Source organism: Leucobacter chromiireducens (assembly GCF_051993095.1).
In the GTDB taxonomy this organism is placed as follows: domain Bacteria; phylum Actinomycetota; class Actinomycetes; order Actinomycetales; family Microbacteriaceae; genus Leucobacter; species Leucobacter chromiireducens.
Genome location: NZ_CP197024.1, coordinates 112,196 through 168,606, shown reverse-complemented (window position 1 = coordinate 168,606; position 56,411 = coordinate 112,196). Strand labels below are relative to the sequence as shown.

The 56,411-nt window shown below is 66.5% G+C and carries 49 protein-coding genes, 1 tRNA gene, 3 rRNA genes and 1 pseudogene (2 of these 54 running past the window's edge); 15 read left to right on the top strand and 39 right to left on the bottom strand.

Translation table 11 applies throughout. The features are described from left to right. The 6 genes from ACR81A_RS00805 to ACR81A_RS00780 form a co-directional block, all read right to left on the bottom strand. Positions 1-168, bottom strand: partial view of a sensor histidine kinase gene (locus ACR81A_RS00805; RefSeq protein WP_440312259.1) — the 5' portion only. Its footprint begins 912 nt before the window's first position; only the first 168 of its 1,080 coding nucleotides appear in the window; it begins with the start codon at positions 166-168; its stop codon lies beyond the left edge, outside the window. Next, positions 165-842 carry a response regulator transcription factor gene (locus ACR81A_RS00800; RefSeq protein ID WP_202382539.1) on the bottom strand — a complete coding sequence of 226 codons (678 nt, stop codon included), beginning with the start codon at positions 840-842 and terminating at the stop codon, positions 165-167. The genes ACR81A_RS00805 and ACR81A_RS00800 overlap by 4 nt, the downstream gene beginning before the upstream one ends. 331 nt (positions 843-1,173) lie before the next feature. Continuing rightward, positions 1,174-1,827 (bottom strand): response regulator, encoded by a 654-nt coding sequence (locus tag ACR81A_RS00795; protein ID WP_440312258.1) that lies wholly within the window; start codon positions 1,825-1,827, stop codon positions 1,174-1,176. After that, on the bottom strand, positions 1,824-3,149 hold the full coding sequence (locus ACR81A_RS00790; RefSeq protein ID WP_440312257.1) for a sensor histidine kinase: 1,326 nt from the start codon (positions 3,147-3,149) through the stop codon (positions 1,824-1,826). Before ACR81A_RS00790 ends, ACR81A_RS00795 begins: the two co-directional genes overlap by 4 nt. A gap of 42 nt (positions 3,150-3,191) precedes the next feature. Then, the gene (locus ACR81A_RS00785; RefSeq protein WP_440312256.1) at positions 3,192-4,043 is read right to left on the bottom strand and encodes an ABC transporter permease; all 852 of its coding nucleotides are present in this window, start codon (positions 4,041-4,043) and stop codon (positions 3,192-3,194) included. Beyond that, entirely contained in the window at positions 4,040-4,933 is an 894-nt protein-coding gene (locus tag ACR81A_RS00780) for an ABC transporter ATP-binding protein (protein WP_440312255.1), read from the bottom strand. Before ACR81A_RS00780 ends, ACR81A_RS00785 begins: the two co-directional genes overlap by 4 nt. 114 nt (positions 4,934-5,047) lie before the next feature. Between ACR81A_RS00780 and ACR81A_RS00775 the strand changes: the two genes are divergently transcribed. Beyond that, positions 5,048-6,097 (top strand): threonine aldolase family protein, encoded by a 1,050-nt coding sequence (locus tag ACR81A_RS00775; RefSeq protein WP_440312254.1) that lies wholly within the window; start codon positions 5,048-5,050, stop codon positions 6,095-6,097. 7 nt (positions 6,098-6,104) lie between these two features. Here the strand turns inward: ACR81A_RS00775 and codB are convergent, their stop codons facing one another. The 3 genes from codB to lysE form a co-directional block, all read right to left on the bottom strand. Next, entirely contained in the window at positions 6,105-7,439 is a 1,335-nt protein-coding gene (codB, locus tag ACR81A_RS00770) for a cytosine permease (RefSeq protein WP_440312253.1), read from the bottom strand. Next, entirely contained in the window at positions 7,436-7,951 is a 516-nt protein-coding gene (locus ACR81A_RS00765) for a nucleoside deaminase (protein WP_440312252.1), read from the bottom strand. Before ACR81A_RS00765 ends, codB begins: the two co-directional genes overlap by 4 nt. 92 nt (positions 7,952-8,043) lie before the next feature. Beyond that, on the bottom strand, positions 8,044-8,652 hold the full coding sequence (lysE, locus tag ACR81A_RS00760; RefSeq protein WP_202382547.1) for an L-lysine exporter: 609 nt from the start codon (positions 8,650-8,652) through the stop codon (positions 8,044-8,046). 171 nt (positions 8,653-8,823) lie between these two features. On the opposite strand from lysE, the gene ACR81A_RS00755 reads away from it, so the two are divergent. Continuing rightward, entirely contained in the window at positions 8,824-9,714 is an 891-nt protein-coding gene (locus ACR81A_RS00755; RefSeq protein ID WP_202382548.1) for an ArgP/LysG family DNA-binding transcriptional regulator, read from the top strand. A 22-nt stretch (positions 9,715-9,736) separates the two neighbouring features. Here the strand turns inward: ACR81A_RS00755 and ACR81A_RS00750 are convergent, their stop codons facing one another. Continuing rightward, a complete protein-coding gene (locus ACR81A_RS00750; protein WP_440312251.1) occupies positions 9,737-11,065 on the bottom strand; it encodes a TRAP transporter large permease subunit in 1,329 nt (442 codons plus the stop codon). Between the two features lie 125 nt (positions 11,066-11,190). Then, on the bottom strand, positions 11,191-12,828 hold the full coding sequence (locus tag ACR81A_RS00745) for an amidohydrolase (protein ID WP_440312250.1): 1,638 nt from the start codon (positions 12,826-12,828) through the stop codon (positions 11,191-11,193). Positions 12,829-12,940: 112 nt separating this feature from the next. Here ACR81A_RS00745 and ACR81A_RS00740 point away from each other — a divergent pair, with 112 nt between their 5' ends. From ACR81A_RS00740 to ACR81A_RS00730, 3 genes are all read left to right on the top strand, one after another. Then, a complete protein-coding gene (locus tag ACR81A_RS00740; RefSeq protein WP_202382550.1) occupies positions 12,941-13,612 on the top strand; it encodes a TetR/AcrR family transcriptional regulator in 672 nt (223 codons plus the stop codon). Then, positions 13,612-14,535 (top strand): AEC family transporter, encoded by a 924-nt coding sequence (locus ACR81A_RS00735; protein ID WP_440312249.1) that lies wholly within the window; start codon positions 13,612-13,614, stop codon positions 14,533-14,535. Before ACR81A_RS00740 ends, ACR81A_RS00735 begins: the two co-directional genes overlap by 1 nt. 165 nt (positions 14,536-14,700) lie before the next feature. Beyond that, positions 14,701-15,276, top strand: a complete 576-nt coding sequence (locus ACR81A_RS00730; RefSeq protein WP_202382552.1) for a nitroreductase family protein — start codon at positions 14,701-14,703, stop codon at positions 15,274-15,276. Between the two features lie 64 nt (positions 15,277-15,340). On the opposite strand, the gene ACR81A_RS00725 is transcribed toward ACR81A_RS00730, so the two are convergent. The 11 genes from ACR81A_RS00725 to ACR81A_RS00675 all read right to left on the bottom strand — a co-directional run bounded on the left by ACR81A_RS00725 (position 15,341) and on the right by ACR81A_RS00675 (position 26,281). Beyond that, on the bottom strand, positions 15,341-15,763 hold the full coding sequence (locus tag ACR81A_RS00725) for a hypothetical protein (protein WP_202382554.1): 423 nt from the start codon (positions 15,761-15,763) through the stop codon (positions 15,341-15,343). Positions 15,764-15,766: 3 nt separating this feature from the next. Then, positions 15,767-16,558: a uroporphyrinogen-III synthase gene (locus ACR81A_RS00720; protein WP_202382556.1), complete on the bottom strand. Its 792-nt coding sequence runs from the start codon at positions 16,556-16,558 to the stop codon at positions 15,767-15,769. Between the two features lie 195 nt (positions 16,559-16,753). Continuing rightward, positions 16,754-17,014 (bottom strand): DUF3618 domain-containing protein, encoded by a 261-nt coding sequence (locus tag ACR81A_RS00715; protein WP_440312248.1) that lies wholly within the window; start codon positions 17,012-17,014, stop codon positions 16,754-16,756. Then, positions 17,011-17,535, bottom strand: coding sequence for a phage holin family protein (locus ACR81A_RS00710; RefSeq protein ID WP_202382559.1), 525 nt, complete (start codon positions 17,533-17,535; stop codon positions 17,011-17,013). The genes ACR81A_RS00715 and ACR81A_RS00710 overlap by 4 nt, the downstream gene beginning before the upstream one ends. Continuing rightward, on the bottom strand, positions 17,532-17,858 hold the full coding sequence (locus tag ACR81A_RS00705) for a YtxH domain-containing protein (protein WP_237462684.1): 327 nt from the start codon (positions 17,856-17,858) through the stop codon (positions 17,532-17,534). Before ACR81A_RS00705 ends, ACR81A_RS00710 begins: the two co-directional genes overlap by 4 nt. 95 nt (positions 17,859-17,953) lie before the next feature. Beyond that, positions 17,954-19,288 carry a hypothetical protein gene (locus ACR81A_RS00700; RefSeq protein ID WP_440312247.1) on the bottom strand — a complete coding sequence of 445 codons (1,335 nt, stop codon included), beginning with the start codon at positions 19,286-19,288 and terminating at the stop codon, positions 17,954-17,956. Further along, entirely contained in the window at positions 19,285-20,385 is a 1,101-nt protein-coding gene (locus ACR81A_RS00695; protein ID WP_440312246.1) for a lysostaphin resistance A-like protein, read from the bottom strand. The genes ACR81A_RS00700 and ACR81A_RS00695 overlap by 4 nt, the downstream gene beginning before the upstream one ends. Before the next feature lie 114 nt (positions 20,386-20,499). Then, positions 20,500-21,885, bottom strand: a complete 1,386-nt coding sequence (locus tag ACR81A_RS00690) for a glycine--tRNA ligase (protein ID WP_440312245.1) — start codon at positions 21,883-21,885, stop codon at positions 20,500-20,502. 169 nt (positions 21,886-22,054) lie between these two features. Continuing rightward, complete coding sequence (locus ACR81A_RS00685; protein WP_202382565.1) at positions 22,055-23,431, bottom strand: NAD-dependent succinate-semialdehyde dehydrogenase; 1,377 nt, start codon at positions 23,429-23,431, stop codon at positions 22,055-22,057. A gap of 236 nt (positions 23,432-23,667) precedes the next feature. Further along, on the bottom strand, positions 23,668-25,176 hold the full coding sequence (locus tag ACR81A_RS00680; protein WP_202382566.1) for an APC family permease: 1,509 nt from the start codon (positions 25,174-25,176) through the stop codon (positions 23,668-23,670). A gap of 166 nt (positions 25,177-25,342) precedes the next feature. After that, a complete protein-coding gene (locus tag ACR81A_RS00675; protein ID WP_440312244.1) occupies positions 25,343-26,281 on the bottom strand; it encodes a 2-hydroxyacid dehydrogenase in 939 nt (312 codons plus the stop codon). Between the two features lie 59 nt (positions 26,282-26,340). Between ACR81A_RS00675 and ACR81A_RS00670 the strand changes: the two genes are divergently transcribed. Then, positions 26,341-27,168 (top strand): endo alpha-1,4 polygalactosaminidase, encoded by an 828-nt coding sequence (locus ACR81A_RS00670; protein WP_440312243.1) that lies wholly within the window; start codon positions 26,341-26,343, stop codon positions 27,166-27,168. A 34-nt stretch (positions 27,169-27,202) separates the two neighbouring features. Here ACR81A_RS00670 and ACR81A_RS00665 read toward each other — a convergent pair whose 3' ends face one another. Continuing rightward, a complete protein-coding gene (locus ACR81A_RS00665) occupies positions 27,203-27,763 on the bottom strand; it encodes a pyridoxine/pyridoxamine 5'-phosphate oxidase (RefSeq protein ID WP_202382569.1) in 561 nt (186 codons plus the stop codon). 85 nt (positions 27,764-27,848) lie between these two features. Here ACR81A_RS00665 and ACR81A_RS00660 point away from each other — a divergent pair, with 85 nt between their 5' ends. Next, complete coding sequence (locus tag ACR81A_RS00660) at positions 27,849-28,430, top strand: DUF2510 domain-containing protein (protein ID WP_440312242.1); 582 nt, start codon at positions 27,849-27,851, stop codon at positions 28,428-28,430. Between the two features lie 12 nt (positions 28,431-28,442). Then, positions 28,443-28,529, top strand: a pseudogene (locus ACR81A_RS00655) (excalibur calcium-binding domain-containing protein); the annotation flags it as partial. A 74-nt stretch (positions 28,530-28,603) separates the two neighbouring features. Here the strand turns inward: ACR81A_RS00655 and ACR81A_RS00650 are convergent. Both ACR81A_RS00650 and ACR81A_RS00645 read right to left on the bottom strand, forming a co-directional pair. Continuing rightward, a complete protein-coding gene (locus ACR81A_RS00650) occupies positions 28,604-31,051 on the bottom strand; it encodes a M28 family peptidase (RefSeq protein ID WP_440312241.1) in 2,448 nt (815 codons plus the stop codon). 272 nt (positions 31,052-31,323) lie between these two features. Next, positions 31,324-32,301 carry an FUSC family protein gene (locus ACR81A_RS00645; RefSeq protein ID WP_440312240.1) on the bottom strand — a complete coding sequence of 326 codons (978 nt, stop codon included), beginning with the start codon at positions 32,299-32,301 and terminating at the stop codon, positions 31,324-31,326. Between the two features lie 168 nt (positions 32,302-32,469). Between ACR81A_RS00645 and ACR81A_RS00640 the strand changes: the two genes are divergently transcribed. The 3 genes from ACR81A_RS00640 to ACR81A_RS00630 all read left to right on the top strand — a co-directional run bounded on the left by ACR81A_RS00640 (position 32,470) and on the right by ACR81A_RS00630 (position 34,824). Further along, positions 32,470-32,985, top strand: coding sequence for a hypothetical protein (locus ACR81A_RS00640; RefSeq protein WP_440312239.1), 516 nt, complete (start codon positions 32,470-32,472; stop codon positions 32,983-32,985). 109 nt (positions 32,986-33,094) lie between these two features. Then, on the top strand, positions 33,095-33,676 hold the full coding sequence (locus tag ACR81A_RS00635) for a TetR/AcrR family transcriptional regulator (RefSeq protein WP_440312238.1): 582 nt from the start codon (positions 33,095-33,097) through the stop codon (positions 33,674-33,676). Then, positions 33,673-34,824: a GDSL-type esterase/lipase family protein gene (locus tag ACR81A_RS00630; RefSeq protein WP_440312237.1), complete on the top strand. Its 1,152-nt coding sequence runs from the start codon at positions 33,673-33,675 to the stop codon at positions 34,822-34,824. The genes ACR81A_RS00635 and ACR81A_RS00630 overlap by 4 nt, the downstream gene beginning before the upstream one ends. Positions 34,825-34,984: 160 nt before the next feature. On the opposite strand, the gene rrf is transcribed toward ACR81A_RS00630, so the two are convergent. The 3 genes from rrf to ACR81A_RS00615 all read right to left on the bottom strand — a co-directional run bounded on the left by rrf (position 34,985) and on the right by ACR81A_RS00615 (position 40,324). Then, positions 34,985-35,101, bottom strand: a 5S ribosomal RNA gene (gene rrf / locus ACR81A_RS00625). A gap of 125 nt (positions 35,102-35,226) precedes the next feature. After that, positions 35,227-38,330 (bottom strand): 23S ribosomal RNA (locus ACR81A_RS00620). 471 nt (positions 38,331-38,801) lie between these two features. Then, positions 38,802-40,324: ribosomal RNA gene (locus tag ACR81A_RS00615) — 16S ribosomal RNA — on the bottom strand. Together the 16S, 23S and 5S rRNA genes form the textbook arrangement of a ribosomal RNA operon. Before the next feature lie 719 nt (positions 40,325-41,043). On the opposite strand from ACR81A_RS00615, the gene ACR81A_RS00610 reads away from it, so the two are divergent. Then, positions 41,044-41,250 (top strand): hypothetical protein, encoded by a 207-nt coding sequence (locus tag ACR81A_RS00610; protein WP_440312236.1) that lies wholly within the window; start codon positions 41,044-41,046, stop codon positions 41,248-41,250. Between the two features lie 176 nt (positions 41,251-41,426). On the opposite strand, the gene ACR81A_RS00605 is transcribed toward ACR81A_RS00610, so the two are convergent. Both ACR81A_RS00605 and ACR81A_RS00600 read right to left on the bottom strand, forming a co-directional pair. Next, positions 41,427-42,539 carry a fatty acid desaturase family protein gene (locus ACR81A_RS00605; RefSeq protein ID WP_440312235.1) on the bottom strand — a complete coding sequence of 371 codons (1,113 nt, stop codon included), beginning with the start codon at positions 42,537-42,539 and terminating at the stop codon, positions 41,427-41,429. A 339-nt stretch (positions 42,540-42,878) separates the two neighbouring features. Next, a tRNA-Tyr gene (locus ACR81A_RS00600) sits at positions 42,879-42,960 on the bottom strand. 133 nt (positions 42,961-43,093) lie between these two features. On the opposite strand from ACR81A_RS00600, the gene ACR81A_RS00595 reads away from it, so the two are divergent. Further along, positions 43,094-43,606, top strand: coding sequence for a GNAT family N-acetyltransferase (locus tag ACR81A_RS00595; RefSeq protein ID WP_440312234.1), 513 nt, complete (start codon positions 43,094-43,096; stop codon positions 43,604-43,606). Here the strand turns inward: ACR81A_RS00595 and ACR81A_RS00590 are convergent. The 8 genes from ACR81A_RS00590 to hisC form a co-directional block, all read right to left on the bottom strand. Beyond that, positions 43,603-47,322: an aldehyde dehydrogenase family protein gene (locus ACR81A_RS00590; RefSeq protein ID WP_440312233.1), complete on the bottom strand. Its 3,720-nt coding sequence runs from the start codon at positions 47,320-47,322 to the stop codon at positions 43,603-43,605. The genes ACR81A_RS00595 and ACR81A_RS00590 overlap by 4 nt on opposite strands. Positions 47,323-47,429: 107 nt before the next feature. Then, positions 47,430-48,221 carry an ABC transporter ATP-binding protein gene (locus ACR81A_RS00585; RefSeq protein WP_202380410.1) on the bottom strand — a complete coding sequence of 264 codons (792 nt, stop codon included), beginning with the start codon at positions 48,219-48,221 and terminating at the stop codon, positions 47,430-47,432. 4 nt (positions 48,222-48,225) lie between these two features. Continuing rightward, a complete protein-coding gene (locus ACR81A_RS00580; RefSeq protein ID WP_440312232.1) occupies positions 48,226-49,200 on the bottom strand; it encodes an ABC transporter permease in 975 nt (324 codons plus the stop codon). A 117-nt stretch (positions 49,201-49,317) separates the two neighbouring features. After that, on the bottom strand, positions 49,318-50,343 hold the full coding sequence (locus tag ACR81A_RS00575; protein WP_202380412.1) for an ABC transporter substrate-binding protein: 1,026 nt from the start codon (positions 50,341-50,343) through the stop codon (positions 49,318-49,320). Positions 50,344-50,609: 266 nt separating this feature from the next. Continuing rightward, positions 50,610-51,401 carry an ABC transporter ATP-binding protein gene (locus tag ACR81A_RS00570; RefSeq protein WP_202380413.1) on the bottom strand — a complete coding sequence of 264 codons (792 nt, stop codon included), beginning with the start codon at positions 51,399-51,401 and terminating at the stop codon, positions 50,610-50,612. Between the two features lie 7 nt (positions 51,402-51,408). Continuing rightward, complete coding sequence (locus ACR81A_RS00565) at positions 51,409-52,359, bottom strand: ABC transporter permease (protein ID WP_202380414.1); 951 nt, start codon at positions 52,357-52,359, stop codon at positions 51,409-51,411. A 2-nt stretch (positions 52,360-52,361) separates the two neighbouring features. Further along, positions 52,362-53,372, bottom strand: a complete 1,011-nt coding sequence (locus ACR81A_RS00560; protein WP_202380415.1) for an ABC transporter substrate-binding protein — start codon at positions 53,370-53,372, stop codon at positions 52,362-52,364. 286 nt (positions 53,373-53,658) lie between these two features. Continuing rightward, positions 53,659-54,750, bottom strand: a complete 1,092-nt coding sequence (gene hisC / locus ACR81A_RS00555; protein ID WP_440312231.1) for a histidinol-phosphate transaminase — start codon at positions 54,748-54,750, stop codon at positions 53,659-53,661. A gap of 171 nt (positions 54,751-54,921) precedes the next feature. On the opposite strand from hisC, the gene ACR81A_RS00550 reads away from it, so the two are divergent. Then, positions 54,922-55,398, top strand: coding sequence for an Lrp/AsnC family transcriptional regulator (locus ACR81A_RS00550; RefSeq protein WP_202380417.1), 477 nt, complete (start codon positions 54,922-54,924; stop codon positions 55,396-55,398). Positions 55,399-55,443: 45 nt separating this feature from the next. Here the strand turns inward: ACR81A_RS00550 and ACR81A_RS00545 are convergent, their stop codons facing one another. Next, positions 55,444-56,001, bottom strand: coding sequence for a YbhB/YbcL family Raf kinase inhibitor-like protein (locus tag ACR81A_RS00545; protein WP_440312230.1), 558 nt, complete (start codon positions 55,999-56,001; stop codon positions 55,444-55,446). A gap of 172 nt (positions 56,002-56,173) precedes the next feature. On the opposite strand from ACR81A_RS00545, the gene ACR81A_RS00540 reads away from it, so the two are divergent. Then, on the top strand, positions 56,174-56,411 hold the beginning of the coding sequence (locus tag ACR81A_RS00540) for a FadR/GntR family transcriptional regulator (RefSeq protein ID WP_202381455.1). Its footprint extends 545 nt past the window's final position; only the first 238 of its 783 coding nucleotides appear in the window; the start codon lies at positions 56,174-56,176; the stop codon falls past the right edge of the window.

Sequence of the window (56,411 nt, the reverse complement as noted above, 5' to 3'; positions counted from 1 at the left end):
GTCGCGGCCGGGCATGAAGATCTCGTAGATCAGCGCCGCGTCCTGCGGCACGTAGCGCAGCAAGAAGCCCCACACGACCGCGAGCAGCGCGACGCCGGAGAGCATCAGGAACGCGACGTAGCTGAGCGTGAGCTTCAGCCGCGCACTGAACCCCGGCGGCCGGGTCACGCGGGCTCCGCCTCGCCCGCCTCGATCCGGTACCCCACACCGGGAACCGTCGAGATAATGCCGGGCTCGCCGAGCCGCTTGCGCAGCGCCGACACGGTGATGCGCACGGCGTTCGTGAAGGGGTCTGCGTTCTCGTCCCAGGCGCGCTCGAGCAGTTGTTCGGCACTCACCACGCCGCCCTCCGCCGCCACGAGTACTTCCAGCACCGCAAACTGCTTTCGCGTGAGCGCCACGTACTTGCCCTCTCGGAACACTTCGCGCCGGAAGGGGTCGACCCGCAGCCCCGCAATCTCGCGCACGGGCGGGCGGTGGTGCGCTCGGCGACGGTCGAGGGCGCGCAAGCGCAGCACGAGTTCCTGCAGCTCGAAGGGCTTCGTGAGGTAGTCGTCGGCACCGAGCTCAAACCCGGAGGCCTTATCGTCGAGCCGATCGGCCGCGGTGAGCATGAGGATCGGGATCCCGGAGCCCGACTCGACGATTCGTGCGGCCACCTCGTCCCCCGAGGGGCCCGGAATGTCACGGTCAAGCACCGCGAGGTCGTACTCGTTCACGCTGAGCAGCTCGAGCGCGGTGTCGCCGTCACCCGCGATGTCTGCCGCGATCGCTTCGAGGCGCAAACCATCGCGAATTGCCTCGGCCAGAGCTGGCTCGTCTTCTACGAGTAACACGCGCATGGCTCCATGCTACGAGCCTGCGCGTATCGCGGGCGTATTGATTTTCGCGCCAGAACTACACACGTGTAGTTTCCATCCACAGACCTTTCCCCAGCTTGTGGATAGATTCGTCCACCGCTTGTGAATAGTGGGGATCGACGCGCCCGGCCTGTCGCAGCGCGCCGCCCAACTGCGCCGATGGCACGCCCGAACCTCGCCTCGATTCGACACGAAACTCCCCGGAAATCCCCGTGATTCCGCGGAACTCAAAGAATTCGCTCCATGAACCCGGCCCGAAAAACTACAGCTGTGTAATTCTCCACAGGCTGGGGACAGTCTTGTGGAGAACGTGTTAAAAACCTGGGGAAACGAGGATTCCGTACTCGAATGCGCGGGTCACCGCGCGGGTCCGATCGGACACCTCGAGCTTCTCGAAGATGTGCAGCAGGTGAGTCTTCACGGTCGACTCGCCGATGACCAGCTGAGCGGCGATCTCGGGGTTGCTGAGACCCTGCGCGACGAGCCCAAGAATCTCGGTCTCGCGGGGTGTGAGCCGCGGCCGCGCAACAGGGGTGCGCATGCGCGCAACGAGTTGGGCGGCGATCGACGGCGCAAGGACGGTCTGGCCCGCCGCAACCGCTTCAACGGCGGCAAGCAGTTCGGCGGCCGGGGCTGCCTTCACGAGGTACCCACTCGCCCCCGCCTCGATTGCGGCGAGGATCTGCTCGTCCTCTTCGTAGGTGGTGAACACCAGCACACCGGGAGCGGCGGCGGCCGCGCCCGGATACTCGCCGCGCGCGATGCGCCGGGTCGCTTCCACCCCACCCATTCCCGGCATGCGCAAGTCCATCAGCACCACGTCGGGCTGCGCATCACCGAGCAGCGCGAGCGCGGCCTCGCCTGATTCTGCCTCCCCCACCACGGTGACACCGGCCTCAGTTTCCAGCAGGCCGACAATCCCGGCGCGCACAATCGGGTGGTCATCGACCACGAGCACTCGGCTCATTCGCGGCCCCCTTCCATCGTGCGCGGCGACAGCCGCACCTCCAGCACGGAACCCGCGTGCTCGGCCGCACCAAACTGCACGGCGCCTCCGATGGCCCGCGCTCGCTCCGCAAGACCGGTGAGCCCGAAACCGCCGACCGCCGCACCGGGCGAAGCCTGAGCCGAGCCATCGTGTTCCGCGGCAGTGTGCGCGGGCCCCACCCCATTGTCGACCACGCGCAGCAGCGCGCCGCCCCCGGGGAAACCGGTGAGGGTGAGCGTGACGCGCGTTGCACGGGCATGCTTGCGGGCGTTCGCGAGGCCCTCCTGCGCCGCGCGCAGAAGCACGACCTGCTGCTCGCGATCAAGCGGCACGTCCTCAAGGACACACTCCACGGCCAAGCCGGTGTCCGCCTCCAGGCGCGCCGCGACCCGCTCGAGCGACGCATTCAACCCGCTCTCGCCGAGCGGTTGCGTGGTTGCGACGAGTGCCCGCGCCTCGGCCACCGACTCGCGCGCTGCTGCCGACACCCGGCCCGCGCGCTCGGCGGCCCGCGCGGAATCGCCTGCGGCGAGCGCGCGCTCGGTCTGCTCGCTCAGCATGACAAGCCCCGCGAGGGTCTGCGTGAGCGTATCGTGCAGTTCGCGTGACAGCCGCTCGCGCTCCGTCGCGGCCCCGCGCGCCACCGACAGTTCAGCGACCTCGGCCTGCGCGAGACGCAGTTGCTCCGCGAGTTCGCGGTGCCGCTCCCCCTGCTCGTAGATCGACGTGATCCACATGCCCAAAATCACCGCGAAGGTGAACGAGGCGCCGCCGATGCCCGCAGCGGTGAGCATCGGGTTCGGCACGTCATGGCGGAGGAAGGAAACGCCGGCGCCCACCGTAATGATCAGCGCAAGCACCGCGCTCCAGGCGACCGCGCGCAATCGCCCCCGCCGCCTTGCAGCGCGCGCGCCGAACCGCGCAACGTCTGAGGCGCCGACGCCCGCGATCACCCAAATCATGGGGTAGACGATGGCCTGCAGCGTGGCGAAGCTGGTGCTCACCGCCGCCCCGAGCCCGACAACGAACACGACACCGGCGAGGAACACGAGATCCCACCAGATCCGCGGCTCGTCGAACGCGGCGCGGCGCAGTGCCGGGCGGCCGAGCACGGCGTACAGCACCACGAACGCGCCCAGCACCGTGAGTGGCGCCAGCACGTCGCTCGCGGCGAGGCCCCCGCCGCTCGCCCAGTTCAGTGCACCAATGCCGCCCGGCACGCACATGACGAGCACGAGCACGACGACCCCGAGGTCCCACCACCGCAGCGGGTGAGGTCGGTGCTCGGTCTGCGCGCTCATGGCATCACTCTCTCACGGGCCCCGGACATTTCGCGGCCCGGCTTACGACCGACGCTGCCACCGGAACGTCAGGAGGCTCACCACAAGACCCGCAATAAGCCATCCCGCGAGCACGAGCGCGACCGTGCCGATCTCCCAACTGCCGGAGAGCTCGGCTGCCGCCAGGTGGTCGGGCAGGAATACGCTGCGCATGCCCTGCGCGAGCCACTTCAGCGGGAACACCGATGCAACGTGCTGGAGCCACTCGGGCAGCATGGTGAACTGCAGGTAGATGCCAGAGATGAACTGCAGAACGAGCACCACCGGGATCACGACCGCCGAGGCGCTGCGCGACGAGCGCGGCAGCGCCGAGAGCGCGACACCGAGAAGGGTCATCGTCGCGATACCGAGGAGGAACAGCCAGGTGAGGCGCAGCCAGGCCTCCGGCTCACTCGGCAGCTCAACACCAAATGCCACCACGGCGAAGGTGAGCAGCAGCGCGAGTTGCAGCACCGAGGTGATGAGCGTCACGCCGATCTTGCCAATGAAGTAGCTGACGGGCGAGAGCGGAGTGCCCCCGAGCCGGCGCAGCCAGCCATCGCTGCGCTCGCGCGCGATGTCGATCGCAAGATTCTGCACACCCGCGAGCAGCGGACCAGCGGCAACAAGCCCGGGCAGGTAGTACGCCGCCATCGAGACGCCCCCGGTGCCGTCGGGCAGCTGCCCCACCTCGCCCATCGATTGGAACGCTGCGCCGAAGATACCGAGGAGCATGATCGGAAAGAGGAAGGTGAAGAACACAGTGTCGGGCACGCGGAAGTACCCGCGCAGTTCGAATCCGATTGCGCGCACGCCATCGCTGAGCACGCCGCCGCGCGCCCGCGGGCCGGCCGCCCGCTCCACTGTCTGCGTCATCGCGCGTCCTCCTGTCCGTTCTGGGCGATCAGCCCGAGATACACCTCTTCAAGATCCGGGCGCCGCACCTGCAGCTCGCCGGGCTCGCCGCCCGGGATCCCCGCTGCGAGCGCCGCCTCCCGCAGCTGCGCCACACGCGCCGCGGGCGCCTCGCTGCGCTCCTCGTGAAGCACACCGGCCGCATCGCGCCAACTCACCACTGGGACACGCGATTCGGCGCCGCCGAGCTCCGCGGGCGGGGCCTCCGCAACGATGCGCCCGCCCGCGAGCACACCCACGCGATCCGCGAGCCGCGCCGCCTCGTCGAGGTAGTGGGTGGTGAGCAGGATCGCCACCCCCTCCCCTGCGAGCCCCTCGAGCATCTCCCAGAACTGGCGCCGGGCGGCGGGGTCAAAACCCGTCGTCGGCTCGTCGAGGAACACCAGTCGGGGGCGCCCCACGATACCGAGCGCGACGTCGAGGCGGCGCTGCTGCCCGCCCGAGAGCTTCGATGCGCGCACGCCGGCCTGCTCCGTGAGACCAACAAGCGCAAGCACCTCGTCGACGCCGCGCGGTCGCGCATAGAGCGCACCGAAGTGCGAGATGAGCTCGCGCGGGGTGTACGGCCCGGCATCGCCGGTACTCTGCGCCACGATGCCGATCTCGGCCCGCCACGAGCGTGGAGCGGCGAGCGGATCTTCGCCCAGCACGCGCACCTCGCCGGCGTCGGCCCGGCGCACCCCCTCGAGGATTTCGATCGCGGTGCTCTTGCCCGCACCATTCGGCCCGAGCAGCGCGTAGGTTTCACCTGGCGCCACGTCGAGGTCGAGGCCGGCAAGCACCTCGCGGTCGCCGTATCGTTTCTGCAGTCCGCGCACCCGGATGGGGGCCGCGTCACGTTCGTGGATCATGCCTCTAGCCTCGCGGCAACGCGCGCCGGGCGGCAGCGACCAAGCGACGGATTTCCGCATCCACCGGTCGGTGGATGCGCGCGGCGTGGGTCTGGCCGGGCGTAGGCTGGAACGGTGACCAGCACCGCAGCTTCTACGCCCAGCCCACTTCCCCGCTCATTCGCGTCCGACAATTGGGCCGGCGTGCACCCGGAGGTCCTCAGCGCCCTCGCAACAGCGAACGCCGGCCACGCTCCGGCCTACGGCGGCGACCCGTGGACCGCCGAGTTCCAGGAGCTCGCGCGCACCCTCTTCGGCTCCGAGACCGAGGCGTTCCCGGTGTTCAACGGCACCGGCGCGAACGTGCTCGCGCTCCAGGCCGCGCTGCCCCGCTGGGGCGCGGTGATCACCCCCCGCACGGCCCACATCAACGGCGACGAAGCGGGTGCCCCGGAAAAGACCGGCGGCCTCAAGCTGCTGACGGTGGACACCCCGGACGGCAAACTCACCCCCGAGCTTGCCGCACGCGAGGCGTGGGGATTCGGCTCGGAGCACCGCTCGCAGCCGCTCGCACTCTCCGTCTCGCAGGTCACCGAGCTCGGCACCTGCTACACGCCGGATGAGCTTCGCGCGCTCGCCGATTTCGCGCACGAGCACGGCATGGTGTTACACGTCGACGGCTCGCGGCTCGGCAACGCGGCCGCCCACCTCGGCGTCTCGCTCGCGGCCCTGACGAGCGAGGTGGGCGCCGATCTGCTGAGCCTCGGCGGCACGAAGAACGGACTGCTCGGCGCCGAGGCCGTCCTCGTCTTGCGGCCGGAAGCCGCGCCGGGCATGAAGTTCCTGCGCAAGATCAACCTGCAGCTCGCCTCGAAGATGCGTTTCATTTCCGCGCAGTTGCTCGCGCTCTACGGCGGCGACCTGTGGCACCGATCCGCGAGCCACGCGAACGCGATGGCGGCGCGGCTCGCGGCGGGCATCGAGGCAATCGAGCAGATTGGGATCGCGCAGCCCGTTGCCTCAAACGCCGTGTTCGCGACGATGCCCCAGGCCACCGCCGCCCGCGCGCAGGAGCGCTTCGCGTTCGGCGCCTGGCCCGGGGATCCTGAGCTTTACCGCCTCATGTGCGCGTGGGACACGACGCCCGAGGACGTCGACGCGCTCCTCGCCGCGCTCGCGGGCTGAGGCTGCGCTACGCCGCCTGCGGCGCGCGGCGCGGGGTGAATCGCGACAGCGCGAACGCGAGCACCAGCGCGGCGATGATACCCACGACGGGCGGGATCCCGATCCCGAGCTCGCCGGCGCCCCACGCGAGCGCGCAGGCGACTGCGTACACGCCGAGGTTCAGCCAGTTGAAGCGCGGCAGCGCCTCACCCTCTGGCATCTGCGTGCGCCGCCAGCGTGCCAGGTAGTCGCCGATGATCACGCCGCCGAGCGGCGGGATGAACGTGCCGAGCAGGCCGAGGTACTGCGGCAGGTGCTCACCCACTCCGAGAAGCGCAAGCACGGTGCCGATGATGGAACCCGCGATGACGAACGGGGTCTTGCTGGGTCGCTCGAAGAGCTCTGCCCCCGCGACGCCGAAGGAGTACGCCGCATCTGCGTTCGACTTCCAGAGGTTGCCGAACAGCAGGAACAGGCCCCAGCCGATGAGACCGAGCTGGAAGAGCACGAGCACGAAGTCGCCCTCGCCAAACGTGATCGCCCCGATCGCGCCGAAGAAGATCATCAGGCCGTTGCCGATGAGGAAGCCGACGACACACGCGATGACCGCCTGCTTTCCGGTGCGGCCGAAGCGGGTCCAGTTGGGCGCCTGCGTTCCTGCGGAGACGAAGGTGCCGACCACGGTGGTCACCGCGACGGCAAGCGTCATCTCGCCAGCGGGCTCGATCGCGGCGAGGCCGGCCCAGCCGCCCACCTCTTCGAGCGAGCGGAACATCACCCAGAACGCAAGGATCAGGATCAGCGGAGTCGAGATGAGCGACACCCAGTACATGCCGCGGTACCCGTAGACGGCGGTGGCGCACATCAGCGCGCTCACCACGATCATGACGACCGCGCGCGGCCCGAATCCATTCCACTCGAACGCCTGCGCCGTGAGTTCGCCGATCGTGCCGACCACCACGCCGTACCAGCCGATCTGCGTGCCACCGAGCAGCACGGATGCGAGCTTCGAGCCGCGGGTGCCGAGCGTGTAGCGCGCCATGACCACGGTAGTGAGGCCCGTGCGGGCGCCGATCCAGCCGAGCACCGCAACGTACGCGCCGAGCACGAGGGAGCCGATCGCAATGACCACGAGCAGGTCTCGCAGCCCGAACGCCTGGCCGAGCGATGCGCCGGCCAGCATGGTGGGCGTGAACACGGTGAAGCCGAGCAGCACCACCATGAGCGAGAAGAAGCCCTTGCGCGCGTGCTGCGGGACCGGGGTCACCGGGTAGTCGGGGTCAACGACGCGTGCGTCGGCCGCGGGCGGTTCCTGCGTGACGCGATCCTGGGCGGTGGGCTCGGGGGACGTGTCCCGGCTCACGCGCGGGGCTCGATGCCCGCTGCGGCCGTGCCGAGCTCCTCGGTCTCCACGCCGATGTCCTCAGCCCAGACCTCGGGGCGCTCGTCCATCATGCGCTGCATGAGCTCGCGGCAGGTGTCGTCGTCGGCTGCGACGAGCTCGACGCCCTTGCTGCGCAGCCACTCCTCGGACGCCTCAAAGCTGTCGCTCTCGCCGATCACGATGCGCGGAATGTCGTAGAGGATCGCGGTGCCCGCACACATCGTGCAGGGCGACAGCGTCGTGTAAAGGGTGCACTCGCGGTACACGCTTGCGGGGAGGCGGCCGGCGCGCTCGAGGCAGTCGGTCTCGCCGTGACGGATCACGCTGCCGTCCTGCACGCGGCGATTGCGGCCCACGGCGAGCACGCGGTCGCCCTCCGGTCCATGGTGCACGAGTGCGGCGCCGATCGGCACCCCGCCCTCGTCCCAACCGAGCTGCGCCTGCTCGATCGCGAGGTCGAGGTATTTCCGGTCGTTGTCGCTCAATGCCATGACTCAAATCGTACCGCGCGCCGGATGCCTGCATGGTCGGCGCGGGGCGCACGGATCCCGCACTCCCGGAGCCGGAGCTGATCGACCCCGAGCTACATGCCGCCGAATGCGAGCCGCGCCGCGATGATGAGCATCACACCCGCCACGACTCCGTCGAGGATGCGCCACGAGCGCGGGGTCGCGAAGAAGCGGGTGAGCGCGCGTGCGCCGTACCCGAGCAGGAAGAACCAGGCGATGCTTGCGAGCGCGCCGCCGAGCGCGAACCACCAGCGCCCCGGATCGCCCTGCGCGTTGCCGATCGAGCCCATGAGCACCACGGTGTCGAGATAGACGTGCGGGTTCAGGTAGGTGATCGCGAGGCAGGCGAGAATCGTGCGCTTGAGCGATCCCGCCGAGCCGGAGTCTGCGACCAGCACCTCGGGCTTCATCGCGCGCCGCGCGGCCGACCAGGCGTACCAGAGCAGGAAGGCGACGCCGCCCCAGCGCACGATCTCAAGCACGAGTGGCGCTCGCTCGATCAGGTAGCCGATCCCCGCGACACCGAGGGTTTCGAGGAGCGCGTCGGTGAGGCCGCAGATGAGCACGACGGGCAGCACGTGCTCCCGGCGGATGCCCTGGCGCAGCACGAATGCGTTTTGGGCGCCAATCGCGACGATGAGGGAGAAGCCGCTGCCGATACCGACGAGGAAGGGGACGATCATGCTTCGACGCTAGGGCCAGGCGGGCCGGCGTTCCAAGTTCAGCGTGCCTGAATATTCTCATGCATCGTAAGATTTGCTTCAGAAGCAGGCGGCTGCCGCGCAGAGGCCGTCGCGTGCCCTACCACCGGAGCGCCCGCATGCGCACCGACCACCCTTCAGCACAGGAGCACCGTGGACTTTCCCGTCGAACACCTGGCCACCTTCACCGCGGTCATCGATGAGGGCAGCTTCGAGGGCGCGGCGCGGCGCCTGCACATCACCCCCTCAGCGGTGAGCCAGCGCGTGCGCGCACTCGAGGAGCGGGTGGGCTCCGTGCTCGTGCAGCGCACCCGCCCGGTCGCGGTCACGGAGGCGGGCGCAGCCGCACTGCGGGCGGCCCGGCAGATCGCCCGCGTTGCCGACGATGTGGCCGCCGAGCTGGGGGCCGGGCCGGCGGCGGGCACCCTGATCCCGATCGTCGTGAATGCAGACTCGCTCGCCACCTGGGTCGTGCCCGCGCTCGCCCGCGCGGCCCGCGAAACCGGCGCTCGTTTCGAGGTGCTGCGCGCCGACGAGACTGTGTCGACGGAGCGGCTCCGCCGGGGTGAGGTGATGGCCGCGCTCACCGCCACCCGCGAGCCCGTGCCCGGCTGCACGTCGACGCGGGTGGGCACCGACCGGTACCGCGCGGTGGCGAGCCCCGAGTTCGTGGCCGAGCACTTCCCGAGCGGCCTCACGGTTGAGGCGCTTCGCCGCGCGCCCGCGGTGGAGTTCGATCGGCACGACGCGTTTCAGCAGCGCTTCCTCCGGAAGGTGACGCGCGCCGATGTGCACCCGCCACGCCACTTTGTGCCCTCGTCCGCCGAGTTCGCCCTCGCAGTCGAGCTCGGCATGGGCTGGGGCATGCTGCCCGAGCTGCAGTGCACGGAACCGCTCGCCGCGGGGCGGATGGTCGAGCTCGACCCCGCCTCCGCGATCGAGCTACCGCTCTACTGGCAGCGATGGAAACTGCGCTCCCCCGTGCTCGACACCCTGTCTCGGGTGATCGAAGAGGAGGCGGCCACCGCATTGGGCGCCCGCTGATGCGGCGGACGCCCGAGGCGTCCTAGCCGCCGAAGCTCGCGTAGCCCGCGATCAGGTACGCGATGAACGACAGCACCGCCGCCGCGCCCGCGTAAGGCAGGATCGAGAGCATCAGGCTGAGCGGTTTCACGCCCACCGACTTCGCGGCAAGCACCATACCGTCGCCGTACATGCAGGTGGTCGAACCGAGGGCGGCGCCCGAGAAGACTGCCGTGCCGGCGAGCACGGGGTCAACGCCCATGCCAATCGCGAGCGGCAGCACGACGGGCGTGATCACCACGGCGAGGTCCCAGAACGCGCCGGTCGCGTAGGCGTAGATGCCGCACACGAGGAAGACAACGGCGGGCAGCAGCGCGCCGTACATCACGGGCTGGGTGGCGTCGATGATCCAGTCGGCAAGCTGCAGATCGATGTTGATCTGCTGCATCATGAACGCGAGCACGAAGAGCACCATCACGTAGCCCATGCTCGTGATGCCCTCGAACGCCTGGTCGAGCACGCCCTTCAGCGTGAGGCGGCGCTGTGCGACGTAGAGGATGATCGCGACCACGACCGCGGCCGCGGCGCCCTTGATGATGTCGACCTCGGTGAAGATGGTCACGAGCACGAGCGTGACGATCGGGATCAGGAAGTTGAACGGCAGGGGCCGCGTGCTCTGCTGCCCGTCTTCGGCGAGCTCGAACGCGCGCTCCTCAGGCGTGAGCCCCTCGGGCAGGGTGTCCCCGGTGCGGGCAACGCGCGCCTGTTCACGCTTCAGCGGCCCAACGAGCGGCAGCACGCCCAGGGCAAGCAGCAGGCCGATCGCGAGCGCGAACCAGCCGAAGAAGATGGTGGGAAGCCCCGAGAGGTACGCGCCGAAGCCCGAGCCGTTCACGGTCACGCCGTCTTGCTCGAGCAGCGCGGAGAAGAACACGGCCCAGGTAGAGAACGGGATGATCACGGCAATGGGTGCGGAGGTCATCTTGACGATCGTGCCGACCATGGTGCGGGGCACGCCGTGCCGGTCGGTGACGCGCTTCATGGAGGTGCCGACGGTGAGCGCGTTCAGGTAGTCATCGATGAACAGCGCGATGGTCAGCAACCAGGTGAGCAGTAGCGACTTGCGGCGCGAGTTCACGAAGCCCTCGGTCCACCGCGCAAAGTCGTTCGCGGCGCCCGATGCGTTGAAATAGGCGATGAGGATGCCAAAGAGCACCACGACGAGCGCGAGCCAGTGCACGGTCTCGTTGGTCAGCGAGGCCCCGAAGGCGCCGACGAAGGTGTCAAAGAATCCCCACCCGCCCAGCAGGATCGTGCCAACGAGCACGCCCGAGAGCAGGCCGAACAGTGCGCGCTTGGTGAGCACCGACACGATAAGAACGGTGAGAACTGGCAGCAACGCCAGGGCTGTGTTTTGGACCACGGTGGCCTTTCGGGCGGGCGGCGGCTGTGCCGCGGGCGGAAGGGAGAGGGCGGTGTCGGGCGAGTGCCCGCGCGTCAGCCCTCGTGTGAGGTGTGCAGGCCGTCGAGGTAGGTGGCCAGTACGGGGAGTTCGACGAGATCATCGCCGGGGGTGTCGAGCGGGTCCTCGGCCCACACGGCAAGGTCGGCGCGAGCGCCCGGACGGATCACGCCCAGGTCGTCGTCGCCCTGCGCGAGGGCGGCGCCTCGCGTGTAACCGTGCAGCGCCTCCGCGGCGGTCAGCCGCTCCTCGGGCTCGTACACGAACGCGTCGCGCGCGCCGGGTTCGCGGCGCAGCATCGACCAGGCAAGGCCCACACGCGCGTCGAGATCGGCGATGGGCCAGTCCGAACCGAGCGCCAGGGGGGCGCCGGCGCGCAGCACGCTACCGGCTGCCCATGCGCGCGCCGCGCGCACGGGGCCCAGGCGGCGTGCCCACTCATCACTGCCGTCGGCGATGCGCCACTGCAGGTGGGGCAGCTGCAGCGAGGCGGTGATGCCCGTCTCGGCGAGCCGCGCAAGATCGCGGGGGTCGAGCGTCTCCAGGTGTTCGATGCGGTGCGGCACGCCGGAGAGCGCCCGGCTCCCGACGGTCTCGTACGCGGTGATCGTTTCGCCGACCGCGCGATCGCCGATCGCGTGCGTGGCGATCTGGAAGCCTGCGGCGTGGAACTCCTGCACGGCGGCGACGAAGTCGGCCTGGTCGGGCCAGAAGCCGTCGAGCCCCTGTCCGTCGGCGTCGGCCTCGTAGAGCCAGCCGGCGCCCGTGTCGATCACCCCGTCGGCGTAGAGCTTGATCACGCCACCGCGCCAGCGGTTTCCGGCGCGGTCACGCTGCGCGGCGATGGCGGCGCGCTCCGCGGCGGTGTAGACGGGCTTCACGTCCATCGCGCTCACGATGCGTACGGGCAGGCCGAGGCCCGAAGAGTCGAGCGCCTCGAGCAGGTCGAGGGTGCCGGAGTTGCCATCCATGATGGTGCCGCCCGTGAGCCCGGAGCGGCGCATGCGCGCAAACGTCGCCCGTGCGGCTTCGAGGGTCTCCTCGGTGCTCGGTTTCGGTGCGACCTCGAGGATGGGCTGGTACGAGCTGTCCTCGCGCAGCTCGCCGGTGGGCACACCCGCGCCATCGACGACGATCTCCGAGCTGTCCTCAAAGGTGCGCGCACCGGTGATGTCCGCGCGGCGCAGCGCCTCAGTACTCGCGAGCGCGGTATGAAAGTCGAAGAAGAACACCATTGCGGGCACCCCGGCGACCGCCTCGTCGATGAGCGCTGAGGTGAGCTGCGCGCCCTCGAACACGGCGTAGTCGAGGTTCCAGGCCCGCACCCAGCCGTCGCTCGTGTCTCGGCGCACGCGCTCAGCCTCTGCGGCGAGCGCCGTCCGGAGACCCGCAACGTCTCGGACGCGGCCGAGGTCGATGCCCTGGCAGAGTTCCACGCCCTGAATGGGGTGGAGATGCGCGTCGATGAGGCCGGGGGTGATCGTCGCACCACTCGCGTCATCCACCTGCGTGTTCGAACCGCGGAAGGCCTCGGCAATCTCCTGGGCTTCGCCGACCGCGAGGATGCGCCCATCGGCGATGGCAATGGAGCGCGGCGCCGGTGTGGCGTCCCCTGCAACCATGGTGTGCACGCGGGCACCAGAAATGATCAGCTCGGCGCTCGTGTTCGGCACGCGGTCCTCCCCCGGGGTTTCGTGAGACCCCGTATCCTCGAAGTGACGCGGAGCACCATCAATTTACGCAGATTCAATATGCAATGCAAACACCGCGGCACAAGGGGGTTCCATGACTTCGGCGCCTGAGGCTCGCCGAGCGGCTGGGCGACCGCGCACCGCTGTGCTCTCACACGAGCGGATTCTCACCGCAGCGTTCGAGCTCGCAGATGTACGCGGCGCCGATTTCACCCTCGCCGCGCTTGCCCGCCGCCTGGAGGTTCGCCCCTCGGCGCTGCACCACTACTTCGCGGGAAAGGACGAGCTGATCGCGGGGATGCGCGGCCAGCTCACCGCGCGCGTGGGCGACCACGGCTTCGACGCGCTCCCCTGGCACACGGCGATCGTGCCGTGGGCCCGCGCCTACCGCGCCACCTTCGGCGCGCACCCGGGCATCATCGCCGCGCTCGCAACCCTGCCCGTGGCTGACGAGCCCGAGTCGATCATCGATTACGAGCGGATCGCTGCGGCCATGCGCCGCGACGGTTACCCCGAGCACCGCATCGTGCCCGCGCTCGTGGCGATCGAGTCGTTCATCATCGGCTCAGCCCTCGACTCGCTCGCGCCCGACGACAACCTCCGGCCCACGAGCAATGCCGCGATCGCCCCGGCGCTCACCGCCGCCGAACTTGCCGCACGCGCGCACGCGACCGCGCAGGGCCGCAGCACCGCCGAGGAGACCTTTGAGTTTGGCCTCGTCGCCCTCATCGCGGGCCTCCGCACGGCAGGGAGCACTGCCCCCTAATGCTCGGTGTGCTGCAGGGGTTCGCGCTCATCCTCGGGGTGATCGGCGCGGGCTACCTGGCCGCACGCTTCGGCGTCGTGCGCGGCGAAGAGCGGCGCGTGCTCAACAACGTGGCGTTCTTTGTGGCCACCCCAGCCCTCCTCTTCGCGGTGCTGCACGACAGCGATCCCGGCATCATCTTCTCCCCCGTAATCCTGATCACAAGCCTGTCTGCCCTCATCGTCGCGGCCCTCTTCGTGCTCGCCTCACGGCTCTGGTTCCGGCGCGACCTGGCAGCCACCACGCTCGGCGCCACCTGCTCCGGCTACGTCAACTCGAACAATCTCGGCCTGCCGGTCGCGGTGTACATCCTCGGCGACGCGGCCTACGTCGCCCCGCTGCTGCTCGTGCAGCTGGTCATCTTCGCCCCCGCGGTGCTCGCAATCCTCGAGACCACGCGGGGCAATCAGCGCGGGGCACTCGTCGCCCTGGGCCGCGCCGCGTCGAACCCGATCATCCTCGCCTCGGTCGCCGGTCTCATCGTCGCGCTGGTCGGCCTCCCCATCCCCGAGCTCGTGCTCGCCCCCATCGAGATGCTCGGCGGCGCCGCGATCCCGATGGTGCTGCTGAGCTTCGGGATGTCGCTGCGCGGTCAGCGGGCGCTGCAGCCGGGCACGGGGCGCGCGGCCGTCTTCACCGCGTCGGGCCTGAAAGTGCTCGCCATGCCCGCGGTCGCCTGGCTGCTCGCGACAGCGTGTGGCCTCTCCGCGCACGAAGTGTTCGTCGCGACCATCATCGCCGCGCTGCCCACCGCCCAGAACGTATACAACTACGCGGCCACCTATCGTCGCGCCGAGACGATGGTGCGCGACACCGTGTTCCTCACGACCTTTGCGGCGCTCCCCGTCATTGCGTTCATCGCCTGGGCGCTTGGCGGGTCATAGCTGAGAGCGCACACGCGCAGTCGATGGGGATCGCGGCACACGCCGCCCCGGTATTCCCGCACCGGGGGAGCGGGAATAGCGGTCGCATCCCGGGCGTTACAGACTGCCGGGTAGCGGCGCGTGCCGCGACCTCACCGCCCCCAATTCTCAAGGAGACCCATCACCGTGAGCCCGCGCACCGCACAGACCAGCGCCCCCGTTCTCGACACGCTCGCCGAGCGCTGGAGCCCCCGCGCATTCGACGCCGATCACTCGTTCCCGGAGGGGGCGCTGCGCGGCATCTTCGAGGCGGCCCGCTGGGCGCCGAGCGCAAACAACTCGCAGCCCTGGCGCTTCATCCTCGCGCGCCGCGGCACCGAGCACTTCACCGCGATTGAGGAGACGCTCGCCGGCTTCAACCGCATGTGGGCGGGCAGCGCTGGCGCGCTCGTTGTGAACGTCGCAGAGGTGGCGAACGCTGAGGGCAACCCGCAGCCGTGGGCCGAGTACGACCTGGGACAGGCCGTCGCGCACCTCACCGTGCAGGCACACGCCGAGGGCTTCCACGTGCACCAGATGGGGGGCTTCGACCGCGACGCGATTCGTGCGGCCTTCAACCTGGATGCGCGGTTCGAGCCTGTCTCCGTGATGGTGATCGGCGCGATCGGCGATGCCGAGCAGCTGCCCGAGCCGCTCCGTGAGCGCGAGCTGGCACCCCGCACGCGCATCGTGCTCGAGGACCTCTTCATCGCGCGCGACTAACCCCCCGCGCACGGGTCAGCGCGCAGGTGGGTCGGGCTTCCGGCCCACCGCCGCGACCCGGTGCCTAGTCGGTATCGAGGGTGACTGAGCCCGAGCCGTCGTCAAGGCGCAGCGCACGCACCAGCTCGGCCGCGTGCACGGTCGACAGAATGACGCGGGAGAACGAGTCGAACTCGCTCACCCAGCCGCGATCCTCCGCGGTCTCGGGTGCCGGCTCGAGGTCGATCACCACGGCGTCGCGGCCCTTGCGGGCGAGCACGAAGTCGCGGCCGGTAAAGCTGCGCCAGGTGCCCGAGGCAAGCGTGCCGGGCACGTGGCTCCCGGCAGCGCGCACGCCGCGCAACCACACCCACGGGTCAGCGGTGATCACCGCTGAGGTGATGGCAGAGCGATCAAGCGTAATGTCGCGACGGCGCAGCGCGGCCACCCGCTCCGCACGCGTGAGCCGGATCACCACCCGGTCCTCGTGCACCTCGACGCGCGCCATGGCCTAGTCCAGCATGTCGCTCTGGTCGATGACCGATTCAACGGTCTCGATCAGTGCGCGCTTCATCGCGTAGTCGGGGTGAGCGGGATCATCCGCGTCGGCGGGCAGACCCACCGCCGCAGCGGCCTCGAGCGTGTTGACGCCCACGCAGGCGACGATCGTGTTCTCGGGGAGCTTCGGGAACTGGGCAGCGACCTCTTGCGCGATCTTCGCGGACGCGACGAGCAGCGCATTGATGCGGCCCGACTCGATGTCCTCGCGGATGTGCACAGAGGCGGGGACACCGACGGTGCGGAAGGCCAGCACCTGAGTGACATCGTGCCCGCGGTCGATGAGCCCCTCCGTGAGCACGGGGATCGCGACGTCGGATCGGAGGGTGAGCACGCGGAGCACGTCCCCCGTGTCGATCTCGGTCCACTCGTCGAGCAGCGCGTGCGTGCTGTTCTCCGCCTCGGGCGTGCGGGTGATGTGGTAGCCGGCGTCGCGGAAGGCAACGGCGGTCGCCTCGCCCACAATCGCGACGTTGGTCTCCGCGGGGATGACCGCGTTGTGGTGCGTGAGCACATCGGCAACGGTCGAGCTGGTCGCCGTCATCCAGTCGAACTCACCGGCTTCGAGGCGCTTCAGCGCTTCGACAAGCTTCTCTTCCTCGCTCGTGTGAGCGAAGTCCACGAGCGGAGAGGTCACCGTATGAGCACCCTGCTCGCGCAAGGCCTTCGAAACTAAATCCCCCCAGGTGCCGCCGCGGGGGATGAGAACCCGCAGCCCACTGAGCGGTTTTGCCTCTGACGACATAGACCCCACTCACTTGACGACAATAAGAAAGACCAACTATCGAGTCGCTGATGGACCTGGAGCTGGTCGCGCACGGAAAACCGTTATCCCCTATTCTCACCCCGAGTCGCCCCGGAAGCAAAATGAGGGCCCCCGAGACCGGTAACGGAATGGAACTGTGACCTCGGTGAAGGGCTGGGCGACTACGCTCCGTGCTCAGCGCAGGCGGCGCGAGACCGCGCGAGCGATCCCCCACACCACGAGCCCCGCGGCGACCGCGACGCCCGCAACTCCCGCAGCGAACACCAGCGGGTTCTGCTCCTTCTCGGCGGCAATGCGGCGCTTCGCGTCGGCCACCGAGTCGTCGATGCGCTGGGCGTAGTTCAGGCGCCCCTGCAGCTGCGTCAGCGTGTCGTAGAGCTCGGTGCGCGCCTGTGTGGCGTCCGCGACGCCCTGCTCACGGTTCCAACCGCTCATCGCCAGTTTCCTTCCTCGCCGACGCGCGGCATTCGGTACTGCTCGCCCTGCCCAGTACCCTCGGACGTCCGGCCGCCCGGCTGCGCGCCGGCACGCGGGGCACCAGGCTCGGGCACGGGGGTCGTCGCGTTGAAGCGCACCTCGCCCATCGCGGCGACGTCGTCACCCACTCGCCCCAGCGTCTCCTCGGGTACGGGGTTGCCGCGCTTGATGAGCGCAACTCCGGCGAACACCGCGCCCGCCGCGAGCAGCAGGAGAAGCGCCGCAACGACGAGCGCCGCCAGCCACCAGGGCCACACGAGTGCGAGCGCAGCGATGGCAGCGATCACGAGCGCCTGGAGCATGAAGAACACGAAGAACAGCGCGATAGTGATCGCGCCGGCGCCGATGCCAGCCTTCTTCGCCTTCGATGCAACCTCGTGCTTTGCGTTCTCGTACTCGATCTTTGCGAGCGAGACGATCTGCTGCGGCAGGCGCGAAAGCAGTTCGAACGTGCCGGCCTGGTCTTTCTTTCGACTCATTCGGCATCGCCCGCTTTCGCTGCACTGGGCTCCGGCTTGGCATCCGCCGAGGCGGAGCGCGCGGGAGCCGACGTGCTCGGCGCTGCCGGGTCACGAGTCATCGCGTCGAACGCGCCCTTGCCTGCGCGCACCACGGTCGCCTTGAGCTGGTCAACGCGCCCCTGCGCGGCATCCCGCACCACGCCGACGCCGCGCTGCACCGGCTCCGTGTTCCACACGGACTGTGCGCCGCGCTTGATCTGCTCGTAGCGTTCCCGACCCGCGCGCGTGCCCAGCACGTATCCAACGGTCGCTCCGAGAACGAATGCGATCTTGCCCTTCATACTGCCTCCAGCCGAAATCGTCCGGTGTTCCTGGCAAGCCTACTCCGGCTTCCCTGGCTGTTGCATACCGTTTGCGTCATATACCCGAGATCGAATCACTCAGCGATGCCCGCGAGGTGTCTGCGCAGGCGCACGGAGCGCGCCCGCGCGTCCTCCAGCGCCGCGGGAATCGCGCCGCCGTGGAGCGCCGCTCCGACAGGCAGTACCTCGGATCGGGCCGCGCACCACACCGCAAGGCGATCAGCCGCCGCATCGCGACTCACGGCGGAAGCATATGGCGCAAACTGCATCCATGTGCGTCCGGTGCCGCGCGGAACAAAGCCGGCGCCCTCGACCGCCTCGCGCGCACGCGCGGCAATACTCGCCTGCGCAGCGCCCTGCGGCGCGCCCGCTGGGCCACGCGCGTGCGCGCTCCAGCCCGTCGCGCCACGCTCGGCGCGCACACTCCAGGTCGCGCCGTCCTGCAGCACGACCGTTTGCACCGCTGCGCAACGCTGCTGCTCAGCCGAGAACCCGGGGTCGTCGATGCTCAGCTCACCCACCGCGCGCTTCGGCCCCACGCGCAGCTCCTCGAGCTCCGGCAGCAGTTCGGTCGCGGCACGAGCGTCGACGCCGATTACGAGCGCCCGGGCCACCAGTTCGCCCTCGGGGCCAGCGGTGTCAATCAGCCAGCTCTCTTCCGCTTCGCGGATGCGCGCGGGCGCCGTCTCAGCGAACTCCACGCGGTAGAGCGCCAGCCGGGCGACGAGCGCGTCGCGCAGCTCACCCCAACCGGCGGCCGGTGCGACGAGAGTTTCACGTGCAACATGACGCTCCACCGTGTCGAGTGCCGCACCCGAGAGCGTGCCCACGCGGGTCATCGCCTCGTTCAGCCCGGGGGCGATGAGCGCCGCGTCAATGTCGTCCGGGTGCACCCCGTAGGCGTCTCGCGCGAGCGGTTCGACGAGCCGGTCAAGCGCAGCCGCTCCCATGCGCGCACGCACGAGGTCGCCGAAGGCGTGCGTCTTGCCGATCGTCAGCACGGGGCGCACCCGGTCGACCGCAGCACGCAGCGCGCCGGCTGTGCCGAGCACGGCCATCGAATCGGCGGCCAATGGCACCGCGGGGATGCCCCACACCGCCGGCTGCGGCTCCGGCACCCAGTTCCGCTTGGCGCCGCGCAGCAGCACCGGGCTGGGTGGCGAGGTACGCGGCGTCGCGCGCTCCTCCGCGGGATCACCCGGGGTGATCGGCGCAGCGATGTGAGCAAGGAACTCTTGCAGCTGCCCGTCCGGGTCGGTGACGCCACATGGATCGCTGAGCGTTTCCCACCCGGCACCAGCCGCCGCTTCCGGCGCGGGGAACACACGCACGCTCAGTCCCACCTCGGCGAACTCGAGTGCTGTCGCGAGCTCGACGAGCCCATCGCCGACCACGCATACATCGATCATGCTGCGCCCCCGGTCCAGCCCTGGACCGGGCCGTTCTGCGGCGGGGTCGCCGGGGCGACCGGCACCGCGCGCTGCACGAGGTCGATGCGGGTGCGACCGTGGCGATCCCGAGCGAAGACCTTCAGCGTCAGCCAGATGAAGAGCCCGAGGCCCACAATCTCGCCGATCACGCTGCCGAGCCCACCGCCGTCGGCTGTCTGCGCGGTCGAACCGCCCACACCGGCCGTCATGAAGCCGAACGCAATGAGGTTGTTTACCACGTGGATGGCGATCGCGGCCTCGAGCCCGCCCGTGCGCCAGCTCAGCCAGGCAGCCACCCCACCCATGAGACCCACCGCGGCGAGCCCCCAGATGTCGTAGATGTGCGCCGCCGCGAAGCCCACGGTGGGGATCAGGATCGCGAACCACGGATTCTTCAACCACGCACCAAGCACCTGCATGAAGAGCCCACGGAACACGACCTCCTCGGCCGTCGCCTGGAACGGCACGAGCAGGATGATGAGCAGCAGCGACCAGAGCGCGGCGTTCACGTCGAACTCGCTCGCGGGACCCTCTGCGGGGGTGGAGACCACGGTGGGGTTCATGAGCAGTTCGACGCCCATGCCCACGGCGTTCATCACGAGCACGGAGACCACGGCCACGCCGAAGAGCTTGCCGAGCAGCCCCCAGCGAATGCGGGCGGCGACCGACCATACGCGGCCCACCGGGCGGATGCCGAGGGTGAGCATGGCGAGCAGCACCGCCGGAATCATGATGATGATCGACACCATGCTGAGTGCCACGGAGACCGGGCGCTGCGTGTCGATCATCTCTGCGGCGCCCGTCGCGACGTCCGTGAGGTAGGTGGGGTCGAAGATCATCATGATCGGCATGAAGATCAGGGTCACCACAACCGTGAGCACCCCGAAGTACACACCCGAGAGGAGCAGCAGCACCAGCGGCTTCCACCAGGCGTAGCCCTGCATGCCGCGCAGCAAGCGGTGGTACTCGAGTGGCTCGGTCTCCACGGTCTGCAGCTGCATCGGCGGCTGCGCCCACGCGTACTGGGGCTGCGCGGGCTGGGGCTGGGAGGGGTGCTCCGGTCCAGGGCTTGTCATGGCTCCCATTCTCCCATCTCTCCCCTGGGCTGTCCGGGGAAACCCGCGAATCCCACAATGCACACAGCCCCGAGCCGGGATCGGCTCGGGGCTGTGTGCATGAGGCGCTGGGCGTTACGCGCCGCGCAGGCGCGCAGCGAGGTACGCGTGCAGCTCAGCGCGGGGCACGCGCTCCTGCCGCATCGTGTCGCGTTCGCGCACGGTCACGGCGTTGTCCTCGAGCGAATCGAAGTCGACGGTCACGCAGAACGGCGTGCCGATCTCATCCTGGCGACGGTAGCGGCGGCCAATCGCGCCGGAGTCGTCGAAGTCGACGTTCCAGTCCTCGCGGAGGTCCTGTGCGATCTCGCGCGCGGCGGGCGAGAGTGCCTCGTTACGGCTGAGCGGCAGCACGGCCACCTTGACGGGTGCAAGACGCGGGTCGAGTGCGAGCAGCGTGCGCTTGTCAGTGCCGCCCTTCGAGTTCGGCACTTCCTCCTCGCGGTACGCATCGACGAGGAACGCCATGAGCGAGCGGGTAAGGCCGGCGGCCGGCTCGATGACGTAGGGCGTGTAGCGCTCGTTCTTCGTCTGGTCGAAGAAGCTCAGGTCCTTGCCCGAGTGCTCCGAGTGCGTCGAGAGGTCGAAGTTCGTGCGGTTAGCGATGCCCTCGAGCTCGCCCCACTCGCTGCCGGTGAAGCCGAAGCGGTACTCGATGTCTGCGGTGCGCTTCGAGTAGTGCGAGAGCTTCTCCTGCGGGTGCTCGTAGAAGCGCAGGTTGTCGGCGTTGATGCCGAGGTCGGTGTACCAGCGCATGCGCTCGGCCATCCAGTATTCCTGCCACTCCTCGTCCGTGCCCGGCTCGACGAAGAACTCCATCTCCATCTGCTCGAACTCGCGGGTGCGGAAGATGAAGTTGCCCGGCGTGATCTCGTTGCGGAAGCTCTTGCCGATCTGGCCGATGCCGAACGGGGGCTTCATGCGCGCGGCCTGGAGCACGTTCGCGAAGTTCACGAAGATACCCTGCGCCGTCTCGGGGCGGAGGTAGTGCATGCCCGCCTCGTCGTCGACGGGGCCGAGGTAGGTCTTCAGCAGGCCGGAGAAGGCGCGCGGCTCAGTCCACTGACCGCGGGTGCCGCAGTTGGTGCAGACGATCTCGGCGAGGCCGCCCTCGGGGGCGCGACCCTTCTTCTCCTCGAACTCCTCGATGAGGTGGTCCTCGCGGTAGCGCTTGTGGCACTGCAGGCACTCCACCAGCGGGTCACTGAAGACCTCGACGTGGCCTGAGGCCTCCCACACCTGCTTCGGGAGGATGACGCTCGAGTCGATACCCACGACGTCGTCGCGCTTCTGCACCATGGTCTTCCACCACTGGCGCTTGATGTTCTCCTTCAGCGCCGTGCCAAGGGGACCGTAATCCCATGCGGAGCGAGATCCGCCGTAGATCTCACCCGCCTGGAAAACGAAGCCGCGGTGGCGGGCGAGGGCGATGACCTTATCAAGGCGGGACTGTTCAGCCATGTTCGTGTGTCACTCCAAGGTGCAAGCGGGGATCTTGGGAATACCGGCCGGAGCCAGCATCCGCCCAGTCTACTCGCGTTCCTGAACAGCGGTTCGGGGAGCGTCTGCCGGGCGATCCTGAAACGACGTTGGCCCGCCTCGGAAGCCGAGGCGGGCCAACGTGCAGCGCTTACTTCGCGGTGAAGAAGAGGCGGCGGTTGGCGAACTCGCCGATGCCCACCGGGCCCATCTCGCGGCCGAAGCCGGACCGCTTCACGCCGCCGAAGGGCAGCTCGGCTGCCTCAGCGGCGATCGTGTTGACGTGCGCCATGCCCACCTCGAGGCGCGAAGCGACACGGGTGGCCCGCGCCTCATCGGTCGAGAAGACGGAGCCGCCGAGGCCGAGCGCGCAATCGTTTGCGAGCTCAAGCGCCTCTTCGTCGCTCGACACCTTGTACACGGTGGCCACCGGTCCGAAGATCTCCTCACCGTACGAGGGGGCCTCGCGCGGCACGCCCGTGAGCACTGCGGGCGAGTAGTAGGCGCCGGGACCCTCGGAGAGCACGCCGCCCGCGAGGAGCGTTGCGCCCTCGGCGACCGCCTGCTGCACCTGCGCGTGCACAGTCTCCGCTGCGGTGCGCGTGGAGAGCGGCGCGTACTGGCCCTCTGCGAGCGAGAGCTGGTCGCCCGGCTCAAGCCCCTCGGCAAGCTTGACCAACTCGGCAACGAACTCGTCGTAGATGTCGTCCATCACGATGAGACGCTTGTTCGAGTTGCAGACCTGGCCACCGTTGTAGGTGCGGAAGTTCCACGCCTCGGCCGCCACGGCTGCGACATCGTCACTGTCGAGCACCACCATCGGGTCGATGCCGCCGAGCTCGAGCACGCACTTCTTGAGGTGCGTGCCGGCCTGGGCGCCGATGATGGCGCCGGCGCGCTCCGAACCGGTGAGCGAGACACCCTGCACGCGGGGATCCGCGATCATGGTGGCGATCTGGTCGTGCGAGGCAAACACGTTCTGGTAGCCGCCCACGGGCACGCCGGCCTCCTCCATGATCTCCTGGATCGTGAGGGCGGAGCGCGCGCAGATGTCCGCGTGCTTCAGGATGATCGTGTTGCCGAGCACCAGGTTCGGGGCCGCGAAGCGCGCCACCTGGTAGTACGGGAAGTTCCACGGCATGACGCCGAGCAGCGTACCGATCGGCTTCTGCTCGATGAGCGCCTTACCGGGGATGGTGCTCGGAATCTCGACATCGGTGATGAGTCCCGGCCCGTAGACCGCGTAGTACTCAATGATGTCGCGCGCGAACTCGACCTCGTCGATCGACTCGGCGAGCGACTTGCCCATCTCGAGTGCGATGATGCGCGCAAGCTCGTCCTTGCGCTCCTCGAAGAGCTCGGCCACGCGCTTGACGACGGCGGCGCGCTCCTGCACGCTCTTCTCGCGCCACTCGCGGTAGACGGCATCGGCGGCAGCGAGCTTCTGCTCAATCTGCTCATCCGTTGCGGATTCGAAGGTCTCGACAATCTCGCCCGTCGCTGGGTTCTGAACTCGATACTTCGCCATTATTTATCGTTTCCTGTCTAGTGTTCAGCGCGCATAGTCTGCGGCTGTCCCCCTATCGTCGCACTCCGGACCGGGGGATTTCGACCCCCGCGCAAGAAAGTCCGGCAACACCCAGGCAGCACGAAGCCCGGGCCGCGGCGTGCGCCGGGCCCGGGCTTCGTACTGTGTACGCCGCGCCGCGTGTGGTGCGGGGCGGCGGGGACGCGACAACCGCTGGCCGCGATCCTAATCTGCGACTACTGCACCGAGACCTGGCCGGTGCGGCGACGGATCTCATCCGCCACCTGCTTCGCGTCGCCCGACGGCGCCGTCGAGAGGCGATCCGGACGTGCGATGAAGAGATACAGCAGTCCGGTGACGAGCACCACGCCGAGGCCGAGCAGCACAACGTAGTCGGTGAGGAAGTTGCCCGTGTCGCCCGGCTGCGCGAGCAGGATCATGGCGAAGACGCCGTACGCCAGCGCGAGCACGTTCACCACGATGCCGAAGCGGCCGAGGTTGAAGGGCCCGGCCGGACGCCATCCCTGGAAGCGCTGCTTCAGCGAAGCGAACACGACCATGTGGAAGGCGAAGTAGATGCCGAGGATCGCGAACGAGGTGACGGGCACCAGAATGCCCTCGTTGAAGTAGATGAGTACGCAGATGAGCGCGGGCACCGTGCACGCGACGATGAGCGCGTTCGTGGGTACCTTGCTGCGCTCGGACACCTGCGACAGCCAGCGGTGGCCGGGGAGCATGCCATCGCGCGCGAACGAGTACAGGAGGCGCGAGGCCGCGGCCTGCAGGCTCAGCACGCACGAGATGAATGCAAGGATCGCGATCACGAGGAAGATCTTCGCACCAACCGTGCCGAGAGTGGCCTCAAGGATCGCGGGGATCGGATCCCCTTCCTCGCCCGCCACGATCGCCTCGAGGTTCGGGGCCGCGAGCACGTAGCCCGCGAACGAGAACAGCGCCGAGATCGCGCCGACCACGATCGTCATGAGCATGGCGCGCGGGATGCGGCGGGCCGGATCCGACACCTCCTCCGCAACATCGCCGCAGGCCTCAAAGCCGTAGAAGAGGAAGAGACCGGCGATCGCGGAGGCGAGGAAGACTGGCACGTACGAGCCGTCGCCCTCGGTGCCCATGGTGTCGAAGAAGACGCCGAACGAGTGCTTGCGCTGGAACAGGAGCAGGTAGAGCCCCAGGCCGATGACGCCGATGAGCTCCGCGAAAAGGCCGATCCGCGCGATGCGGGCGAGCCACTTCGTGCCCGAGAAGTTGATGAGCAGCGCGAGCAGCAGCAGCCCGAGGCCGGTGAACAGGGTCGACTCGGGGGTGAGCGTGATGCCGAACAGGCTCGTGATGAAGCCGGCGCCGAACTCTGCAACCGCCGTGATCGTGACGATCATCGCCCAGATGTACACCCAGGCGGCAAGCCAGGCGTAGCGGCGGCCCCAGAGGCGGCGTGCCCAGGGGTAAATGCCGCCGTGGATCGGGTACTGCGACACGACCTCGCCGAACACGAGGGCGACGAGCATCTGGCCGCACGCGACGATGATGATCCACCAAATTGAGGGCGGGCCGCCCGTAGCGAGCGCGGTCGCAAAGAGGGAGTAGACCCCGACGAGCGGCGAGAGGTAGGTGAAGCCGAGGGCGAAGTTCGCCCACAGGCTCATGGAGCGGTCGAACTTGCCCTCGTAGCCGAGGACGGCGAGGTGCTCGTCATCGGCGAGGCGACCGGTGGGTGGGGTTGCGGACATGCGCTGTGTTCCTTTCGGATCGACACTGATCCGGGGGACCGAAGTGTCCCCGCTGGAGCGAGCATAGACCCGCGCGCCGCTCAGAGAAAAGCGATTCTGCACAGTGCTGCACCGCGGGCGCTGTGCACGTTTCCCGTGGCGCGGCGCCCGCGGCATCTGCGCGGAGCTACGCCCACTCCCCCAGCACGAGGTTCTCGGGCGCCTCACCCGCCTGCAGGTGCGCGATCTGGCGGCGAATGAGCGCCACCATGCGCGGCAGCATGGCGGTCGAATCGCCGCCGACGTGCGGGCTGATCAGCGTGCCCGGGCACTCCCACAGCGGGTGGTCAGCGGGAAGCGGCTCGGGATCGGTGACGTCGAGCGCAGCGCGCAGGCGGCCGCGCTGCAGTTCGGCGACGAGCGCATCGGTGTCGACCACGGGGCCGCGCGCCACGTTGACGAGCAGTGCGCCGTCGGGCATGCGCGCGAGCTCGGCCTGACCAAACATGCCGCGGGTCTCGTTGGTGAGCGGTACCGCGACGAGCACGATGTCGGCATCCGCGAGCGCATCGCCCAGTTCGTCAAACCCGCGCACCGGCACCGTCTCGCCCGCAAGGTTCCGGTCCTCGCGGGCGGTGCGGGCGAGGCGCGTGATCCTGGTCTCGAAGCCGGCGAGTCGGGCCTCGATCGCCTTCGAGACACCGCCGTAGCCGACAATCAGCACGCGCCGGTCAGCGAGACTCGGGAAGGATCGCAGCTCCCACCGGTGTTCATCGCCGGCGCGCACGAACTCGGGGATGCCGCGCTGAGCGGCGAGGGTCAGTGCGAGCGCGAGCTCCGCGGTTGAGGCCTCGTGTACGGTTGCGGCGTTTGCGAGCGGCACCCCCTCGGGCAGATGCTTCGCAACTCCGTTGTACCCGATCGATTGCCACTGCACGAGGCGCGCCTCCACCGCGGCGAGCGCGGCAAGCTGTCGTGCGCCACCCCAGTACGGCGGCACGACGATGTCGAAGCGCTCGCGCGGGGCGGGCTCGGCGAGATCCCACTCAACGAATTCGACGCCGGGCACCTCCCCCAGGGCTTCGCGCAGGCCTTCAGCGGGCAGGGAGACGACGAGGTCACTCATGCCCCGAGTGTATCGCTCAGCGTGCCTCGTTGACGGGTGCGTTCCGCGATACTGGTTCCGTGACGAGATCTCAACGCGCACTTCCCGCTGTACTCTCGAGCGGGCTCGCCGCCCTCCTGCTCCTCACGGGCTGCGCGGCGTCGCTCGCCCCAGACATCACGCTGCCGCCGACGGGCGGCACCCCCGACTATCAGCTCGGCGGCGCATCCGAGCCCCCGCCCGGTGTGACGATAGTGGCGCGTGATCGCAGTGCGGCGCCCGCCGAGGGCGTGTACTCGATCTGCTACGTGAACGGCTTTCAAACCCAGCCGGGAGAACTCGCAGAGTGGCCCGACGAAACCCTGCTGCGCGACGATGCGGGCGAGTTGGTGCACGATCCGGCGTGGCCCGACGAGGTGCTGCTCGACACGCGCACCGCGGCGACACGCGATGCGATCCGCGAGGTCGTGGACCCGTGGATCGAGGGTTGCGCACGCGATGGCTACGACGCCGTCGAGTTCGACAATCTGGACACGTACAGTCGCTCCGCGGGCGTGCTCACGCGCGCCGACAACGTCGAACTCGCTGCCGCACTCGTCGAGACCGCGCACGCGGCCGGGCTCGCGGCGGGGCAGAAAAACGCCGCGGACGACGTCGCGTTGATGCGATCCCAAGCTGGTTTCGATTTCGCGGTGACCGAAGAGTGCATGGTGTTTGCCGAGTGCGAGAACTTCGCTGAGTTCTACGGCGCGCACGTGATCGACATCGAGTACACCGACGAGCTACCCCGTCCGTTTGCCGAAATGTGCGTCGACCCGGCGGCTCCGCGCTCGATGGTGCTGCGTGACCGCGATCTCACGGTCCCCAGTTCCGCCGAGTACGCTTTCGAGACCTGCCCGGCGGAGTAGTCGCGCGCGGGGTCCATGCACGGCGGCGCGGTGCTCAGCCCGCTGGCGTGGCCACGATCGCCTGGCGCCATCCGGCGTCGCCGCGCGTGTACTCGACGCGTGTGTGCTGCCGGTCTTCACGCGCCTGCATGAACTCGAACTCGGTGGGGCGCAGGGCGTAGCGCTGCCAGTCGAGATTCGGCTGCCCGGTGTAGCTGGGCCGCCCGGCCCAGTCGCGCTGCGTCGCTGCATCGTCGAGCGGCACGGCGACGCCAGTGACGCGCACCTGGCGTCCGAACTCGCGCCAGAAGAACAGCATCGAGCAGCGCGGGTCGGCGGCGATCTCGATGCCCTTCCGCGAGGTGCGGTGCGTCGAGAAGTGGTATCCGTCCGCATCAACGTCTTTGAGGATGAGTGTGCGGGCGACGGGCTCACCGTCAGCGCGTGCGGTCACGAAGGCCATCGTGTGCGGCTGGCGCTCGCCGCTTTCGATCGCCGCGTCGAGCCAGTCGAGGAAGAGCGTGTCCGGATCCGCGGGCATGGTCGCGGGGTCGAGCACAGGCAGGGGCTGCGGGAAGGCGGGCAGGCTGCGGAGACGGGTTTCGAGTTCGCTCATGCCCTCAGCGTACGCCTCGATTGCCTGCAGCCTGGATCGCATAGTGAATTGGTAGTTTTACCACTGCAATGACATGATGAGCGCTATGACTCTTCCGCCCGCGAACTGGTACCCGGACACCGAGAATCCAAGTGACGAACGGTACTGGGATGGAACGCAGTGGACCTCCCGCGTACGTGCTTCGGGAACTGCTACGCCTTTGTTGCAGGATGCCGCGGCAGAGAAGTCCTCCCGCAAGCGCCGCGCTCCGCTCTGGGTCACGATCACCGTGGGCGTTCTCGGATTTGTCGTTGGAGCCGGAGCCGGGAATGCGAGCGCAGGCACTCAATCGGAGATTGCTCAGCTTCAGGAAGAGTTGCAGGCCGCAGACTCCACAATCGAGGCCCACGAGCAGAAGCTCGACATGACCGCTCGCGAAATCACGCAGCACGAACAGAACGCCGAACAGTTCGCCTCCGAGAAAAAGGCACTTGAACAGAAGCGTTCCGATGCTGAAGCGCGGGCTGAAGCGGCCGAGAAACGAGCGGATGAAGCCAAGAGCCAGGCCGAAGCGGCGGAACTCCGCACGCGCGAAGCGGAAGCCGCGTACGAGGCCCCTGCCTCAGAGCCACGCTCGTTCCTCGGCGAACCCGCACAGGACACCGGCACCGTGTACTTCCAAAATTGAACCGCCGCACGGAACGCCGGGGCAGCGCCCGTGCGCATGGGAGACCCGGGCTACGGCCCCCACCTCGACCGCGACGGTGATGGAGTTGGCTGCGAGTAGACGGCACGCACTGCGGCCCCGGCGAGAAGGATGTCCTCTTCGCCGGGGCCGCAGTTTGCGGGCGAGCAGTCTCGCTACTCGCTGGCCGCCTCGCGGCGACGCGCCACCATGATCGCACCGCCGGCGACGAGCAGCAGGGCGCCCGTCGCTGCACCGATCAGCAGCAGGTTGTTGCCACCCGTTGCCGCGAGCGCGTCATCGGGATTCGCCACCGGCTTGGTGCCCGGCTTGGTCGGCGTGACGGGCGGCTTCGTTTCACCAGGCTTCGCCGCGGCGAATTCGAGCGTTACGAGCTCGCTCGGGTTGCCCGCCACATCGGTTGCGCGGAACTCGACACTGCCCGCCGCGTCTCCGAGGGGAACAACGACCGTGGTCTCGATCGGCATCGGATCGGCCGAACGACGAAGCGCCGCCGGGAGGGGCGCTTCCTGCCACTCCCCGCTCGGGAGGACGCGGTACTCGACGCCAGCAACGCCAGAGGTCGCATCCGTCGCGCTCACGGTCACTTCACCGCGCGTCGAGGCGCTCGGTGTCGCGGTGAGTACCGGCGCACCCGAGTCAATGCGGATTGAGCGCGAGTCTTCAGCGACGTTGCCGCTCGCGTCGGTTGCCCGCACGCTGACGACCGTCTCGCCCTCGGCGCCGACCTCAATCGGCGCGGTGTAGGGCTGCCATTCGCCGCCGTTCACCGAGAACTCAACAGTGGGCGCGGTGTCGCCCGCGTCCGTCGCCGAGAGCGCAAGCTGCACGGGCCCGCTGCGGTACCAACCCGCAGCGTTTTCGCCCTCGGGAGCAGCGAACTCAATGCTCGGCGCAGCGGTATCGTGCGCCAATCCGATCTGTACAGCCCCGGCGCCGGTGACCTGCTGGTCCAGCACCGCACCACGCGAGCCGTCTGCGGCGAGCGCTGCGAAGTCGCACTCGAGGGCGGGAGCCAGTGCCTCTACCGTGCCGGCTTCGTCGGTGCGGCCAACCTCGCGCCAGCCATCGTCCTCACCGCACGACATAGCCACGGGAACATCCGCCTGCGGCTTCTTCTCCGTGTCGGCGACCGTCACTGCGACCGGGTTGAGCGCCGCGCGGAACGCGGATCCGCCGATGAGCTCAGCCGCGATCCCAATCCGCTCCTGCGAGATGTTATCGATCGTGTCCGAGGGCTTGTGATAAGTCGGTTCGAGCACAATCGAGCTCGTTGCCGACCAGAACATCCAGCTGAACACCGCAGCATCGATGCCCACGTCGTGGAACGACTGGTGATCGCTGCGGCCCACGACGCCGCGGTTCAGATCCCCGCGCCCCGTGATGTTCGACAGCGCCGATGCCTGCTTGAGCACCGCGTTGTTCTCGTTGTCCTTGTTGACCGTCAGCCCCCAGAACTCAAACGGCTGCTCAGCCGTTCCGAGGAACGATGTGCCCGCCATGTCCATGTTCCACGCGCCAATGGTGCGATCGATCTCGTCCGGGCTGAGTTGCGTGGCGTGCGTCTTCGACCCCACGATGCCCTTCTCCTCAGCGCCCCAGGTGCCCACGCGAATCTCGGTGTTCAGCGGGTACTGGCTCATAATGCGCGCGGACTCGAGCAGGATCCCGACGCCCGAGCCGTTGTCGCTCGCGCCCGGGCTTCCCACCACGGAGTCAATGTGCGCACCGATGTAGACGATGGGTGCGTTCTCTGCGTTCTCACCCTGGGCGGGCCGCACGCCAATCGTGTTGGAGCTCTCGAGGCTGCTCTTTTCGGTGGTGAGGGCGAGCGAGAGCGGCCCTCCCGCGAGGAGCTCGCGGATACGCTGGGCCTGGCCATCTGCGGCGCCGACCACCTGGATGCCGGTGGCCGCAGCGGAGACGTTGCCGACTGCCGCAAGCGAGCTGTTCTGCGTGGTCTGCGCGACGATGACGCCGGCGGCGCCGGCCTCGGCGAGTTCGACGATCTTCGCGTTGCGTACCGCCGCCGTCGCGTTCCAGTTCAGCAGCACAAACTTCCCGGCGACAGCCGCCGGATCGAAGCCCTCGCCGGCGCCGACATCCACAACCTCTGCGTTGACGGGCGCATCCGGGCCCGTGAAGAGCGCGTTGCTCGCCGGGCGGAACTGCCAGCTCACCTGCAGGCCCGCATCGCGGCTTGGGGTCGCGTTTGCGAACAGCGATTCGCTCACGGGGAACTTCTCGATCTCGGTGCTGAACCCGTAACTGTTCAGCAGGTCTTGCACATAGGCGTTGGCGCGCACCTCGGCGGCGGTGCCCGCGACTCGTGGGCCGATATCCACCGCGAGGTGACGCACATGCTCGAACACCGTCGCGTCGTCGACCTGAGCGGCGAATTCTGCGGCGTAGCCGGGCAGGTAGGTCCCCGAGGTGATTGCGGAGATCGCGCCGCGGGGCACCGGGGCGGGTGCGGGATCCGCGGGCGCAGCGTTCGCCGCGACAGGGGTCAGCGCGAGCGGGAGCGCGATCGCGGCAGCACCGAACGCGCCGAGCGCGCGGCGCCGAGCGGGCGGTGGTGTTCCAGTGGGTGTTGCAGACATGCGGAATGGGTGTCCTCTCTGACAACCGTGTCCTCACCAGGCCCCTCGCCGAACGCACGCCAAATACACCCTCCCGAACATGTGGTTCTGCTATGAACCCCTGCCGGGCCGGCTACCGAGCACACGCGCCATAACCCGGCAAAGCACCTGGTCAGAAGCTGTGGTGTGGGGCGCGATTGCACCCCTCAGTGACTCTATCGAAGTTCACACACGGCGCGCTCGCCTCCCAGCCCGCCGTGGACGAATGCGGCGAATCTCACCGAAACTCGTGCTCACTGTCTCCGCACTTCCCACGTCCCGGCCGCGCGAAGCCGTGCACCGAGCCACTGTGCAATCGCGCTGCAGATCACCGCGACGACGACAGAGAGCAGGATCGCCTCAATACGGCCCGCCCCGAGAGCGAGCATCGACCCCTCCGGGTTGCTCGTCAGGAGGATCGCGGGCGTGAGGAACGTCACGAAGAGCGTGTAGTTCCCCGCCCGGAGGTACGCGACGCACAGGAACATGGCGGCCACCGCGACAACAAACGGCGCGGGATCGGGCAGCAACGCAACCAGCACCGCCGCCGCAGCGCCGACGATGGTGCCGATCGTGCGATCCCGCGCGCGAGCCCGGCGCTGATCCGCACCAACCGCGAGAATCATGCAGAACGACAACAGCGCCCAGCTCGCAAAGGGGAAGTGCAGGGCGTCAGAGACCAGCACAATGAGCACGGAACCTGCGGCGAGCATCAGGCCGTAGGCAATGCGCTCGGGCGCCGTGCGCGAGGGCGGCGCCAGTGCCCGCTTGGGCGGCATGAGCTGGGCGATCCCCAGCATGCATGCGGCCCCGATAACCGAGCCGAGCGCAACCTGCCACAGCTGGGTGTCGGTCTGCGCGATTCCCGCGAACACCACGAAGTTCACCGGCGAGCGCGTCAGCGAGGCAACCTCACCCAGGCGGAACAGTCCCTGCACGAGGCACACGACGACCAGGCCGATGAGCGGCACGCCCTCACCGAACTCGCCGGCCAAGAAACCCGCGATCGAGACAATCACGGCCCAGAGCGCGGCGATGGCGCGCACGCTGGGCCGCAGCGCCCGCGCAGGCGAGAGGAGCAGCATGATCGCGAGATAGCCCGCGTGCGCGACAGCGGGGCCGTACGCCCACGCCGTGCCGCCGAGCACCGCTGCACCGATGGCGAGGAGTGCGCCCGAGTAGGCCAGCGCTTTGAGCGGAAGCCGAAACGAGAGTCGCTGCAGCTTCGCCATTCGCTCCCCTTCCCCGACACTCAAGCTTCAGGATATCCGGCGGACCGCTCGCGCCCGAGTGTTCACACTTGATCGAGAACCGCCAACTTCCCCGCCATTCCCAGCTCGCCCTCTTACCTTCGAGGCACACGCACCCGCAGCCGCAGGTGCCCGGAATACGGGGGACAGATGCGACAGGATCAGGCGCCACTCCCGCGAAGGACCGCGCTGCGACGCGCGCTCCTTGCGGGCACATTCAGCTTCGTCACCATGGTGATCATCGCACTCGCACTGCTCGTGTGGGTCGTCGGCGTCGATTCGATCCTCGCGCCGCTCGGCTCCGCGGCGCTCTTTGGCGTGTGCCTCGGCGGCTCAGCGTTCCTCGTCTGGCTGCTGCTCGTGGGGCGACGCCCGGAGTGGCCGCTCTCCCGCACCGCAGTCGTGGCGGTACCACTCACGCTGCTGCTGTTCTTCATCATCATGCTGCTCACGGCGCTCGCCAGCACCGTGTCTTCCCTGGCCTCGGGCTCCACAATGGGTGGAGTCGGGTTCGGCGTGGTCGCGTTTCCCCTCATCTTTACGCTGATCGCACTCCCCGGCGCGGTGGGCGGCGCCATCCTCACGGTGATTGTGCGCGGCTCGACCGAGCACCGCACAGCGCCCCCAAGCCACGCGGCCCCACTTCCGGAGGGGCACACCGCATGAGTGGGATCCTGATCTGGAATGTGCTCGGAGCCCGCGCTCCCGAGGCATCAGGGAGCACCCCATAACCTCATGAGCGTTGGCCAAAACCTACAGGGTGTAGGATTTGATCATGGCCCGCGCTAATCTCACCCCCGAACGCCTGATCACAGCTGGTGCAGAGCTCGCCGACACCGCGGGGCTCGAGCAGCTCACGCTCAGTGCCCTCGCGAGACAGTTTGGGGTGCAACCCGCGAGCCTCTACTCGCACCTGGCAAGTCGCGACGAACTCATCGCCGGCGTACATCGATTCGCTCTCGGCGAGCTAGCCCAGCGGGTCGCGGAAGCGGTTGCAGGACGCGCGGGGCGCGATGCGCTCATCGGCCTCGCCAACGCACACCGGGACTATGCCCGGGAACGACCAGGGGCCTGGGAAGCCCTGCTCAGGCCCGCTTCTCCGGAGACCGCACGCTCCACTGAAGCGGCGCGCCTGAGCACGCTCACGCTCGCCGTGCTGCGCGGATACAACACCCCAGAAGACAGCCTGGTCGACGCGACGCGCTTCGTCGGCGCAACCATCAATGGGTTCCTCTCGCTGAGTCGCTCCGAGAGCTTCGCCCACCGCAGCGACGATGTGGCGCGCTCCTGGCTGGCCGCGCTCGATGCGATCGACCGGGCGCTCACCTCTTGGCCCCGAAAGGACACCCCAGCATGATCATCACTCCCATTACCGCGGAGTTTGTCTCTGACGTTGCCGAGCTCGTCGAGACTGAGCGCGGGATCGCGCCCCACCGCCTCCCGGCCTGGGTACGCCGGCAGTTTCCGGACCCTCAGCTTCTCGCGATGGAAGGGCAGCCTTCCGGGGTACGGGTACGCTTCACCACGCAGAGTCGAGAGGTTGCACTTGTTTCGCACGCGCACCGCGTCGTGTACCGGGGCGCAGACCGGCCGCGCGGCCGGGTCGACGTCGTCGTCGACGGTGCGTTCATACTCAGCGATCCGCTCAGCGGGGGTGACGCCACGGAGGTGGATCTCATGACCGGCCAGGCGGTACCCCGCAGCGGTGAGCCGCACGTCACACAGTTCGCCCTCCCCGAGGGCACGCACGAGGTCGAGATCTGGCTCCCCCACAACGAAGGCCTGGAGATCCTCGAACTGCGCTCGGACGCCGCACTCTCGCCGACCACGAGCCGCAAGCCCCGCTGGGTCCACCATGGAAGCTCCATCAGCCACGGCTCCAACGCGCTCACGCCCACCGAGATTTGGCCTGCGGTCGCTGCGCGGCAGGCGGGGCTCGATCTGAAGAACCTGGGCCTCGGAGGCAGCTCGCTCGTCGACCCATTCATGGCGCGGGTGATCCGCGACACGGAGGCGGACCTCATCAGCGTGAAGTTCGGGATCAATGTGGTGAACCTCGACGGGATGCGGCTGCGCACGTTTGTACCCGCCGTACACGGATTCCTCGATACGATCCGCGACGGGCACCCCCAGACACCGATCGTCCTCATGTCGCCGATCTTCTGCGGCATCCACGAGAACACCCCGGGGCCGGGCGCCTTCGATCCAAGTTCAATCGGCTCCGAGCAGGTCCGCTTCGTCGCGACCGGCACGGAAGGTGACACTGCGCACGGCCGCCTGACTCTCCGCGTGATCCGGGATGCGCTTGGTGACATCGCTGCGCAGCGTCAACGTGACGACACACATCTTCACTTCGTCGATGGGCTCGACCTCTATTCAGAGGCGGATGCCAAGCGCTTCCCGCTCCCCGACAACCTGCACCCGACGGCGGAAGCCCATGCCCTGATGGGCCACCGCTTCGCGGATCGGCTGCTCGCGGGCGCACACCCGCTCGTCGCCTCGTAGCCGGGAAGCTTCAGGCCGCCTGGACCGCGGACTCCAGGCGGCCCACTCCCTCGCGGACAGGCGCAATGAGCGCCTGTTTTTGGGGTCAAAAAAGGGAGGGCCACACCCGCAAGCCACCATCACTGGTGACCAACAAGTGCAACCCTCCCTATAAAAAGGTGTCCGGCGGTGTCCTACTCTCCCACACCCTCCCGAGTGCAGTACCATCGGCGCAGTCAGCCTTAGCTTCCGGGTTCGGAATGTAACCGGGCGTTTCCCTGACGCTATAACCGCCGTAACTCTATCAACATATCAACCACACCCACCCCACAAGGGTGTTGTGTGTGGCCGTCCGTTGGGAACCACAAAGTGGACGCGAAACATCGTTACATCTGAAAACCTATGCCCACCCAAAAGGTGGTGGAAATCAAGTCATCGGCTTATTAGTACCAGTCAGCTCCACCCGTTACCGAGCTTCCACATCTGGCCTATCAACCCAGTCATCTACTGGGAGCCTCACACACTCAAAGTGTACGGAGATCTCATCTCGAGGCCGGCTTCCCGCTTAGATGCTTTCAGCGGTTATCCATCCCGAACGTAGCCAACCAGCCATGCCCTTGGCAGAACAACTGGCACACCAGAGGTCCGTCCAACCCGGTCCTCTCGTACTAGGGTCAGATCCTCTCAAATCTCCAACGCGCGCAGAGGATAGGGACCGAACTGTCTCACGACGTTCTAAACCCAGCTCGCGTACCGCTTTAATGGGCGAACAGCCCAACCCTTGGGACCAACTCCAGCCCCAGGATGCGACGAGCCGACATCGAGGTGCCAAACCATGCCGTCGATATGGACTCTTGGGCAAGATCAGCCTGTTATCCCCGAGGTACCTTTTATCCGTTGAGCGACAGCGCTTCCACAAGCCACTGCCGGATCACTAGTCCCGACTTTCGTCCCTGCTCGACCTGTCAGTCTCACAGTCAAGCTCCCTTGTGCACTTACACTCGCCACCTGATTGCCAACCAGGTTGAGGGAACCTTTGGGCGCCTCCGTTACATTTTGGGAGGCAACCGCCCCAGTTAAACTACCCACCAGGCACTGTCCTAAAACCCGATCAGGGTTCGTAGTTAGATATCCAATATGACCAGAGTGGTATTTCAACAACGACTCCACCAACACTAGCGTGCCAGCTTCACAGTCTCCCACCTATCCTACACAAGCCACACCGAACACCAATACCAAGCTGTAGTAAAGGTCACGGGGTCTTTCCGTCCTTCTGCGCGTAACGAGCATCTTTACTCGTACTGCAATTTCGCCGAGTTCACGGTGGAGACAGCTGGGGAATCGTTACGCCATTCGTGCAGGTCGGAACTTACCCGACAAGGAATTTCGCTACCTTAGGATGGTTATAGTTACCACCGCCGTTTACTGGGGCTTAAATTCAAAGCTTCGACCCAAAAGTCTAACCTCTCCTCTTAACCTTCCAGCACCGGGCAGGCGTCAGTCCGTATACGTCCACTTGCGTGTTGGCACGGACCTGTGTTTTTAGTAAACAGTCGTTCCCCACTGGTCTCTGCGGCCACCACACCCTTTCCGGAGTAAATCCGTATAAGTGGATGGCCCCCCTTCTCCCGAAGTTACGGGGGCATTTTGCCGAGTTCCTTCACCATGATTATCTCGATCTCCTGAGTATTCTCTACCTGACCACCTGAGTCGGTTTGGGGTACGGGCAACAGCAAACCTCACGTCGATGCTTTTCTCGGCAGCATAGGATCACCTGCTTCCCCAAACGGGTCCGCATCGTATCTCACCCAAAGCCGAAAACTATTAATAAACGACGGGCTACATACTTACACCGGGACAACCATCGCCCGGCACAGGCTACCTTCCTGCGTCACACCTCACGCTCACCACCCCAGTTCGGGTTCGCAGCCGCCACCGAACATCACCCGAAGGATCCATCCAGCTTTGGATTGCTTAGCACTACTAGTTAGGTCTTTGACGGTTTACCGCCGGTACGGGAATATCAACCCGTTGTCCATCGACTACGCCTGTCGGCCTCGCCTTAGGTCCCGACTTACCCAGGGCAGATTAGCTTGACCCTGGAACCCTTGGTCTTCCGGAGGACGGGTTTCTCACCCGTCTTTCGCTACTCATGCCTGCATTCTCACTCGTGTGGCATCCACGACTGGTTCACACCGCCGCTTCACTCGCCACACGACGCTCTCCTACCCATCCATACGGCTGGACCACGAAGGCCTACCTGTTATATGAATGCCACAACTTCGGTGGCGTGCTTGAGCCCCGTTACATTGTCGGCGCGGAATCACTTGACCAGTGAGCTATTACGCACTCTTTCAAGGGTGGCTGCTTCTAAGCCAACCTCCTGGTTGTCACAGCAACTCCACATCCTTTTCCACTTAGCACGCGCTTTGGGACCTTAGTTGGTGATCTGGGTTGTTTCCCTCTCGACTATGAAGCTTATCCCCCACAGTCTCACTGCTGCGCTCTCACTTACCGGCATTCGGAGTTTAGCTGACGTCAGTAACCTTGTAGGGCCCATCGGCCATCCAGTAGCTCTACCTCCGGCAAGAAACACGCAACGCTGCACCTAAATGCATTTCGGAGAGAACCAGCTATCACGAAGTTTGATTGGCCTTTCACCCCTATCCACAGCTCATCCCCTCAGTTTTCAACCTAAGTGGGTTCGGTCCTCCACGCGCTCTTACACACGCTTCAACCTGGCCATGGATAGATCACTTCGCTTCGGGTCTAGGACACGCGACTGAATCGCCCTATTCAGACTCGCTTTCGCTACGGCTTCCCCACACGGGTTAACCTCGCCACATATCGCTAACTCGCAGGCTCATTCTTCAAAAGGCACGCAGTCACACCAACAAAGGGTGCTCCTACGGATTGTAAGCAAACGGTTTCAGGTACTATTTCACTCCCCTCCCGGGGTACTTTTCACCTTTCCCTCACGGTACTAGTCCGCTATCGGTCATCTGGGAGTATTTAGGCTTATCAGGTGGTCCTGACAGATTCACACGGGATTTCTCGGGCCCCGTGCTACTTGGGATACACACCACGCGGTAAAACCATTTCGGATACGGGACTCTCACCCACTCCGGTCCGCCGTTCCAAGCGGTTCTCCTATAGCTTCACTCTCACGTTCGAGACTCAGCAGCGTCTCACGGCATGTCCCGCAACCCCGACCATGCAACCCCTGCCAGGTATCACACATGATCGGTTTAGCCTCATCCGGGTTCGCTCGCCACTACTACCGGAATCACTGTTGTTTTCTCTTCCTGTGGGTACTGAGATGTTTCACTTCCCCACGTTCCCTCTACCCGCCCTATATATTCAGGCGGGAGTCACCAGGTCAGCAAGCCGCCTGGCGGGGTTTCCCCATTCGGAAATCCTCGAATCACAGCCCGTTTATCGGCTCCCCGAGGCTTATCGCAGATTACTACGTCCTTCTTCGGCTCCAGATGCCAAGGCATCCACCGTTTGCTCTTAGAAACTTGAAATCACATAAGTATTCAGAAACACACACCCACCCAAAAAGATGAGCATGTGACCAATGAAATTACATTAAGAATCAGTAACACCACCAACACAAAACACACCCCCAAAAGGATACGAATCATGCGTGGCATCACTAGATGCTCGCGTCCACTGTGTAGTTCTCAACGTACGGTCGATCCCACAATCATGAGCAACACGTCCCATAACCGCAGGTCAGAAAACCAAGTCCACCCACCCCCAAAGAGGCAGATCGGCTGGTCTTCCAGGACCCAATAGTATGCACCAGAGAAACACCAACTCACACACCCACACGTTCCAACAACCCTGTCCACGAGGAACAACGCTGCGTACTAGCACAGGCGAGCAAATCAATGCTTGCATTGTCAAATGTTCCACCCATGAGCGGTTGCGCATCACACGTGTGGTGATGATCGCACCATTCTGCAACAACAATGTTGTTGAGTGCTCCTTAGAAAGGAGGTGATCCAGCCGCACCTTCCGGTACGGCTACCTTGTTACGACTTAGTCCTAATCACCAGTCCCACCTTCGACAGCTCCCTCCACAAGGGTTAGGCCACCGGCTTCGGGTGTTACCGACTTTCATGACTTGACGGGCGGTGTGTACAAGGCCCGGGAACGTATTCACCGCAGCGTTGCTGATCTGCGATTACTAGCGACTCCGACTTCATGGGGTCGAGTTGCAGACCCCAATCCGAACTGAGACCGACTTTTTGGGATTCGCTCCACCTCGCGGTATCGCAGCCCTTTGTATCGGCCATTGTAGCATGCGTGAAGCCCAAGACATAAGGGGCATGATGATTTGACGTCATCCCCACCTTCCTCCGTGTTGACCACGGCAGTATCCCATGAGTTCCCACCATAACGTGCTGGCAACATAGGACGAGGGTTGCGCTCGTTGCCGGACTTAACCGAACATCTCACGACACGAGCTGACGACAACCATGCACCACCTGTATAGAAGTGTCCAAAGAGTTCTGTATCTCTACAGCGTTCTTCTATATGTCAAGCCTTGGTAAGGTTCTTCGCGTTGCATCGAATTAATCCGCATGCTCCGCCGCTTGTGCGGGCCCCCGTCAATTCCTTTGAGTTTTAGCCTTGCGGCCGTACTCCCCAGGCGGGGAACTTAATGCGTTAGCTACGACACAGAACCCGTGGAACAGGCCCTACATCTAGTTCCCAACGTTTACGGCATGGACTACCAGGGTATCTAATCCTGTTCGCTCCCCATGCTTTCGCTCCTCAGCGTCAGTTACGGCCCAGAGATCTGCCTTCGCCATCGGTGTTCCTCCTGATATCTGCGCATTCCACCGCTACACCAGGAATTCCAATCTCCCCTACCGCACTCTAGCCTGCCCGTACCCACTGCAGGCCCGAGGTTGAGCCTCGGGTTTTCACAGCAGACGCGACAAGCCGCCTACGAGCTCTTTACGCCCAATAATTCCGGACAACGCTTGCACCCTACGTATTACCGCGGCTGCTGGCACGTAGTTAGCCGGTGCTTTTTCTGCAGGTACCGTCACTTTCGCTTCTTCCCTACTAAAAGAGGTTTACAACCCGAAGGCCGTCATCCCTCACGCGGCGTTGCTGCATCAGGCTTGCGCCCATTGTGCAATATTCCCCACTGCTGCCTCCCGTAGGAGTCTGGGCCGTGTCTCAGTCCCAGTGTGGCCGGTCACCCTCTCAGGCCGGCTACCCGTCGTCGCCTTGGTGAGCCACTACCTCACCAACAAGCTGATAGGCCGCGAGCCCATCCTTCACCGATAAATCTTTCCCACAACAGACCATGCGGCCATTGTGCATATCCAGTATTAGACACCGTTTCCAGTGCTTATCCCAGAGTGAAGGGCAGGTTGCTCACGTGTTACTCACCCGTTCGCCACTCTTCCACCCAGCAAGCTGGGCTTCATCGTTCGACTTGCATGTGTTAAGCACGCCGCCAGCGTTCGTCCTGAGCCAGGATCAAACTCTCCGTAAAAAATTACATGCACCCTGGTAAGCGGAATAAGCCACCACGATGCGAGTTCAACCTGACAAAACGAACATCATTACTGACGTTCATATAATTTGTCCAAAAGGAATCGCCATCAACCAAACCCAAAAGGGCTTAGCGACGGGATAAATAATTGGCATTTGACAATCAAGTGCACACTATTGAGTTCTCAAAGACCAGACACCACCCGTAGAATCCCCCGAAGGAACCCTTCCGAACAGCAACTGTGCCCCAGGCAAACACCCAACCGGGCATTCGCTGCGCATTCATATAGACCGGACCGCTTCGCTTCTGCTTAGCTGCCCGGCTGCGTTGCGCTGACAAAGGAATACATTACGCAGAATCCGGGCACACCGCAAACCACACCCCGTTCCCGGGAGTGTTCCCGCATGAATCCGCCGTTCTTGACTGCAGGCTCAGTCAAGACCTTTGCCCGCTCATGACTGCGCCAAGGTCGCGACCAACTGATGTGGCAAACCCACACGGAACCGCAGCGTTGTCTGGCGCCCACTTCAATGGTGCACTTTCGCGAGCACCCCACGAGTGTCGCGCCAGCGGAGTTGCTCCGGCAAGAAGCACGAGGGCCCCAGAAGGCGCGAGAAATTACGCCACCAGCACGCGCGTAGGCACCACAACAATCTCGCGGGCGTGCGGCTCAATCCCCAAGCTGTGAGCCGTACATTGCGCGCGACTACGCTGAGCCCATGAACGCAAAAGATAAGCCCCCGGAAATGACCGAATGGGAACGTGAAGTGCTCAACGCGGGTGGGTACACGCCGTCCGCCGAAACACAGCTTCGGCGTGATGCCGAGATTCTTCGGGACCAGAAAGCCGAGGAGGCCACGGGTCGCTCGGAAGGGTCCGCCACAGCTGTCGAGATACCCGACAGTGGTGAACACAGCGCGCAGTAAGCGGGCCAAGCGCTCTGCGTACTGAAGCGAACTCGGCCACTTGGGCGCAGTCCGGAGCACCGATGCATCGCGAGGTCAGCTCCAGTGGATGAGGTTCCCCGCGGACGTGAGCGCTTCAAGTCAGACGCACCCTCGTTCTCTACGGAATCGGTTCCTTGGGTACACGTCGGTGAGAGCTACTGAGAACGGCCGTACTGAGCTGCGATGGGGCAGTCGAAGGGGTCTCTAGCTGCGAGGCCGACTCTATTGAGGTATTTGATCACAATCCCGTAGGACTGCATGAGCGATGTCTCTGTATATGGAACATTCAGCGTGCGACAGTGCTCTTGCACGATCTGGCTCGCCTTCGACAAGTGCGGCCGCGGCATACTCGGGAAGAGGTGATGTTCGATCTGGTAGTTCAGCCCACCCATCAGCCAGGTGGCCCACCAGCCGCCACGGATGTTTCGAGACGTTCGCACCTGTTTCGTGAAGAAATCAAAGCGAGCATCATGCGCGATCACTGGCATTCCCTTGTGGTTCGGGGCGAATGATGCGCCCATGTACACGCCAAAGAGCGCGAACATCACTCCCAGGAACGCGAAGGCCTTGCCAACTGGGAGGAAGACAAAGATGGGAGTGATCAGTATGGCGAAGCGGGACACGATCAGCGAGAGCTCAATCCAACGCCCCTTCACGGGCCCGCGCTGGCACAGGTGAACGATTCCCTGCAGATGCAGGTTCAATCCTTCGAGCGTGAGCAACGGAAAGAAGAGCCAGCCCTGACGCTTTGTGAGCGCTCGAATCAAACCGCGCGACTGGCCGGCGTCCTCCTCAATAAAGGAGATCGTGTCAGCCTGGATATCTGGATCTTTGCCAATCCGGTTTGGGTTTTGGTGATGACGGGAATGCTTCGAGTCCCACCAGTTGTAGCTCATCCCGATGACCCCGAGAAGTGCGAGAGCAAGCCGATCGTTCGCTGGGCCGGTCTTGAGAATAACGCGGTGCGCGGCTTCGTGGCCGACAAAACCGATCTGGGTGAGGACGATCGCCAACGCAGCGGCAATGAGGAGCTGGAACCAGCTGTCACCCAGGAGAATGAAACCTGTGATCACTGCCCCCAGCGAAACCGCAATGCCAGCGCCCACCATTGCGTAGAAGCCCGGGGCCCGGCGCAAGAGGCCCGACTCGCGCACGATCTGCGAAACCTCCCGATACGCCTTCGCGACAGGAGGGAAATCGCCAGTTCTGGCGCGCGTTGGGATGAACGGACCCGTGCCCGAAACTTGGGGAGAGTATGTAGTTGTCATGCGCGGCACCGGTTTCGTGGAGAACCGCGAGTCAAGCGATTCATGTTGAGCCAAAGGCAGCTGCCGTTCGCTCCCCTCACGCTACCCAGCCAACCATGCAGCGGGCTGAGATATGCGTTACTGGCAGTCAGCACACAGGCTACATTCCTCGCCGCCTGCGATTTGATCCTCAGCGCCACATTTGCTGGCTTGCCCGCTCTGGCCCGGGCCATACCAGTGCTGCCAGAGGGCGACTCGCCACCCTCTGGGAGGAGGGGCATGCAACAGTGCAACTCTGAGGCACGAAAAAGGCCCTGACCTTGGAGCTTTCGCTCCTGGTCAGGGCCTATTTTCTTGCTGTGGCGGGTGAGGGATTCGAACCCCCGTAGGCAGTGCCAGCTGATTTACAGTCAGCCCCCTTTGGCCGCTCGGGTAACCCGCCGTTGTCCGCGCGAACGTGGACGAGCCAACTTTACCCGCTCGGTGCCGCGAACGGAAATCGACCCGGCGTGCCGGGCTTGTCCACCAGGTCACGGCCTCTGTTGCACGGCGCAACGCCGTGGGAGGATCGGGGTATGAGCGAGACTCCCATCACGCGGCCCATGCCCGACGAGCTCCGCCTCCGCGTCGCACGCGGCCCCGCGGCGCTCGACCTCGAGACGTTCCACCGCATCGCGCGTCTCCGGCAGGAGGTCTTCGTCGTGGAGCAGGATTGCCCGTACCTCGACCTCGACGGCCGCGACCTCGAGCCGGGCACGGTGCAGGTGTGGGCGGAAGACGCGGCGGGAGACATCGCGGCGGGCCTTCGGATCCTGAGCGAGAGCGATGCTGTGGCGCCCCGCTTCAGCATCGGCCGAGTCGTCACCGCGCCCGATTGGCGTGGACGCGGCATTGCGGGATCGTTGCTGCGCGCGGCGATTACCGAATGCGGGGAGACCCCCATCCAGATTCACGCTCAGTCGTACCTGACCGAGTGGTACGCCGGGTTCGGCTTCGTCACGAACGGCCCCGAATTCCTCGAGGATGGCATTCCGCACACTCCGATGCTGCGCACTCCAACAAGCGGGGACGCCGCCGCGAACGACTAGGGCGCCTCGAGCATCTCGTCGAGACCGGGCACCGGAATCGCAAGGCCGTGCCGGTGGGCGCGCGCAGAGATCGCCTGCTCCCGCAGCAGCGTCAACAGCTCCACTGGGCCAGCCATCGTGACGGTGTCTGCCCAGAGCGCGGCGCGATCGAGTCCGCCCATCCACTCCGCGGCACGCACCGGATCGCCCCCGATCAGGCGCACGCGCGCGGCCGGAAGCTCCCCCGGGCCGAGCGGCCCAGACACCGCAAGGCGCTCCATCCAATCGTCGTCGCGCTCCAACGACACCTCGATCCCCTGCCCCGCGAGCAGGTCGGCAACCGGCGCCGGAAGCACCTGCCCCGTGGAGAGCGAGATCGGAGCGCGGACCAGAAGCGCGGCCGCGAGCACCCGCACGAGCGCGGCGAGCGGGCCATCCTCCGCGAGCCGCACCTGCGTCACCACCGAGCGGGTACGCACGGCATTGCGCTCGATGCCGAGACCAATCGTGTCGCGGTCGACACCGAGCGAGGTGCGCCACACGAGCGCATCGGCGAGCGCGGCACGCCGCACCGCGTCGAACTCTTCGTACGCGAGGGTGGGCTGCGCCGCTTCAATGAGGAGGCGCACCTCGGGGTCGAGCCCACGCAGGTGCAGCGTGTCGCTACGCGTACCCGGCCGCGGCTCCCACGAGCCGAGCGCGAGCAAGCGGTTCGGCCCACCGGCGAGGGTCGGCAGACCCATCACGGCGTCGCCCCAACCGCCGCCCGGCTGCCGCTCGATACGTGCGCCGGAGGTGGGTCGGTTGATCGCGAGCGCCGCCGCGCTGACTTGCTCGACCCAGGCAACAATCTCTTCGCCGTCGTTTGACTGCAGGCCGGCGACGCCACCCCCGCCCGGCGCGTTCTGCATGCGCAGCGCGTCGGAGAGCGAGTGCGCATGCGCAACCGTGAGTACGGGCACGGCGACCGCCCCGCTCCAGCACTCGGACTGCTCGGTGACGCCAATCTTCACCCCGGGGCTCCACAGCCGCCCCTCGGTGTCGAGCTGCTCGGGCTGCACAAGCCACTCTTCGCCGCGGCCGAGCTCGGTGAGCGCGCGCAGCGCGGCGCCGGAGGCCGGCTCCGCGAGCGGTCCCAGTCCGAATGCCAGCGGGTCAGCGTCGCCGGGGCGAGCGGTGTCGCCCGGACGGAGGGCGCGGACCGCGTCGGCAAGCCCCTCGCGGAAGCGCCGAGAGCGAGCCACACTGCCCATCAGGATCACGGCATGTGCACCGCGGGGATCCCCGCCGCCCGCGCGGAAGGCTGAGGCCACCACATCAGCGATGGCGTGGTCAAGATCGGCCGAGGGGGCGACGAGGATGGTGCCGCGCGCGCGGAACTGTCCCTCGATGCGCAGGTCGGGGCGGCGGCGGGCGAGCTCTTGTCCCACTTCACGCGCGCCCAACACGATCGCCCGGTCGACCTCGTGGTGCGCGGCAAGCTCAGCCACAGTCGCGTCGACCGCCACGGCTTCGATGCGCACGGCGCCCGGGGTCAAGCCACCCGCCTCGCACTCCTCAACGAGCGCGGTCGCGGAACCGAGGAAGCGATGGGGCACCGCCCACAGCACCCCGGCGCCCGCACCGAGCGCGGAAAAGACTGCCTCGGCCTGGTGCGAGAGCGGCGTGCCCGCATCCCCGTGCACGAGAATCAATCCGTCAGACACAAAACTTGCCCCGCGCACCGCTCCGAGCCCGGCGGCAAGCTGCCCCGCGTATCGGGCGGCGTCGACAATGTCGTTCACCTCGGCGTCGAGCTCGGCGACGGGCGCACCCGTGTCGGCGGCAAGGACGGTGAGGAGGCGGTCGCGCGCTGCGACAAGCGCGAGCGCTGAGCGCCGCAGTCTCACTCCACGCGCAGCAGGTCCATGAGTCGACCAGCGTTCCCCCGACTCTCGGGCCGCCAGCGCGACTCGCTCGGGATCCAGGTCGGCAGGCGACAGCGCGACCGTCGCGTTCGCCTCGTCCTCTTGGCCCACCCGCGCGTTCGCGAGTCGCAGCTGCTCGCGCATCCACTCTCGGTTCGCTGGGAGGCTCGCATCGGTGCCAGGCTCGTTGGCGAACCCGGAGTCGGAGACTGCGGGGATCGCACGCGGCGGGGCGAACTCCTCGAGTTGGAACGCGCCGGTGGCGCCACGGCTGAGCCCGAGCACCGCTGCGGTCAGGCCGCCGGTGTCGAATCGAGCGGGCTCATCGGGTGAGCGGTAGAACAGGGCGCTGTCGCGCTCGCTCGGATCCCACTCGCGGGCGCGCAACTGCGTTCGGTGCGACTCCGGTGCGGCCTCGGTCGCGAGCGCGAAGGCCCGTTCATGCGCCTCCCACTCTGCGGCGAACGTGTTCTCGTCGCCGGAAACCAGCGCGTCGACGCGCGAGGGCGCTGACTCGGGATCGGCCGCCTCGCCGGCAAGACCGACGAGCAACTCGACCGCGCCCGCGAACTCGCTCGGCGCGACGACGTGCTGCTCGATCCGCACCTCGATGTCCTCGCCACCATCGGCCACGATCGCCTCGGCGAGACCGGGCACCACTCCCCCGCGCAGCTGCAGCGAGGCGAGCCCGGTGGCGCCAAGCTCCGCGGCACAACTCACCACTGCTGCAAGCACGATGGGATCCTCGCTTGCAATCACGGGGCGCAGCACCGCGGCACGGCCAGGATGCAGTGCGAGCTCAGCAAGTCGGAGGAGCTGCGCGGCCACCGCGTCGCGTTCCTCGAGCACGGGGACGGGCAGACCGCTGGTGATTGCGGCAATCCGCTCCGCGCCTGCGACACCGCCGACGCCGATCACCACCTCAGCGGGTGCCCCGCCCTCTGCCACACGCCGCTGCGCCCACCGGCTCAGGCGGCTGTACAGCTCACGCGACTCGGGCAACTCGGCAAGGAGCCGCGTGCCCACACGCGCCCGATCAAACGCGGGGTCGGCGAGTGCGCGGTCCAACAGGTCCGGAATGAGCCGGGCCCACCGCACGCTCTGCGGTTCGATGTGCAATGTGGTGCCGTGTTCCGCGGCTGCCGCAAGGATGGGCTGCAGCGCGCAGGCCGCCGCGGCGACGTCCGCATCCGCGGACCACTCGGTGCCGCCGGGCACGAGCCGTTCGGGATCGACGCGCATGTGGCCGATCGTGGGGTGCGCAGCGAGCGCCGTGAGTCGCCGTGCCTCTGCCGCAGCCTGCTCTGGCCCGTGCACCGCCAGACCGAGGGGCGCCACCACGGGCACGAGGCCCGCATCTCGATGCCGCCGCAGCGCTTCAGCAAGCGCAGTGATCTTGCCGGGGTCGATCTGTTCGCCCGCGTCGGGCAGGCCCGGCGAGGGCAGCTTCGCGGCAAGCACGAGGCTCGACAGGCGGGTGCGCAGCCAGCGGCGCGCGACCGGCATGACGGCCCAGGGGAGCCCGAGCGAGGCGGCTCCGCCCGCGCGCACCGCAAGGCGGTCTCGAATGCCTATCGATTCGGGCACCTCATGCGCCATCTCGCGGAGCCCCACCGCGGAGGCGAAAGCATCGTCGGTCCCTGCGACAAGGTCGAGCAGCCGACGGGTGAAGTCGAAGCTCTCGGGGTCACGGTGCATCCCGCCGAGCGGGGCGCGGGCGGCCTCGTCGTCACGACCGCGCAGCGCCTCTAGCCAAGCGGCCGCACGTGCCTCGGCCGAAGCGGCGGAAACGGCCCATGCCGTTCCCTGGGGAGACGAGGTGGCTGCCATGACTTCACTCTAGGGTTCGCGCCCCGCTTTTCCTGGAGGCGCACGCCGAAACGCACACGCTCCCGGCCCCCATTCAGGGAGACCGGGAGCGTTCGCGACGCGTCAGGCTATGCGAGGAGTGCGCGATCGTCGAACGTCGCACCCTTGATCTTCGCGAACTCAGCAAGCAACTGCGGCACCGTCAAGTGCGTCTTCTCTTCAGCCGTTGCCTGGAACACAATCCGCCCCTCATGCATCATGATGAGACGGTTGCCCAACTTCAGCGCCTGCTCCATGTTGTGCGTGACCATCAACGTGGTCAACCCACCCTGGGCAACAATGCGCTCGGTCAAATCCGTCACAAGCGCCGCACGCTGCGGATCGAGCGCCGCCGTGTGCTCATCAAGCAACAGAATACGCGGCTGCGTGAACCCAGCCATCAACAGCGACAGTGCCTGCCGCTGCCCACCCGAGAGCAGCCCCACCTTCGCCGGAAGGCGCTTCTCAAGCCCCAACTCCAACGACTTCAGCTCCTCGACAAAGCGCTCGCGCAGCGAACGAGTGAGCGCCAGCTTCAGCCCACGGCTCCGCCCACGGCGTACCGCGAGCGCGAGGTTCTGTTCGATCGTCAGGTCGGGCGCGGTGCCCGCCATCGGATCCTGGAATACCCGGCCCACGTACTGTGCGCGCTGGTGTTCCTTCAGCTTGTTGACGCGCTTGCCGTCAATTTCGATTGTGCCGGTGTCAACCGTATACCGGCCCGCAATCGCGTTCAGCAGCGTCGACTTGCCCGCGCCGTTCGAGCCGATGACGGTAACGAAGTCACCCTCATTAAGCTTGAGGCCGAGGTCAACGAGCGCCTTCCGCTCATTGACGGTGCCCGGGAAGAAGGTCTTAGAGATCTGATCGATCGTCAGCATGCGGTTACCTCCCCGCGGTCTCGGTCGATGCGCCGGCGGGTGCGGCGCTCGGGGCTGCGGTCTGCGGTGTCCCCGTGGGGTCCGATTCACGCGGTTCAATCTTGCCGCCCCGGTTGCGCAGCGACGGGAGCTTCTTCAGGAAGCCCCAGCGCGGCAGCAGCAGCGCCGCGACCACGAGCACCGCAGTGACCAGCTTCATGTCGTTCGGGTTCAGACCAGCCTGCAGCGCAAAGAAGATAATGAGGCGGTAAATCACGGCGCCAAGCACCACCGCGAGGCTCGCCAGCCAGATGAAGCGCTGACCGAAGATCGCCTGCCCCAAGATCACCGAGGCGAGACCGATCAGAATCAGGCCGATGCCCATGCTGATGTCCGCGAAGCCCTGGTACTGCGCCACCAGCGCACCGCACAGTGCCACCAGACCGTTCGAGAGTGAAAGCGTGAGGATCTTCGTGCCATCGGTGTTCACACCGAAGCTGCGGATCATCTGCTCGTTATTTCCCGTCGCCTGAATCGACAGACCCAGGTCGGTCGACAGGAACCAGTCGATCACGATCTTGAGCAGGATCACGGCCACAAAGATGATGCCGATGCCCGCCCAGGTGCCCAGCACGCCGGCATCCTTCAGCGGGGTGAAGACGGTTTCAGCGCGCAAGAGCGGCACGTTTGCCTTGCCCATGATGCGCAGGTTGATCGACCACAGCGCGATCATCGTGAGAATACCCGCGAGCAGACCGTCGATCCGGCCCTTCGTGTGCAGCAGACCGGTGATTGCACCGGCGACCAGGCCCGCCGCGGCTCCGGCCAGCGTCGCGAGGATGGGGTTCTGCTCGAGCGTGATCAGCGACGCCGCGACCGCAGCGCCCGTGGTAAAGCTGCCGTCCACGGTGAGGTCGGGGAAGTTCAGCACTCGGAAGGTGAGATACACCCCGAGCGCCATCACTCCGTATATGAGACCCAGTTCGAGCGCGCCGATCATCCGGTTTATTCCTTGCGTTCGGGACACGGAATCCGGCGGATTCCCGTCCGTGAATGGGAAGAGTGGCTGCCGCGCGTGCGCGCGACAGCCACTGCTTCAGGGGTACTGCGTACGGATCTACTCTACGACGGTCGCGTCGTCGAGGATCGACTTCGGGATCTCAACGCCCATGCGCTCCGCAGCCGCGGGGTTCACCACGTAGCTGAGCTCAGCCGGCGTCTCAACCGGGGTCTTCGCGGGATCGGCGCCCTCAAGGATCTTGATGGCCATCTCGCCGGTCTGCTTGCCAAGCTTCGTGTAGTCGATGCCGTAGGTAGCAACCGCGCCACCCTCGACGGTGCCGGGCTCAGCGCCGATCACGGGGATCTTCGCCTTCTCCGCGACCTGCACGAGCGATGCGATGCCCGAGACCACCATGTTGTCGGTGGGCACGTAGATCGCGTCGACGTCACCGAGGGCCTCGGTGGCCTGCGCGATGTCATTCGCGGTGGTCACGGTCTTCGTGACGATCTCGAGGCCGAGCTCCTTGGCAACCTTCTCAGCTGCCTCGACCTGCACCTGCGAGTTGACCTCGCCCGATGCGTAAACGATGCCGACCTTCTTCGCGTCGGGCTTCAGCTCGGTGATGATCTCGAACTGCGTCTTCAGCGCGTCATCGGGCACGGCGTCAACCGTGCCGGTGACGTTGGCGCCCGGTGCGTCCATCGACTTGACGAGCTCCGCCGACACCGCGTCGGTCACAGCGGTGAAAAGCACGGGCTTGTCGGTGATCGCCTGCGCAGCGGCCTGCGCGGCGGGGGTCGCGACCGCGAGCACGAGGTCAACGTCCGAGGTCGCGAACGTCTGCGCGATGGTCACCGCGGTGGCCTGCTCGCCGTTCGCGTTCTGCACATCGAACTTCACGGTGTCGCCGTCGACATAGCCCGCATCGATGAACGCCTGCTTGAAGCCCTCGGTCGCTGCGTCGAGCGCCGGGTGCTGCACGAGCTGGCTGATGCCAATGCTCACCGTCTCGGGCTTCGCGGCATCGTCGCCGCCAGAGCTATCCGAGGGTGCGGAGGAGCAGGCGCTGAGCGTGAGTGCGGCGGCCGCGCCGAGGCTCGCGAGTGCGAGCATGCGGCGGCGAGATGAAATCTGTCGCATGTGTATCAGGTCCTTAGCAAATATGGATCCGCCCTGACCAGAGCCAGGGCGCACTGTGTGGTCCGAGGCAAAAGCCCCGACGTCGCCATCGTAGACCGCGGAGCGGGCGCAACGGCAACTTCTGACACATTGTGATGCGGACGTTGCGATCCCAGTGCCTGAGCGGGTTTCTGCGCCAAAACGCGCACAGGGGCGAGCGCCCGGCTGCCAATCCGTTCCGGATCCTGCAGCACAGCGCTCGCCCCTGGACGAGATGAAAGTTACGGCTATGCGAGGAGTGCGCGATCGTCGAACGTCGCACCCTTGATCTTCGCGAACTCAGCAAGCAACTGCGGCACCGTCAAGTGCGTCTTCTCTTCAGCCGTTGCCTGGAACACAATCCGCCCCTCATGCATCATGATGAGACGGTTGCCCAACTTCAGCGCCTGCTCCATGTTGTGCGTGACCATCAACGTGGTCAACCCACCCTGGGCAACAATGCGCTCGGTCAAATCCGTGACAAGCGCCGCACGCTGCGGATCCAACGCCGCCGTGTGCTCATCAAGCAACAGAATACGCGGCTGCGTGAACCCAGCCATCAACAGCGACAGTGCCTGCCGCTGCCCACCCGAGAGCAGCCCCACCTTCGCCGGAAGGCGCTTCTCAAGCCCCAACTCCAACGACTTCAGCTCCTCGATGAACAGCTCGCGGCGCGCCTTTGTCAGGCCGAGACCCAGCCCGCGCGGCTTGCCACGCTGGAGCGCGAGCGCGAGGTTCTGCTCAATGGTCAGGTCGGGAGCAGTGCCCGCCATCGGATCCTGGAACACCCGGCCGACGTAGCGAGCGCGCTGGTACTCCTTGAGCTTCGAAACGGGGTTTCCGTCAATGGTCAGCTCGCCCGTGTCGACCGTGTAGCGGCCCGCAATCGCGTTGAGCAGCGTCGACTTGCCCGCGCCGTTCGAGCCGATGACGGTAACGAAGTCACCCTCATCAAGCTTCAGGCTGAGATCAACGAGCGCCTTCCGCTCATTGATCGTGCCGGCAAAGAAGGTCTTGGAAATCCGGTCAATGTTCAGCATGGTGTTCTTACCTCTCCACCGGGACGGTCACGCCCGTCGTTGCCGATGCCACGGGGTCGGGTGCGGGGTCTCCCCCGCGCTTGTTCCCGCGATCCCGCAGGGATGGCAGCTTCTTCAGGAAGCCCCAGCGCGGCAGCAGCAGCGCCGCGACCACGAGCACCGCCGTCACCAGCTTCATGTCGTTCGGGTTCAGACCAGCCTGCAGTGCAAAGAAGATGATCAGTCGATAGATGATCGCGCCGAGCACCACCGCGAGGCTCGCGAGCCAGATGAAGCGCTGACCGAAGATCGCCTGGCCCAAGATCACCGAGGCCAGACCGATGAGGATCAGACCGATGCCCATGCTGATATCCGCAAAGCCCTGGTACTGCGCCACGAGTGCACCGCAGAGGGCAACGAGACCGTTCGACAGCGAAAGGGTGAGAATCTTCGTACCATCGGTGTTCACACCGAAGCTGCGGATCATCTGCTCATTATTGCCGGTTGCCTGAATCGACAGACCCAGGTCGGTCGACAGGAACCAGTCGATCACGATCTTGAGCAGGATCACGGCTACGAAGATGACCCCAATGCCCGCCCAGGTGCCAAGCACGCCGGCATCCTTCAGCGGCGTGAAAATCGTCTCCGCACGCAAGAGCGGCAAGTTCGCTTTGCCCATGATGCGCAGGTTGATTGACCACAGCGCGATCATCGTGAGAATACCCGCGAGCAGGCCGTCAATGCGGCCCTTCGTGTGCAGCAGACCGGTAATTGCGCCAGCGACGAGACCGGCTGCGCCGCCCGCGAGGGTGGCGAGCACCGGGTTCTGGCCCGCGGTAATGAGGGAGGCCGCGACCGCGGCACCCGTGGTGAAGCTGCCGTCGACGGTGAGGTCGGGGAAGTTCAGCACGCGGAAGGTGAGATACACCCCGAGCGCCATCACGCCATAGATGAGGCCCAGCTCAATTGCGCCGATCATGGTTACTTCACCACGTTCGCGGCGCGCTCGACGAGCGCGTCCGGCAGCGTCACGCCGAGGCGCTTCGCCGCGTCGGGGTTGATGGTCAGCTCAAGGTCCTTCGACGTCTCGACCGGCATCGTCGCGGGGTCAGCGCCGTCCTTCAGGATGCGGATCGCCATTTCGCCGGTCTGCTTGCCGAGCTTCGTGTAGTCGATACCCACGGTTGCCGCGGCGCCGCCCTCGACGTGGGTCGAATCGGAGCCAACCACGAGAATGCCCTTGTCCTCGGCAACGCCCACGATCGCACCGATGCCGGAGGCGACCAGGTTGTCACTCGGCGTGTAGATCGCATCGACGTCGCCCAGCGACTCGGTGGCCTGCATCAGCTCGGAAGCGTTCGTGACGGTGGCCTCGACGACCTCGATCCCGTGCTTCTTCGCAGCCTCGCGCGCCAGCTCGACCTGCACCTGCGAGTTGACCTCGCCAGAACCGTAGACCATACCGATCTTCTTCGTGTCGGGCTTAATCTCGGTGATGAGGTCGATCTGGTCAGCGACGGGGCTGAGGTCGCTCGTCCCGGTGACGTTGCCGCCCGGCTTTTCGTTCGACTCGACGAGATCTGCCGCGACCGCGTCGGTCACCGCGGTGAAGAGCACGGGGATATCGGTGAGGTTCTGTGCAGCGGCCTGCGCGGAGGGCGTTGCGATGGCGAGAGCGAGGTCCACGCCGTCGCTCGCGAAGGTCTGGGCGATCGTGGTGGCCGTGGCGACCTCAGCGTTCGCGTTCTTCACGTCGAACGTGACCGTCTCGCCCTCAACGTAGCCCGCATCGATGAATGCCTGCTTGAAGCCCTCGGCCGCGGCGTCGAGCGCGGGGTGCTGCACGAACTGGCTGATGCCGATGGTGACCGAGTCGGCATCCCCGCCGCCCTGGTCGCCCGAGCCGGAGGTGCAGCCGCTCAGTACGAGCGCAGCCGCGGCTGCGAGTCCGGCGACACCGAGCGCCCGGGTCTGAAAGCGTGTGCGTGCCATGGGTGTTCCTCACTCCAGTGTGATGATCCTCGAGGCGATCCCGCGCCGAGGGGTTGCTGCTCGACGCCGTAGTGACATCGATGTCCGTTGCTCGATCGTAGTGAGCTTCCGTTTGTGAGTAAACCTGACACCTAAACGGTAGACAGATATGACAATTCGGACAGCTCAATCGAGATATTGCTAGTCAAGTTGCTCGGTTTTCCGCATCTCGTTCAGCGTGCCCCCGAGCGGGCAGTTTTCGCGGGGCGTGCGCACAGCTGCGTGCGCGCGCCCCGCGAGCGGACCGCTACTTCGCAGCCGAGCCGATGCCCTCAGCGCGCACCGCGGCGATCACCAGGTCATTTTCCGCCGGGTCGCCGATCGAGATCCGCACGCCCTCACCCGCAAATGCGCGGGCCGAGATGCCGTGGCGCTCAAGCCCCTCAGCCGCAGCCATCGTGTCCTCACCGAGCGGCAGCCAGACAAAGTTCGCCTGCGACGGCACCACGGTGACCCCGGCTTCGCGGAGCGCGGCCGTGAGGCGATCCCGCTCGAGCACCATCTCGTCGATGCGCACCTGCAGCTCGCCCTCCGCTTCGAGCGAGGCGACAGCCGCCTCCTGCGCAAGGCGGGTCACCGCGAACGGAATCGCTACCTTGCGCAGCGCCTCAGCGACGGCGTCGGGAGCGATCGCGTAGCCGACCCGCAGGCCGGCGAGGCCATACGCCTTCGAGAAGGTGTGGAGTACTGCGACATTGTCGTAGCGGCGGAAGAAGTCGATGCCGCTCGGCGAATCTGCGGCAACGTCAAAGTGGACGTACGCCTCGTCAACCACCACGAGCACGTCGCTCGGCACGCGGGCCATGAACGCCTCGAGCTCGGCCTCCGTGACCACGGTGCCCGTCGGGTTGTTCGGGTTGCACACGAAGATGAGCCGGGTGCGGTCGGTGATCGCATCGGCCATTGCCGAGAGATCATGGCGTGCGTCGGCGTCGAGCGGCACCTCGACGGGCACGGCTCCGGCGACGCGCACAAGGATCGGGTAGGCCTCGAACGAGCGCCACGCGAACATCACCTCGTCGCCAGGGCCGGCGAGCGCGTGGATGAGCTGCGCGGCGACCTCGACCGAGCCAGAGCCCAGCGCCAGGTTGTCGGCAGCGACCCCGAAGCGCGTGGCGAGTGCAGCGGTGAGCGACTCTGCGGCGATGCTCGGGTATCGGCTAATCGATTCGGGAAGCGCCTCCGCCAGACGACGCACCACAGAGGGCAGCGGGGCGTACGGGTTCTCGTTCGACGAGAGCTTCACACTCCGCCCATCGGGCCCCACGGGCGCGGGCTTTCCCGCGCGGTACGCCGCGACCTTCTCCAGGCCCGGACGGAACTGCGTCACCTTCGACATGCTCACTCCTTCGATTGCATCGCGGGCTGCGCGCGGCAACCCTCCTGACCGAGCCACTCTAGGGAGCCCGAGGTGGGCAGGTCAAACGGTACAAGTTTTCCTCGACAATATGCTCAGTTCGTATAGCCTGATCACGGAAAGTCGGTACAGAATGCCGCATCAAGGAGGATCATGAGCATCGACCAGCTGGACGTCCGTCTAATCACGCTGATCAGCGAGAATGCGGGCATTTCTGTTGTCGAGTGCGCTCGGCGGCTTGGTGTCGCCCGCGCCACCGCGCAGGGTCGGCTCGATCGGCTCCGCCGCACGGGGGTGATCGCGTCCGAGGCGCCGCACATCGACCCCGCGGCGCTCGGCTACCCGCTCCGCACCTTCTGCACGATCCAAATCCACCAGTCGGTCGGCCACCAGCGCGTGGCCGAGGGGCTCGCGAAGATCCCGGAGCTGCTCGAGCTGCACACCATCACGGGCGACTACGACATGATGGCGACCATCGTGTCGCGCTCAACGCACGATCTGCAGCGCGTGCTCGACCTGATGTCGCACACCGAGGGCGTGGCGCGCGCCTCCACGCGGCTGGCACTCGAGAGCCACTTCAAGAACCGCACGCTGCCGCTCGTGCGTAGCACGGCGCCAGACGTCGCGTAGCGCGCCCAGAGCGGTGTCTCGCGGGCCGAGCTCGAGGCGGCAGGCTTAGGCGGCCTGGCCGAACTCTCCCGTGGCGACAATGATGGCGCGCGCGAGCACGGCGTCGCGCATGGTGAATCCCATCACCGCGGGCGTGGCCTGCGGGTCGACCTCGATGCGCTCGACATCGAGTGCGTGCACGACAAACCAGTAGTGGTGCACGCCCGTGTGCTCGGGTGGCGCCGCGCCCGTGAAGGCGGGTTCGCGCATCTCGTTGGGCATCGTCAGCGCACCCTCGGGCAGCAGCTCGCTTCCCGGGGCACCCGCGCCGGCCGCGAGCTCCGTCACGGAGAGCGGGATGTTCGCGATCGACCAGTGCCAGAAGCCGGAGCCGGTGGGCGCATCGGGGTCGAAGCACGTCACCGCAAAGCTCTTCGTCCCCTCGGGGAACCCCGACCAGCTGAGCTGCGGCGAGCGGTTCGACCCACCTGCATACGCGGCGTAGAGCTCTGCGGGCAGCGGCTCGCCATCCTGGATGTCTGTGCTGGTCAGCGTGAAACTCGGGACCTGGCGCATCCCTGCGTACGGGTTGAGCGCGCCGCGCCCCTGCTGTGCATGCGTCATGTTCATGCCCCTCGTGTGTGGCGCCGCGCGCGACCCCGGGGCAGGATCCGCTTCCGGCGCGAGTGTCGTTGCGCTCAGCATACGGGCCCGCCGCCCCAGAAGGCCAGGAGCCGCGCCCGCTATACTTGGGGCAGGATCGGCGTGCCTTCGCCGAAGAATTCCGGGGGTGACCATGGCAGTGACGACAGGTTCCGAGCGCGCACGCGCGACCCTCGCCTACCTGCGCCGAAAGATCACGACCGGCGAGTGGCCCGTGGGCAGCCGGATCCCGATCGAGCCCGAACTCGCCGAGCAGACTGGCGTTGGCCGCTCTACCGTGCGTGAGGCTGTGCGCTCGCTGGCGAGCATCGGCATGATCGAGACGCTCCCGGGGCGCGGCACCTTCGTGCGCTCAGCAGCGCCGACGAGCA

Bases quoted from the DNA above. Each gene is read 5' to 3' on its own strand.
- ACR81A_RS00800 (WP_202382539.1), bottom strand. From the start codon at position 842: ATGCGCGTGTTACTCGTAGAAGACGAGCCAGCTCTGGCCGAGGCAATT.
- ACR81A_RS00795 (WP_440312258.1), bottom strand. From the start codon at position 1,827: ATGAGCCGAGTGCTCGTGGTCGATGACCACCCGATTGTGCGCGCCGGG.
- ACR81A_RS00790 (WP_440312257.1), bottom strand. From the start codon at position 3,149: ATGAGCGCGCAGACCGAGCACCGACCTCACCCGCTGCGGTGGTGGGAC.
- ACR81A_RS00785 (WP_440312256.1), bottom strand. From the start codon at position 4,043: ATGACGCAGACAGTGGAGCGGGCGGCCGGCCCGCGGGCGCGCGGCGGC.
- ACR81A_RS00780 (WP_440312255.1), bottom strand. From the start codon at position 4,933: ATGATCCACGAACGTGACGCGGCCCCCATCCGGGTGCGCGGACTGCAG.
- ACR81A_RS00765 (WP_440312252.1), bottom strand. From the start codon at position 7,951: ATGGCATTGAGCGACAACGACCGGAAATACCTCGACCTCGCGATCGAG.
- lysE (WP_202382547.1), bottom strand. From the start codon at position 8,652: ATGATCGTCCCCTTCCTCGTCGGTATCGGCAGCGGCTTCTCCCTCATC.
- ACR81A_RS00740 (WP_202382550.1), top strand. From the start codon at position 12,941: ATGACTTCGGCGCCTGAGGCTCGCCGAGCGGCTGGGCGACCGCGCACC.
- ACR81A_RS00735 (WP_440312249.1), top strand. From the start codon at position 13,612: ATGCTCGGTGTGCTGCAGGGGTTCGCGCTCATCCTCGGGGTGATCGGC.
- ACR81A_RS00725 (WP_202382554.1), bottom strand. From the start codon at position 15,763: ATGGCGCGCGTCGAGGTGCACGAGGACCGGGTGGTGATCCGGCTCACG.
- ACR81A_RS00720 (WP_202382556.1), bottom strand. From the start codon at position 16,558: ATGTCGTCAGAGGCAAAACCGCTCAGTGGGCTGCGGGTTCTCATCCCC.
- ACR81A_RS00715 (WP_440312248.1), bottom strand. From the start codon at position 17,014: ATGAGCGGTTGGAACCGTGAGCAGGGCGTCGCGGACGCCACACAGGCG.
- ACR81A_RS00710 (WP_202382559.1), bottom strand. From the start codon at position 17,535: ATGAGTCGAAAGAAAGACCAGGCCGGCACGTTCGAACTGCTTTCGCGC.
- ACR81A_RS00705 (WP_237462684.1), bottom strand. From the start codon at position 17,858: ATGAAGGGCAAGATCGCATTCGTTCTCGGAGCGACCGTTGGATACGTG.
- ACR81A_RS00700 (WP_440312247.1), bottom strand. From the start codon at position 19,288: ATGATCGATGTATGCGTGGTCGGCGATGGGCTCGTCGAGCTCGCGACA.
- ACR81A_RS00695 (WP_440312246.1), bottom strand. From the start codon at position 20,385: ATGACAAGCCCTGGACCGGAGCACCCCTCCCAGCCCCAGCCCGCGCAG.
- ACR81A_RS00690 (WP_440312245.1), bottom strand. From the start codon at position 21,885: ATGGCTGAACAGTCCCGCCTTGATAAGGTCATCGCCCTCGCCCGCCAC.
- ACR81A_RS00685 (WP_202382565.1), bottom strand. From the start codon at position 23,431: ATGGCGAAGTATCGAGTTCAGAACCCAGCGACGGGCGAGATTGTCGAG.
- ACR81A_RS00680 (WP_202382566.1), bottom strand. From the start codon at position 25,176: ATGTCCGCAACCCCACCCACCGGTCGCCTCGCCGATGACGAGCACCTC.
- ACR81A_RS00675 (WP_440312244.1), bottom strand. From the start codon at position 26,281: ATGAGTGACCTCGTCGTCTCCCTGCCCGCTGAAGGCCTGCGCGAAGCC.
- ACR81A_RS00665 (WP_202382569.1), bottom strand. From the start codon at position 27,763: ATGAGCGAACTCGAAACCCGTCTCCGCAGCCTGCCCGCCTTCCCGCAG.
- ACR81A_RS00660 (WP_440312242.1), top strand. From the start codon at position 27,849: ATGACTCTTCCGCCCGCGAACTGGTACCCGGACACCGAGAATCCAAGT.
- ACR81A_RS00650 (WP_440312241.1), bottom strand. From the start codon at position 31,051: ATGTCTGCAACACCCACTGGAACACCACCGCCCGCTCGGCGCCGCGCG.
- ACR81A_RS00645 (WP_440312240.1), bottom strand. From the start codon at position 32,301: ATGGCGAAGCTGCAGCGACTCTCGTTTCGGCTTCCGCTCAAAGCGCTG.
- ACR81A_RS00640 (WP_440312239.1), top strand. From the start codon at position 32,470: ATGCGACAGGATCAGGCGCCACTCCCGCGAAGGACCGCGCTGCGACGC.
- ACR81A_RS00635 (WP_440312238.1), top strand. From the start codon at position 33,095: ATGGCCCGCGCTAATCTCACCCCCGAACGCCTGATCACAGCTGGTGCA.
- ACR81A_RS00630 (WP_440312237.1), top strand. From the start codon at position 33,673: ATGATCATCACTCCCATTACCGCGGAGTTTGTCTCTGACGTTGCCGAG.
- ACR81A_RS00610 (WP_440312236.1), top strand. From the start codon at position 41,044: ATGAACGCAAAAGATAAGCCCCCGGAAATGACCGAATGGGAACGTGAA.
- ACR81A_RS00605 (WP_440312235.1), bottom strand. From the start codon at position 42,539: ATGACAACTACATACTCTCCCCAAGTTTCGGGCACGGGTCCGTTCATC.
- ACR81A_RS00595 (WP_440312234.1), top strand. From the start codon at position 43,094: ATGAGCGAGACTCCCATCACGCGGCCCATGCCCGACGAGCTCCGCCTC.
- ACR81A_RS00590 (WP_440312233.1), bottom strand. From the start codon at position 47,322: ATGGCAGCCACCTCGTCTCCCCAGGGAACGGCATGGGCCGTTTCCGCC.
- ACR81A_RS00585 (WP_202380410.1), bottom strand. From the start codon at position 48,221: ATGCTGACGATCGATCAGATCTCTAAGACCTTCTTCCCGGGCACCGTC.
- ACR81A_RS00580 (WP_440312232.1), bottom strand. From the start codon at position 49,200: ATGATCGGCGCGCTCGAACTGGGTCTCATATACGGAGTGATGGCGCTC.
- ACR81A_RS00575 (WP_202380412.1), bottom strand. From the start codon at position 50,343: ATGCGACAGATTTCATCTCGCCGCCGCATGCTCGCACTCGCGAGCCTC.
- ACR81A_RS00570 (WP_202380413.1), bottom strand. From the start codon at position 51,401: ATGCTGAACATTGACCGGATTTCCAAGACCTTCTTTGCCGGCACGATC.
- ACR81A_RS00565 (WP_202380414.1), bottom strand. From the start codon at position 52,359: ATGATCGGCGCAATTGAGCTGGGCCTCATCTATGGCGTGATGGCGCTC.
- ACR81A_RS00560 (WP_202380415.1), bottom strand. From the start codon at position 53,372: ATGGCACGCACACGCTTTCAGACCCGGGCGCTCGGTGTCGCCGGACTC.
- hisC (WP_440312231.1), bottom strand. From the start codon at position 54,750: ATGTCGAAGGTGACGCAGTTCCGTCCGGGCCTGGAGAAGGTCGCGGCG.
- ACR81A_RS00550 (WP_202380417.1), top strand. From the start codon at position 54,922: ATGAGCATCGACCAGCTGGACGTCCGTCTAATCACGCTGATCAGCGAG.
- ACR81A_RS00545 (WP_440312230.1), bottom strand. From the start codon at position 56,001: ATGACGCATGCACAGCAGGGGCGCGGCGCGCTCAACCCGTACGCAGGG.